We start from the raw sequence: 55684 nt of genomic DNA on the forward strand, positions 1-55684 counted from the left end.
GGGTCTGGGGATCGAGGACAGCGCTGCCGCGCCTGCGGTCGACGGGGGGGTGCTCGAACTCGGCGCTCGCGCGCGGTTTCGCCACCCGCTGGCCCGTTCGGCGGCGTACCATTCCGCGCCCCAGCAGCGACGACAGCAGGCCCACCGAGCCCTGGCTGAGGTCACCGATCCGCTGTTGGATCCCGACCGGCGCGCCTGGCACCTCGCGCAGGCCACGGCCAAGCCGGACGACGACGTCGCCGCCGAGTTGATGCGGTCTGCCGACCGCGCGCGGGCGCGTGGTGGCGTTGCCGCCGCGGCGGCGTTTCTCGAACGCGCCGCGGATCTAACCGTCGACCCCAGTCAGCGAGCTCAGCGGGCGCTCGACGCTGCAGCGGGCAAGGTCGAAGCCGGTGCGTTCGACGTCGCACTCGACCTGATAACGCGAGCCCAGGCCTGCCCCTTAAGCGCCCCGCAGCGCGCGCGGATTGACCTTTTGCGTGCCCAGTTGGCGTTCGTCACCAGCCGCGGCAGCGAGGCGCCGCCGCTGCTGCTCAAGGCCGCCGAGCTGCTGGGTTCGATCGACGTAACACGTTCTCGCACAACTTATCTGGAAGCAATGTCGGCGGCGATGTTCGCCGCTCGACTGGCGGGACGTTGGGGAGTCGTGGAGGTGGCACGCGCCGCACGGGATTCACGGCGGCCGCCTTGCCCAAGCCTGTCTGATCTTCTCCTCGACGGGTTTGTCGCCCGGTTCACCGACGGATACCGAGCGGGCGTACCGATCTTGCGTCGCGCGGTCGACGTCGCCGTGACGTCGCCCGATGAACAGTTGCCTTGCCTATGGCTGGCGAGCATCGCTGCTTTGGACCTGTGGGATGACAACGGGTGGGACCTAGTCTCGGCGAGGCACATCGAGGCGGCCCGCGCCACTGGCGCTCTGACGGAATTGCCCCTGGCCCTGAGCACGCGCGCGGTGATGCTTCAATTCGCCGGCAAGCTCACCGAATCCGAAGCGCTCGTTCACGAAGTGCAGGCGGTGACGGAGGCGACCGGCGCCGGCCTCGCGCCCTACGGCGCGCTGCTCCTCGCCGCGTATCGCGGTGACCAAGCGAAGGTATCGGCGTTGATAGACGCGACCACGAAAGACATCACGCGGCGGGGCGAAGGAGTCGGGCTGACAGTCGCCGAGCGGGCGAGTGCGCTGCTCAACAATGGAATTGGCGACTACAAAGCGGCGATGGCGGCAGCCCGAAGCGCCGCCGAGCACCCGACCGACTTGGGCGCGACGCCGTTCGCTTGGGTCGAGCTCGTCGAGGCTGCGGTGCGTTGCGGCAAAACCGACTTGGCCGCTGACTCGCTCGATTGGCTTAGTGAAATGACCCGCGTCAGCGGGACCGATTGGGCGCTGGGTGTCGAAGCGCGTTCGCGGGCGCTCCTCAACGACGGATCCGAGGCCGAGCGGCTGTACCGCGAAGCAATCGAGCAATTGAGCCGTACTCGCATGCGGTCCGAACTCGCCCGTGGTCATCTGCTGTACGGCGAGTGGCTGCGCCGCGAGCGCCGGCGTACGGACGCGCGGGCCCAGCTGCGTCACGCGCACGACATGTTCGACGCGATGGGAATGGACGCATTCGCCGAGCGCGCCGCGCGTGAGCTTCGGGCGACCGGCGAGACCGCGCGCAAGCGCAACGTCGAAGTGAGCGGCGAGCAGCTGACGGCGCAGGAGACTCAGATCGCGCGGCTGGCCCGCGACGGACTGTCGAATCCGGAGATAGGCGCGCGATTGTTCATCAGCGCGCGAACAGTCCAATATCACCTGCGAAAGGTGTTCACCAAGCTGGATATCACGTCGCGCAGTCAGCTCGATCGTGTCCTTTGACTGGCCACCGGCGGATGCGACCACCGTCTCATCCACCGCAAGCTTGCATCATGGGTCAGGACGTCATCGTGGTCACCGGTGCATCGAGCGGGTTTGGTCGGCTCAGCGCCGAAGCATTGGCGCTCGCCGGACACACCGTTTACGCGTCGATCCGTGACACCACGGCGCGTAACGCAGCCCGGGTTGAGGCGGAAGAATACTTCGCCAAGGACAATGGCGTTGAGTTGCGGACTGTGGAAATGGATGTGCAGTCGCAGTCCTCGGTCGACAGTGCGATCGACAAGATTTTCAACGCCAACGGCCGCATCGACGTGGTGGTGCACAACGCAGGCCATATGGCTTTCGGTCCGGCCGAGGCGTTCACCCCACATCAGTTGGCCGAGCTGTATGACGTGAATGTGGTTGGCACTCAGCGGGTCAACCGGGCGGTGCTGCCGCACATGCGGCGACTGCACCGAGGCCTTCTGGTGTGGGTGTCTAGCAGCAGTTGCGCCGGGGGCACGCCACCTTATTTGGCACCGTACTTCGCGGCCAAGGCCGCGATGGATGCGCTGGCGGTAGCCTATGCCCGCGAGCTGACCCGTTGGGGCATTGAGACTTCCATCATCGTTCCGGGCGCGTTCACCACCGGCACCGTCCACTTCGCGAGGGCCGGTTCACCTGCTGACCGGACGGTGGTCGACGAGTATGAGAAAGGACCTTATGCGGGTCTTGGGGTCCGGGTTCGGGAGGCTTTCGAAGCCATTGTGCCTCCGGGCGCCGACGCCTCCGTGGTGGCCGAGGCGGTCGTCGAGGTCGTCGAAACCCCGTTCGGGCGGCGCCCGTTTCGCGTTCATATCGACCCGGCGCAAGACGGCGCCGATGTCGGCTTCGCGGTGCTCGACCGGCTCAGGGCCGAGATGCTGCATCGCGTCGGGTTGTCCGATCTGTTGACACCGGCCGGGTCGGCCTACGACGGGCACAGCCGAACTGGTCGACGACCCACTTTCGTTGGTGGATCGTGAATTACCGGCGCGCGGTGGCGGTCGGCAGTGTCAGGACGCCATGCGGTGCATGTCCGACTGGATGAGTTTGGCGACGCGGTCCAGCGGCCGCTTGAATGATTCGAGGTCTTTTCGGGTGGGGTGCGCAAAAGCGATGATCCCGGGTTCGCCCGAGGGAAGCGCGAACGGTGTGGCGATGCACGAGCACTCCGGGTGTACCGCGCCGTATTCGGATGCCATGGACCCGCGATAAAGCGCTTGAGAGGCGGCGGATTCCGGGCTCTCGGCCCCCAGGGACTGCTGCGAGGGGCTCAATACACCGATAAAGCCCGACCCGTACGCGTGGCACATAGCTCTCAATCGGTTCCCCGATGCGTCGTAAAGGAATACTGACGCCTTGGTGGCCAGCGACATGGATCGCACCCGGGGCTGGGCCACGCGGGCCAGATCGCCACGCCGACGGTCCAATTCACGCAGGCCGGCGGCGAAGGTCCACCTTCCGCGCTCGCGCCGCACGATGTTTTCTTGTGCGAGCTGCTCAAGAAGCCTGTGCACCGTCGTTTTGGGGATACCCGTCTCCGAGGCGAGTCGGGTGACCCCGACCGGGTGCTGTTGAATCCGGCCGAGCGCCCGGAGTAGCGCGAAGGCGCTGTGCAGCGCACTCGTCGGCGGAGATTCCTGTTCGGCCGATCCGGCCAATTCGGCGGCCGACAACTCATCAAAACTCTCTGAGCCCACCAGGCGATGATAGCTATTCCGCGATTCGAACGCGGGCCCGATAGACGACCCCCTCAATAAACCGCCGCCGAAACCCGTGCCTGATCTTCCAGCGAAGCTGTCTTACAGCGGTGCTGCCGCAAAATAGCCGCGCTGCCCTGGGGTGTTCCGGTCATCGGAACAGAAATTCGGTCATTTCGGCAGGGACGGCCAGGGTCATCTTGAAACGCGACAGCAGCATCGCAAGACGGGACTGCACGAGCCAGTCTCTCGGGATTGCTCTGGACCGCACAACTATTCATCAACCAGGAGTGTGAACATGGGCACTTGGGTTATCACCGCCTTTCCCCGCCCGCACAACGTTGAGCGGGTAGCAACACTGGTCGAGTGCGCTGTCGCCGGCATAACGGTCACGTTCAGGTTTCCGCACCGCCGGACGCCGGTGGCGATGATTCGTTTCCTAGCAGAAACCAGTCGTCAACTTCCGGTTGCGAGGAGACCGCACAAGCATGGCCGCGCCTGAATTCCGGGGCAACGCGGTCGTTCTCGGCGGAGGCATCAGTGGACTCTTGGCCGCCCGGGTCCTCGCTGACTTCTTCGGCAGTGTGACCGTGGTCGATCGTGATGTGCTACCGGACGGGCCAACGATCCGCCGTGGGGTGCCGCAAGGCGGGCTACCCCACGTCCCGCTCGCGCGCGGGACGCAGATCATGGACGAACTGTTCCCAGGCCTTCTCGACCAGTTGGTCGCCGGCGGTGCTCGGGTGTGGAACGACGGTGACCTGTCGCGGTTCTGGATGTGCTACGGCGGACATCATCTGCTTCGGTCCGGCAAGATCCCGAACCCCAAGTCGTTGGTGACCTACTACGTGAATCGACCCTTTCTCGAGTGGAATCTGCGGCGCAGAGTTAGCGCCATTCCCCATGTGCAGATCCGAGGCGGTCACGATGTCGTCCGATTGACGTCGACCCGGGAGCGCCACCGCGTGACCGGTGTCGTGCTCGCGCGGCGCCATTCCCGGGCGAAGGCGACCCTATGTGCCGACCTGGTGGTCGACGCCACCGGACGCGGGTCGCGGACACCGCTGTTTCTCGACGACCTCGGCTACCGTCGTCCGCGCGAAGACGAGCTGCGGGTGCGACTCGGCTATTCCGGTTTCCCGGTGTATGTGCCGCGAGGCACCTTGCACGAGAATCTGGTCGTAGCCGGCCCGCAACCCAGCCGCCCCGTGGGATGCGGAATGCTCGCCGGCGAGAACAATACCTACACCATCGGTGTATCGACGGTGGCAGGACAAAGCCCTCCCACCGATCGCGCAGGGTGCTCTCGTGTCTGGCCGGGATAGCACCTCCGCACGTCGTGGAGGCCGCCGTTCGCGCCGAACCACTTGCGGAGGTCGTCAAGTACCGTTTCCCGTCCAATCGCTGGCGCCGCTATGACCGCCTGACACACATGCCCGACGGGCTGATCGTGGTGGGCGACGCGATGTGTAGCTTCAATCCGACTTACGGGCAGGGCATGTCGGTTGCGGCAACCGAGGCGGTCGTCTTACGTCAGTGCCTGCAGCGCGGGGACCATTATCTGCCGCAACGGTTTTTCCGCGCCGCCGCAAAAGCAATTCGCGTGGCATGGCAAACCGCGGTGAGTTGGGATCTGACCCTGCCTCAAATCGAGGGGCACCGACCGCTGCCGATGCAGATCACCAACGCTTACCTGGACCGGGTCCTGGCCGCTGCCGAAACCGACCCCGCCGTGATGCAGCGATTCCTGCGGCTAATCAGCATGGTTGACCCACCGTCGCGGCTGGTCAGCCTGCCGATGTTGCTGCGCCTCGCCAGGGGCGACAAAAAGCGAAGGGGGAGGCACGCCTAAGTGGACCGCATTGTCGGCGCAGAAGTCCCGAATCCACTGTGGCCCATGCGCGATGGGAAGCCCGGACGTTTTCGTATTTCGCGGCAACCGAACTGAGGAGATTGCATGAGTATTTCTGAGGCGCCGTCCTTTGACGAACCTACGTCTTCCGCGGCACAAGCGGTGCAGGAGTTACTGCTCTCGGCGTGGGTATCGCAGACCATTACCGCAGTGGCCGACCTGGGAGTGGCGGATGCGCTCGCCGATGGACCATTGGAACTCGAGGAACTCGCCAGCAAAGTGGGAGCGCATCCGGACGCCTTGCGCAGAGCCCTGCGGGCACTGATCGGCAAGCGGATATTCGCTCAACGCGACGACGGTCGCTATGAGCTGACTCCACGAGCAGACGTCCTGCGGTCGGATTCCCCGGTATCTGTGGCGGCCATGGCCCGATTCGTGGGCGCACCGCAGCACCGTGAACTCTGGAGCCTGCTGACCCGGGCGATCAGGACCGGGACTTCGCCGGTTCCCGCGCTGCGCGGTAAAGGCTTTTTCGACTATCTGCGCGACGAGCCCGAATTCAGCGCGATTTTCAACGACGCGATGACGGGATTGTCGGCATTTTTAGACGGACCGCTGGTCGAGGCGTACGACTTCACGCGATACCGCACGATCGTCGACATCGGGGGCGGCCATGGCCGCCTGCTCGCTGCCATCCTGAAGTCGGCGCCGCATGCCCAGGGCATCCTGTTCGACCTCCCCGACGTGGTTGTGGAAGCGCCATCGCTATTGGGGAAGTTTGATGTGGCGCATCGGGTTCGGCTGGTCGAAGGCTCGTTCTTCGAGGAGGTACCCGCCGGGGGCGATGTGTACGTGCTCAAGCACATAATCCACGACTGGCCCGACGAGGCCGCGTTACGCATCTTGCAGAACGTGAGAAGGGCGGCGGCCAGCGGGGCCTCATTGCTGCTCGTCGAGGGTGTAATCCCGGAACACCACGGTGACGTCATCGGCAAGGTAATTGATATCGAGATGTTGCTGGTCAATGACGGGCGCGGAAGAACAGCGCGCGAATACCGCCGCCTGCTTGACCGAGCCGGATTCGAAATGACTCAGGTGATCGACACCGGAACGGACTTCGGCATCGTCGAGGCGCGCGCAATCTAGGCGGGAAGCCGGGGAGCCAGAAACTAACCGCGATGGCTAGCCACCGGCGGATGCGACGGTGGCTCGGTGCGCCCGAAACTTTGATGATCGCGGCCGTGGGCCATGCGACTCGCCGAAGGAGGAAGACGATGCGCTTAGTGGTAGCGATGACCGGAGCGACCGGAGCCGCTCTGGGCATCCGTCTGCTGGAAGCACTTGGACAGCTGGGGGTCGAGACGCACCTGATCCTCAGCGACTGGGCGCGGGCGACGATCAAGATGGAGACCGACACCCCCGTCGAGGAGGTCCGGGCACTGGCCACCCATACCTACAGCGCCCGCGATCTTGCCGCAGGCATCTCGAGTGGCTCTTTCCGCACAGATGGCATGGTTGTCTGCCCGTGCAGCATGAAGACGTTAGCCGCCATCCGGATCGGCTTCAGCGACAACCTGATCACCCGCGCCGCCGACGTCACGCTGAAGGAACGCCGCAAGCTCGTCCTGGTCGCGCGGGAGGCACCGTTGAGCGAGATCCACCTGGAAAACATGCACTACCTCGCGCGCGCCGGCGCCGTGATCTTCCCGCCGATGGTGGCCTACTACGCGCGGCCCACTTCGGTCGATGAAGTGACGAATTATGTGGTCGGGCGCGTCATCGATCAACTCGGGATCGAACACAACCTGATCAACCGGTGGAAGGAGGATCAGGCTCCGGTCCGCGTGAACGGTCACCGGCACCTCGCCGAAGCCGACGACTGGTTGGTCAACAACCACCGTTAGAAGAAGCCCCGATCGCGTGAGGAGAACGAAATGACCATGGGGACAAGTCTTCCCACCAGCCTGGCTCAGGCCACGAACGGGGAAGCAGGACCCGATCAGCGCAGCTGGTTGGCCACCCTCGAAGCCGCCGGCCAGTTGCGCCGCATCACGGCCCCCGTCGACTGGGACGAAGAGATCGGTGCGATCACCCGCGCCAACCTTTGTCTCGGCGGCCCGGCGCTGCTGTTCGAGAACATCGTCGGCCACGAGAACACCCGGTGCACAAAGCTTTTGACGTCGGCGCTCGGCAGCCGGCGCCAGGTCCAGCTGATGCTGGGGCTGCCCGAAGACACCAGCGACTCGGCCATCGTGCGTCACCTCCGGGAGGCGTTCAAGAAACCGATACCGCCGCGCGTGGTCGATGCCGGCCCGGTCAAGGAGAACATCCTCGAGGGCGACGACATCAATTTATGGGAGTTACCCGTCCCAAAGTGGCACGGCGAGGACGGTGGTCGCTACGTCGACACGTTCTGCGGGGTGGTCACCGAGGACAAGGTGACGGGACGCGACAACATCGGTTGCTACCGGGGCCAGATCGTCGACCGCGACAAGATCGCCAAGCTTCTGGTGCCCAGTCAGGGCTGGGGCGGCCATATGGAGGAGTACAAGCCGGAGCCGATGCCGGTCGCCGTCGTCTACGGGTGGCACGACGTGCTGGGGTTCTGCGCCGGGAGCCCGTTCCCGAAGAACATCTGCGAATGGGACATGATGGGGGCCCTTCTCGGGCGCCCGGTCGACCTGGTCGCCTGTGAAACGGTGCCGTTGCACGTTCCGGCGACCGCGGAAATCGTCGTCGAAGGCTTCATCGATCCCGACCCCTCGACCTTCGTTGTCGAGGGGCCCTTTGCCGAGTACCCGGGCTTCATCGGGGGCGCGGCACCGGCGCCGGTCCTGAGGGTCACCCGGATCACCCACCGCAACGATCCGGTGCTGCGCGGCACCCTCGAAGGGATCCGGCCGGGATGCTTCAACGAAGACAGCATCGTCAACTTCGCGCGGTCGGCGATCACGTGGAACGTGCTCGACGACCTCGGGATCGGTGGCGTCACCGACCTGTGGATGACGGAGGTGACAAACGGCCAAAACACTCTGGTGCAGATCCAGAAGCGGTACCGGGGCCACGCGCAGCAGATCGCGTCGGCGCTGTGGGGGACGGGCGGATCGGTGTGGTTTCACAAGAACGTCATGGTCGTCGAGGAGGACATCGACCTGCACGACCCGGTCGCGCTGGACTGGGCCATGTCCTACCGGGTCAATGCCGGCCTCGGCGATATCGCGTTCTTCGGCCCGGGTCTCGGCTCGTCGCTCGATCCGTCGACACCGCCGGCTTTGAATGACACCAACAAATACGGCGCCGGTCAATGGACGCGGGTGCTCATCGATGCCACGCGAAGCTGGGAAGTCGACCCGCGCCCGGAGTGGGGTGGGCGTCGCTTCCCGCCGACCGACAGACTCACGCCCGAGCTGGAGTCCAAAATCGCACGCCGCTGGGAGGAATACGGGATCGGCATCCCGTACCTCGACGACCGCGGCCGCGAAATGCTGACCCTGCAGCAACTGAGCAAACGGATGCCGGAAGTGTGATATCAGATTCCGTCCTCGAGCCGGCCGCGGCCGAATTCGCTGCCGCCGCGGCCCATTCGCCACCGGTCTATGAACTGACGCCAACCGAGGCGCGCAACGGCCTGCAGGATATCCAGTCGTCTCCGGCCGCCAAACCGTTGGTGGACGACGCGTGGATGGTTGTCGATGCCGACGGTATCGGCGTCCGCGTTCGCGTCGTCAAACCCGTTGGTGCAACCGGGTTATTGCCGGTGGTGCTGTACCTACATGGCGGCGGTTGGGTGCTCGGCAGCGCCGCGACGCACGACCGCCTGGTGCGTGAGCTTTGTGTCGGCGTGCACGCCGCCGTCGTGTTCGTCGAATACGACCGCGCACCGGAGGCCCGCCATCCCGTCGCGCTCGAGCAGGCCTACGCGGCCGCACGCTGGATCCAACGAAACGGCTCGAGCGCCGGTCTCGACGGCACCCGCCTGGCGGTCGCCGGTGACTCCGCCGGCGGCAACCTCGCCGCCGCGCTGGCCTTGTTGTCTCGGCGGCGCGGCGATGTCACCTTCGTTCACCAGTCGCTGTACTACCCGGTGACCGACGCTTCGCAAAACACCTCGAGCTACCGCGAATTCGCCGACGGCCCGCACCTGACCGCCAAGGCAATGGCCTGGTTCTGGGACGCGTACCTGCCGGATCGGGCCCGGCGCAACGACGTCCTCGCCTCACCGCTGAGGGCTGACTTCGGCGAACTCGCCGGACTGCCCGAGGCGTTCGTCGTCGTTGACGACTGCGACGTCCTGCGCGACGAAGGCGAGGCCTACGCCCGCAAGCTCACCGCCGCCGGAGTGCGTTGCACCAGCGTGCGCTACAACGCCACGATCCACGACTTCATGATGCTGAACGCCCTGCGCGAAACCGCCGCGGCGAAAGCGGCGATCACCCAAGCGATCCACGTGCTGCGAGAGTCATTGAAATCGTTTCCGCCGGTGAGGAACTGATGAGCGGCGCGCCGAAACCGGTACTGCACTGGTACGACTTTATATGCCCGTTCTGCTACATCGGGCAGTCGCGGTCAGCCCTCCTGGTGGAGGCCGGCCTTGAGGTCATCTCACTGCCATTCCAGGCGCATCCCGACATCCCGGCCGGCGGTCTTGTTATCGGTCCCCGTCAGGGGCCGAGGTCCGAGATGCTCGAACGGGAGGCGGCAGCGGAGGGGCTGCTGCTGAACTGGCCGGAGCGTATCCCGAACAGCAGGAGGGCTTTAGCCGCCGCAGAATGGGTTCGCCGCAATCGGCCGACTGCCTTCGACGCACTCCAGCGCGGGTTGTACGAGGCGCACTTCGCTCTGGGTGAAGACATCGGCGATCAGGCGGTCATCGATCGGCACGCGGTGAAGGCCGGCGTGGACCCGGATCCACTGCACACCGCGCTCGCCGACGGCACCGCCTACGCCGCGGTCGATTTGTTGGAAAGGGCCGGACAGCAGTGCGGCGTCTCCGGCACACCCGCGTGGCTGCTCGGCGGCCGGTTGGTGACCGGGCTGCAGCCCGTGTCGGAGTTTGAGCGCATTGCCCAAGATGCTTTGGGTCGGCGAGCACGATCAGAGAGGACCAGCACATGACCGCAATCGACGTAAGTGTGGCGCTACCACCGTCATTCGAGTCTGCTCAGCACATTGTCGCCGCGGAGAAACTGGGCTATCGCCGGGCCTATCTCTACGACACTCCGTTCGGAGGCGATGACGTCTGGCTGGGCTTGCACCGCGCGGCCGAGCGGACCACGACGATTGAGCTGGGTCCCGCGGTACTGATCCCGACCCAGCGCCACCCGTTGGTCAACGCCGCCGAGACCTTCTCTCTGCACCGGCGGGCGCCGGGGCGCGTCGTGACCTCGTTCGGCACCGGGTTCTCCAGCCGCGCGGCCATCGGCCAGCCGCCAATCCGATGGTCCTACATGGAGGGCTACATCCGTGCCTACCAGGCGCTACTCGCAGGCGAGGTGGTCGACTGGGAGGGCGCGGCCATCAAGTTGATGCTGCGCTCTGCACAAGCCACCGCGCTCCCACTGCGAATCCCGTTGCTGGTGGCGGCAACCGGACCCAAGGGTGCCGGCGTTGCCAAGCGGCTCGGCGCCGATGGGGTGATCTCCATGTTCGACGTCGTGCCCGGACAACGCGACTTCGCGCGCGCAGTGGTCGCCACCATGGGCACCATCCTGAACGAAGGGGAGGACCTGGCCGGCGAACGGGTCCGCTCGGCCGTCGGCGCCTCGTGGGCCGCGGCATATCACTTCGTCTACACCACCAAGGGCGCCGAGGCGCTGCGCGAGATGCCCGGCGGCGCCGCGTGGCTGGATGTGATCGAGAAGGTACCCCAACGCCTGCGCCACTTACACATTCATCAGGGCACCATGGTCGAGATGAACGACGCCGACCTGGCCGCTTGGCGTGCCGGAGGCTACGCCTCGGTCCCGTCGGTCACCCTGACCGGGACGGCCGACACCGTCGGGAAGGCCGTGGCCGCGATGGCCGAAGCCGGCGCCACCGAAGTCATCATCGAGCCCTCGGGTCCCGACATTCCGCGCGAACTCGACAGATTCATGGCGGCCACCCGCGGTTGACCCGGTTCTACCCGGCGGCCTCCCTGTCGAACTCCGAGGCGATGTCGCGGGCGACGCGCTTCAGCAGGGGAGTGATCTCCGTGGCGGATTTCAGCGTGACCCGGGCGGCGGGGCCCGAGATCGAGATCGCGGTCAACGACGGCGCGTCGGGCACCGGCACGGCGAAGCACCGCACGCCGACTTCCTGCTCGCCCTCGTCGACGGCGTAGCCGCGCGAACGGCACAGCTCGATGTCCCGCAGCAGCTCCTTCGGGGTCGTGTGGGAGTTCTCGGTCGAGGCGGGCATCCCGGTTCGCGCCACCAGGGCGCGCACCGCATCGTTGGGCAGCTGCATCAGCAGCGCCTTGCCGACGCCGGTGCAGTGCGGGTAGACGCGCCGGCCCACCTCGGTGAACATCCGCATCGAGTGCGGTGAGGGCACCTGAGCGACGTAGACGGCCATGTCGTTGTCCATCAGCGCCATGTTCGCCGTCTCACCGGTGCGCTCCACCAACTCCAGCAGATGCGGCCGCGACCACGTGCCGACGAGCTGTGCCGCGCTCTCGCCAAGCCGGATCAGCTTGGGCCCCAACGAATAGTGCCGGTTCGGTAGCTGCCGCAGGTAACCCATGCCCACCAGGGTGCGCGCGAGCCGGTGGATCGTCGGCGCCGGCAGGTCCGAACGCGCCGCGAGGTCGCCGAGCGCGGCCGACCCACCCATGGTCGCCAGGATCTCGAGCAGCTCGAACGCCCGCTCCACCGACTGAACGCCGCCCGTACGTGCAGCTTCGCGAGCCATCACCGCTTCCGATCCAGCCCCGAGGGCCCGTCATCCCGCCTGCGCTTTTTCGTATCACGGAATTGACGTCCACAGCAAGCAGCGCGTCGGTCAGTCGGAGGGCAACGCCGCGAGCTCGTTGTATTCGGTGATGTTGTCGATCTCGGTGCCCATCGCGATGTTGGTGACCCGTTCCAGGAAGACCTCGACGACGACGGGGACCTTGTGTTCGCGCGCGAGCTGTTGCGCCCGGGCCAGCGCCGGGCCGATGCCGGACGGCTCGGTGACCTGAATCGCCTTGCAGCCCAGCCCTTCCACAACGCTGCGATGGTCGACGCCGTATCCCTTGGGCAGGTCGGTGTCGCCGTCTTCCTGGGCGTTGATGTTGTCGAAGGCCAGCGAGACGCAGTAGTCCATGTCGAAGTTCAGCTGGGCCTGGCGGATGAGCCCGAGGTAGGAGTTGTTCACCACCACATGGACATACGGCAGGTTGAATTGCGCGCCGACGGCGAGTTCTTCGATCAAAAATTGGAAGTCGTAGTCGCCCGACAGGCCGACCACCGTGGCGGTCGGGTCGGCGGTGACCACCCCCAGGGCGGCGGGGACGGTCCAGCCGAGCGGTCCGGCCTGTCCGCAGTTGATCCAGTGCCGAGGCTTGAACACGTTGAGGAATTGGCCGCCGGCGATCTGTGAGAGCCCGATCGCCGTGACGTACCGGACGTCGCGGCCGAAGGCGCGGTTCATCTCCTCGTACACGCGCTGCGGCTTGATCGGGACATCGTCGAAGTGGGTCTTGCGGTGCAGGGTCTTCTTGCGGCGTTGGCAGTCACCGACCCAACCGCTCCAGTCCGGCATCGTGCCCGCGGCGGCCCGCGCCGTCGCGAGCGCAACCAGCAGTTCGAGCGCCGCCTTGGCGTCGGAGACGATGCCGAGGTCGGGCGGAAACACCCGCCCGATCTGGGTGGGCTCGATGTCGATGTGTACGAAGCGGCGGCCGCGCCGGTAGGTGTCGAGCCCGCCGGTGTGGCGGTTGGCCCAGCGGTTTCCGATCCCGAGCACGAAATCGGACTCGAGCATGCTGGCGTTTCCGTAGCGATGCGCGGTCTGCAACCCGACCATGCCCGCGGCCAGCGGATGGTCGTCGGGGATCGCGCCCCAGCCCATCAGCGTGGGCACCACGGGGACATTGAGCACCTCGGCCAGCTCGACGAGCAGTTCGCAAGCGTCGGCGTTGATGATGCCCCCGCCCGCGACGATGAGCGGGCGTCGCGCCGTCTGCAGCATGTCGAGCGCCTTGTTGATCTGCGCGGGGCCGGCGCAGGGTTTGTAGACGGGCAGCGGCGCGTAAGTCGTTGGGTCGAAGTCGATCTCGGCGAGCTGCACGTCGATGGGCAAGTCGATCAGCACCGGCCCGGGCCGGCCCGACCGCATCAGGTGAAACGCCTGGGCGAACGCGCCGGGCACCTGACCGGGCTCCAGGACCGTCATGGCCATCTTGGTCACCGGTGCCGCGATCGCCGCGATGTCGACGGCCTGGAAGTCCTCCTTGTGCAGCTTGTTCACCGGCGCCTGCCCGGTGATCGCCAGGATCGGGATCGAATCCGCGCTGGCCGAATACAACCCGGTGATCATGTCGGTTCCCGCCGGGCCGGAGGTGCCGACGCAGACGCCGATGTTGCCGGGCGCGGCGCGGGTGTACCCCTCGGCCATGTGGCTGGCGGCCTCGACGTGCCGGGCCAGCACGTGCCTGATCCCGCCGTGGGCGCGCATCGCCGAATAGAACGGGTTGATCGCCGCGCCGGGCAGGCCGAACGCCTGTGTGGCGCCCTCGATCTCGAGAATCCTGACGGCCGCGTCGACCGTGCGCATCCGGGTCATCGGGCTAGCTTTCCCCGCGGCCTGACAACCGCTCGACGCCCAGCAGCAGGCCCGAGTGATCGAGGCCGCCGTCGCCGTTGGCGAGCGCGGACGCCATTAGCTGCGCGACGACCGCCCCCAGTGGGATGACGACGTCGGCCTCGCGGGCCGCGCTGGTCACGATGCCCATGTCCTTGTGGTGCAGCTCGATCCGAAAGCCCGGATCGAAGTTTCGGGCCAGCATCTTCGCGGCCTTCTGGTCCAGCACCGCCGAGCCGGCCAGCCCGCCGCCCAGCACCTTGACCGCCGCGTCGAGGTCCACCCCGTAGGCCCGCAGAAACGTGATCGCCTCGGCGAGCAGTTCGATGTTTCCCGCGACGATCAGTTGATTGGCGGCCTTGACGGTCTGGCCCGCCCCGTTGGGGCCCACGTGGACGATCGTCTTGCCGACGACTTCCAGGATCGGCTTGGCGTCGGCAAAGTCGCGATCGGTGGCCCCGACCATGATCGACAGCGACGCGTTCTTGGCGCCGGCCTCACCGCCGGATACCGGGGCGTCGATCATGCGCAGGCCCCGCCGCCTCGCCTCCTCGGCCAGCTCCCTGCTGACGTCGGGGCGGATCGAGGAAAAGTCGATCACCAGGGTTTCGGGCTGAGCGTGCGCGAAAACGCCGCCCTCCGAGGACAACACGTCTTGCACGTCGGGGGAGTCGGGGACCATGACGGCCACCACGTCGGCGTCTTTGACCGCCTCGCCGATCGACTCCGCCGCGGCCCCGCCGGCTTCCACCAGCGCGCCGGTGCGCCCCGGCGAACGGTTATAGCCGATGACCGTGTGGCCGGCCCGGGCCAGGTGGCATGCCATCGGGCTGCCCATGATGCCCAACCCGATGAAAGCGATGGTGCTCATTGGTTCCTCGTTCCCGCTTGTGCCGCAAGGGATTCGATGTTGAGGCAGCCGCGGCCCCGTTCGGCCGTCGGCAGCCAGTCGAAGGTGTCGGGCCGACTGGGCTTGTATTCCAGGCCGATATACCCGTCATACCCGCGATCGAGCAGTATTCCGACGTATTTGTCGAGCGCGATCTCGCCGGTCCCCGGTTCGCCGCGACCGGGCGCGTCCGCGATCTGGACGTGGCCGACCCGGTCGGCGTGCGCATGCAGCGCGGCGGCCAGATCGTCGCCGTTGACGTAGAGGTGGTAGAGATCGGCGAGCACGCGCAGGTTTTCGTACCCCGACCGGCTCCGCACGCGCTCAACGACCCGGACCGCGTCCGCCAGGGTCTTGAGGGGGTAGCGGGGCGCGCCGCTGACCGGCTCGATCAGCACCGTCGCGCCGATGCGTTGGGCGGCCTGAGCGGCGTACGCGAGATTCTCGGCCGCGATGTCGTCTTGGACCGCCGCCGAAAAGCCCTCGACGCGGTTTCCGTACAGCGCGTTGAAGGCTCGCGTGCCCAGCTTCTTCGCGATGTCGACGGCGACGTCCACGCTGTCCCGGAACGCGGTCACCGACGCCGGGTTGGAGAGGATGCCCCGGTCGCCGGCGGGCATGTCACCGGCCGCGAAGTTCAGCCCGCTCAGCTGAACCCCGGCCTCGCGGATGGCGCGGACGAACGGTTCGACGTCGCCGTCCGGCGGTGCTGCCTCGGCGAACGGCCACCAGAATTCCACCGCATCGAAGCCCGCCCGCCGGGCGGCCTCCGGCCGCTTGAGCAGGGGCAGATCGGTGAACAGGATCGAACAGTTCACCGTGTAGGTCGCTGGCGACACGGCAATTCCCTCCGATAGTGGTTCCACAATACGAAATAAATAAGTCGGAGAACGGAATCAGTGAAGGCCTCCCGCCCGCTGGTTGTCAACCGCCGTGGAGCCGTTTTCTGCGTGACGGCCGGTCAGCCGCGGTGCAGTTGGAGGCAGGACTTACTGACAACCGGGGTTTCCTTTGACAGTCAAACGTGAGCCATGCCACGGTGGCATTCACGAAATAACAATTCCGACATACGAAATGGAACGCGCCAATGACGGCACTGGACGAACGCGGCGGCGACCTGCTCACCAGCATCCCGAGCGTGGCTGTGCTCACCGACCCGGACGTGATCGAGAGCTATCGACAGGACCGGGCCAAAGATCCCGACGCCGGGCACCCGTTGGCGGTGGTGCGGGCCAAGAGCACCGAGGACGTTGTTGCGGTGATGCGCTGGGCCACCGCGGCCGGCGTTCCGGTGGTGCCGCGCGGCGCCGGTTCCGGGTTGTCGGGCGGCGCCACCGCGCTTGACGGCGGCATCGTGCTGACCACCGAGCTGATGCGCTCCATCGACGTCGACCCGGTGACGCGCACCGCGGTGGTGCAGCCGGGTCTCACCAACGCCGAGGTCAAACGGGCGGTCGCGGAGCACGGGTTGTGGTATCCGCCGGACCCGTCGTCCTTCGAATTCTGTTCCATCGGCGGCAACGCCGCGACCAACGCGGGCGGCCTGTGCTGCGTGAAGTACGGCGTCACAACCGATTACATTCTCGGGCTCGAAGTGGTCCTCGCCGACGGGACGGTGGTCCGACTCGGCGGACCGCGCCTCAAAGACTCGGCCGGCCTGTCGTTGACCAAGCTGTTCGTGGGAAGCGAGGGCACGCTCGGCGTCATCACCGAGCTGACCCTGCGACTGCTGCCACCTCAGCCGCCGGCCAGCACCGTGGTGGCCTCTTTCTCGTCGGTACGCGACGCCACGGAGGCGGTCTGCAACATCACCCGCGTCATGCGGCCCGCGATGCTCGAGTTCATGGACCACACCACGATCGCCGCGGTCGAAAGCCATTTCAGGATGGGCCTGGATCTCGACGCCCGCGCGATGCTCATCGCCCAGTCCGACTCACCCGGCGACCGCGAGAACGAAATATCCTTTATCGCAGAGGTTTTCGCACAGGCTGATGCGACGGACGTGTTCGCCACGGACAACCCGCAAGAGGGCGAGGCGTTCACCGCGGCGCGGCGGTTCGCCATCCCGGCCGTCGAGCGCCTCGGCGACCTGCTGCTCGAGGACGTCGGCGTGCCACTGCCGGCGCTACCCGCGCTGGTCGAAGGCATCGCGGCCATCGCCACGGAGCGAGACATCGTCTGCGCGGTCATCGCGCACGCCGGCGACGGCAACACCCACCCGCTGATCGTGCACGACGCGAGCGATCCCGACCAGTCGCGGCGCGCGCACCTCGCGTTCGGCGAAATCATGCACCTCGCACTCGAACTCGGGGGCACCATCACCGGCGAGCACGGGGTGGGGCGGCTCAAGAAGGCCTGGCTGCCGGATCAAGTGGGCCCCGACGTGATGGAACTGACCCGCCGCATCAAGCGGGCGCTCGATCCGCAGAACATCCTCAACCCCGGGGCGGTGCTGTAGATGTTTCAGCCCGACTACACCCCCGTCGCGCATTCCCTCGGCTGGAGCGCCGCCGTCGCCGCGCTGCCGTTGGTCATCATGTTCGTCCTCCTCGGCGGCCTTCGGGTGCGCGCGCCCATCGCCGCGGCCGTCGGCGTCGGCACCGCGGCCCTGATCGCGTGGGGCGTGTATCACATGCCCGTCGCGCAGGTCGCCGACTCGGCCATGCTCGGGTTCGCCTACGGCATGTTCCCCATTATGTGGTTGGTGCTCAACGCGATCTGGATCTACAACCTGACCGTCCAGACCGGCCATCGCGACGTGCTGTGCAGGTCCATGGCGTCGATCTCCCCGGACCACCGGATCCAGGCCGTCATCGTCGCGTTCTGCTTCGGCGCGCTGATCGAGGGCTTGGCCGGCTTCGGCACCCCGGTCGCGATCACCTCGCTGATGCTGGTCGCGCTGCGCTTCTCGCCGCTGAAGGCCGCCTCGGTGGCGCTGGTGGCCAACACCGCGCCGGTGGCGTTCGCCTCCTTGGGAATTCCGATCGTCGCGCTGTCGGGGGTCACCGGTCTGCCGCTGGACACGCTCGGCGCCATGGTCGGTCGGCAAACGCCGATCCTGGCCTGCATCGTGCCGTTCATCCTGATCTTCATGGTCGACGGTCGCAACGGCCTCAAACATGCGTGGCCGGCGGCCGCGGTGGGCGGCGGCGTCTACGCGATCGTCCAATTCCTTTGCTCCAACTTCTTTTCCGTGGAGCTCACCGACATCGCCGGATCGATTATCAGCGCAGGCTCCATCGTGTTGTTGCTCCGGGTGTGGCGTCCGAAGGCGCCACTGACCGGCGCGCCGGAAGAGGTCGCGGTGACACACGAAACGGAAAGCGCCACAGCGGTATTGGGCCGCTTGGACGGCGCGGTGCTGACCGCGCCCGCAGCCAGCGGGGTGCGTGACGAGGTGATCGACTCCCGCAGGGACGTCCTGCTGGCGTATGCACCGTACGTGATGGTCACCGCGATCTTCTCGCTGTCGATGTGGAAGCCGTTCACCGCCCTGCTCAAGCACGGCGGCACCAGCATCGCCTGGCCCGGCCTGCACGTCGCCAACGCCGCGCACAAGGCCTCCCCGCTGACCACCTACAAGCTCGACTTCCTGTCCGCCGCAGGCACATTGCTTTTCGTCAGCGGACTGCTCACCATGCTCGTGCTGCGGACTTCGGTGGGCCAGGCGGTGCGGGCGTACGCGCAGGCGGCGATCCAATTGCGCAGCGCCGCAATCACCGTCGGGTTGGTGCTGGCGCTGGCGTACCTGTTGAACCTGTCCGGCGAGACCACCACGCTGGGTCTGTGGATCGCCGGCGCCGGCGGCCTGCTCGGGATCGTCGCCCCGATTATCGGTTGGCTCGGGGTCACCGTCACCGGTTCGGACACCTCATCCAACTCGCTCTTCGGGGTGCTGCAGGTCAGTGCCGCGCACGCGGCCGGGCTGAGCCCGACCCTGCTGGCGGCGGCCAACTCGTCGGGCGGCGTGATCGGGAAGATGCTCTCGCCGCAGAGCCTGGTCATCGCGACCGCCGCGGTGCAGATGAAGGGCAAAGAGGGGGACCTGTTCCGCAAGGTGTTCAAGTGGAGCCTGCTGTTGCTGGCCCTGATGTGCGTGCTGGTGTACCTGCAAAGCACCCCGTGGCTCGGCTGGATGGTCGTTTGATGGGCGGCCACATCGTCCTGGCGCCCGACAAATTCAAGGGATCGTTGCGCGCGGAGGAAGCCGCGCGGGCGATGGCGCAGGGCGTGTGGCGAGCCGACCCGGAGGCGATCACCATCACCTGCCCGGTCGCCGACGGCGGCGAGGGCACCCTCGATGCCGTGCTGGCCGCCGGATACCAGCGCATGCACGCCTACGTCACGGGGCCAACCGGCGCCGGGGTGCACACCGCCTACGCCCGGACCGGCACGCGCGCGGTCATCGAGATGGCCGACGTCTGCGGCCTGCAGCGGCTCCCGTCGAGATCGCCCGCGCCGATGACGGCCACCACCTACGGGTTGGGCAGCGTGATCGCCCTCGCGCTGGACGAGGGCTGCCGCGACATCGTCATCACCGTCGGGGGCAGCGCGAGCACCGACGGCGGCGCCGGCATGCTGGTCGGGTTGGGCGCGAAAATCCTTGACCACCAAGGTAATCCGATCCCTCCCGGGGGCCGCGGCCTGGCGCAGGCCGATCGGCTCGACCTGAGCGGGTTGCATCCGGCTATCGGCGAGAGCGCCTTCACGCTGGCTGCCGATGTGGACAGCCCGCTGTGCGGACCGCACGGCGCGGCGATCGTCTACGGACCCCAGAAGGGCGCCCACGGCGATCAGATCGCAGCGCTCGAGCGCGGTCTTTCCCGCTGGGCCGACCTCGTCGACCGCGCGACCGGCACCGACTGCCGGAATCGGCCCGGGGCCGGCGCGGCGGGCGGCGTCGGGTTCGCGGCGCTGTCGGTGCTGGGCGCGCGCATGCGGCCCGGCATCGACATGATCCTCGAGCTCATCGAGCTGGACCGAAACCTGTTGGGCGCCAAAGTGGTAGTGACGGGTGAGGGGTCCCTGGACGTCCAGTCGCTGCGCGGCAAGGCGCCCGTCGGGGTGTCCCGATGCGCTCACCGGCACGGCGTGCCGACGTTCGCCGTCGCCGGGGTGTCGACCCTGACCAGTGCCCAAGCCCGCGCGGCCGGCTTCGCCGCCGTCCGCACCCTCAACGAATTCGAGCCGGATCTGCGGCGCTGCGCCACGCACGCCGCCAGCCTGCTCAGCCGGGCCACCGAAGCGCTTATCCGGGAATGCACGCCGCGCCAGGGAGGAAACCATGACTGAGTCCTACTACGACGAACGCACGGTGTTGCACTGGTACGACTTCGCGTGCCCCTTCTCCTACATCGGGCAGCACCGGACCGCGATCCTCGCCGAGGCGGGATTCGACGTCGTCCTGCTGCCATTCCAGGCGCACCCCGGCATGCCGCCTGGCGGCCTGCCGATGCGGCACGGCCACGGGCCGAGGTACGCGGCCATCGAGCGCCAGGCCCGGGCGGTGCAGATGCCGTTGCGCTGGCCCGCGCGGATCCCGCACAGCCGCAGGGCTTTGGCGGCCGCCGAGTGGGCGCGGCTCAACCAGCCCGACGCCTTCGCCGAACTGCACCGCCTGCTCTTCGACGCGCACTTCGTTTTCGGGGAGGACATCGACGACCAGGCGGTCATCGATCGGCACGCCTTGGCGGCGGGCGTCGACCTCGGCCGCCTGCGCGCCGCGCTGGCCGACGGAAGCGCGGTGGCCGCCGTCGGGCAGGCCGAGTGGGTCGCGCGGCACCGCGGCGTCGACGGCACACCGGCCTGGCTGGTGGACGGGCGTTTGATGATCGGCCTGCAGCCGGTGCGCGACTTCGTGCACTGCCGCAATCTGCCCGTCCGCGTGCACCGCTGAGAATGTCCTGGTCAGCCCGCGATTTGGCCGCCGCGACGCACGTTCGGTAACCTGTCATTTACCGACGCGGGGTGGAGCAGCTCGGTAGCTCGCTGGGCTCATAACCCAGAGGTCGCAGGTTCGAATCCTGTCCCCGCTACCATGTCATGTCTCGGGACATCGTTGACAGGTGTCCCGAGACATGGTTTATCCCCCTGGCCGGTTTTCGGGGCTGCGTCCGCCTTCAGCTGAAGGAGAGCCGATGACGACTGCCTTAGAGCTAACAAGCGGTGGAGCAGCAGATTTCGACGAGGGGGACGTCTATTTCATCGGCAACGCCACCACGCTGATCCGTTTCGGCGGACTGACGATTCTGACGGATCCCGCCTTCCTTCACAAAGGCGAGCACGTGAACCTCGGACATGGCATCTGGGCTCGGCGCGAGGTCGAGCCTGCTTGCCAGATCGCTGATCTGCCACCGATCGATCTGGTCATCTTGTCGCACTATCACGGCGATCATTTCGATGACGTCGCCGCCCAAGAGCTCGACAAGAAACTGCCTATCGTCTCAACGGCTGACGCGGTGGACAAGCTCAGCGCCCTCGGTTTCGAGCAGGGCTATCCCCTCGACACCTGGGAGTCCCTCTTGGTGAAGAAAGGGACGCGACGCTGAATATCACCGCCATGCCGGGCAAGCATGCCACCGACGAAGCGGTAAACGCGCTGTTGATGCCGGTTAACGGGCACTTGCTCGACTTCGGCCGCAAGTCCGATCACCTGTACCGGCTCTACATAACCGGGGACACGATGCTATTCGACAGCCTCGAGGAGATCCCGCGTCGTTACCCCGGCATAGACCTCGGTCTCATTCACACGGGTGGCACCACCTTCCTCGTCACGGTTGTCACGATGACCGGCGAGCAAGGAGTGAAGGCTGTCGAGATCACCAAACCTCGCACAGCCATCCCCATCCACTACAATGACTTCTCGGTATTCCTGTCCGGACTCGATGACTTCAAGAAGGCCGCGCAGACTTCGACCGCGAGGACGGAGTTCGTCTACCTCGCTCATGGCGAGACCTACAGGTTCAAGCCCGGTTTATGAAAGTCCTTCGCGTTCATGGCCAACGGCTTGGCGATGCGACGCGTGTGGCGCGATTCGCCTAGGGGCAGGCCTGCCGAATGAGGGCTGCCGTTTGGGCCGGCTGCGACATGTAGACGGCGTGGCTGGCGGGCACCTCGATGGTCGTGGCACCGGCCCGTTGCGCCATTGCGCGCTGGGCTGACGCTGGAATCATGCGGTCTTCGGTTGCGACCAGATACCAGCTGGGCCTGGTGCGCCAGGCGGTTTCGGTGACCGGCTCAGCCATGGCTTCCAAGGCAAACGGGACCTGCGCGCTGGCCATGAACGCGGCATCTTCGGCCGACAGGTCGGCGCCGAATGACTCATGGAACCCCTGCCGGTCCTGGAACAGGAACCCGCCGGGCGCCGATACGAGTGGTGACCCCGCCGCGTTCGGGTCGCCGTAGAACGTTCTCACCGACTCGCCCTTATCCGGCGCGAAAGCCGCGATGTAGACCAGGGCTATGACCTTGTCGTGGGTGCCCGCCTGGGTGATGACCGCGCCGCCGTAGGAGTGCCCCACCAGCACGACCGGCCCGTTTTGTTCGTCCACGATCAGCCGCGTTGCGGCAGCGTCGCCCTGCAGTGACAGGGTCGGATTCTGCACCACGGCAACGTGATAACCGTCCTGTGTGAGTAGATCATGAACTGCCCGCCAGCTAGATCCGTCCACGAAAGCGCCATGCACCAGAACGACATTCGTGGGTGCCGAGCCACCACCCTTGACCATTCCCTACGGCACAATCCCCGCGACGCGACATTGGGCCTGAACCGCTTCAGCGTGGGCGTCATGTTGCGCGTAGACGGCGCGACACCAGTCACGAGCGGCATCACCACATGCGTGCTGGAGTGCGCCACCCATCGAACTCGCGAATGTGACATTCACACAGCCATCACCCGATCGGTCGTAGGGGTCCGACGAGTGGTCGGTCAAAACCCATGCTGTCGAGCCGGCGGCAATAGCCCCGACGAAAACGCCGACCGCTATCCGCATCGCACGGCGTTCGCCAGGTGTGAGCGGGTCGGTCGGCGGGGTCTTGCCTCTGTTGACCGTCGGCGGCTCCTTCGCGCGGTGAACACGACCGTTCCACAATAATCGGATTCCCGGGCTCGCCGTAGGTTTCCGTCTGCTCGTCATGACGTGGGGACCGACGGTTGGCCTAGCGCGTGGTTTCTCGTCTGCCGGTGAACTCGTCGACGAGCAGCTGCAGACGCTCCGCCTCGTACTCGGGGCGCAGCCGTCCGGTCCGGCCGAGGGTGACCAGCCCGTGCAGCGCGGCCCAGAACACCTCGGTGAGCGTGTCGGCGTCCTGGTCGCCGGCGACCATGCCGACCGCCTCGCGCAACGCTTCGAAGGCCGCGATCAGCTGGGGCGGTGTGTCCTGGGCGGCGAAGCGCATGGTGGTCGCGCGGGTGAACATCGCGTCGTACACCGCCCGGTTGTCGCGCGCGAAATCCAGGTAGGCGCGGGCGACCCGGGCCAGAGTGTCGCTGGCCGCATCGGCGTCGGCATGGGCGGCCCGGACCGCCTCGGCGAGTTCGGCGAACCCGTCGACGGCGACGGCGTCGGCGATCTGTTCCATGCCGGCGAAGTGCTTGTACAACACCGGCTGGCTGTACTCGATCTCGGTGGACAGCCGCCGGGTGGTGACGGCATCCCAGCCCTCGGCCTCGGCCAGCCTGCGCGCGGTTCCGACGATCAGCCGGCGTCGGGCGGCGCGATCGCGCTCACGACGATCCTCGATGGGCATGGGCTCAAAGATATCACAGCTAGGAAAACTAGCAATGCTATTGACGCGAGGTCGAAGAGGGGTTAGCGTTGCTAACACCAACCAGTGAGGGAGCTACGAAATGAACCTGCACGACATCACCCGGGCCGCCGCGCTGATCGCGGTGCTGGGCACCGCGGTGGTCTACGGCACCGACGTGTTCTGCGCGATGGTGATGCGACCGGCCTTGGCGTCGGTCGACGACGCGGCCCTGGTCGCGGTCATGGGGCGCGTGCACCGATACGGCGACGGGCGCATGCCGCTGCCCGGAGTGCTCGGGATCGTGACCGCCGCGGCGAGCGCGGTCCTGGCCGCGATCGGCGCGCAGTGGCCGCAGGCGATCGCGGCGGGCGCCGCGCTGGTCCTGCTGTTGATCTGGCTCACGCTGTACACCCGGGTGAGCGCACCCATAAACCGGCAGATGACGGCGGCCGCCGACGCGGGTCGCGCGCTGCCGAACGGGCGTGCGCTGCAAGCGAAGTGGGACTCGATCATCAACGCCCGGGCGTCGCTGCAGGGCCTGGCCGTGGCCGCCCTGTGCGCGGTGATGATGATCTAGCAGCCGAATCCCACTGCGAGGAGCAAGATTTCGATGTTTCAGCTCAGGATCTACACCCTGCGATCGCCCGAAGCCTTACGACAGTACGCGACGGTTCATTGGGCGCGTCACCTCCCCACCTTCGAGGCCTTCGGTGTCACCACCCACGGGGTCTGGACGGAACAAGGTGCCAACCGGCTCGTCGCGCTGATCGGATACTTACCGGACGCCGATCCCGACGACCTCACGCGGCGCATCATGGCCAGCCCGGAATTCGCCGCCGACATGGCCGGCTTCGACGTCGAGAACATCATCGACGTTCAGACGACATTGCTTGACCCGACCTCGTTTTCACCAATTCACTGACGAACAGGAGTGCGCGACATGACCATCACCACCACCATCGGCTACGTCCTCGCCGGGCTGCTCGCCGCCGGCATCATCTTCATAGGCGCGCGTTTCCTCGTCGCGCCGCGCGTCGCCGCCGCCGGCTACGGCGTGTTGCCCGACCTGGACCAACCGGGCGTCGGCGCCTACCTGAGCGTCAAGGGCGTGCGCGACATCGCCTCGGGCCTCGTCGTCATCGTCCTGATGATTGCCGGCGTGACCCACCTGGTCGGCTGGGCGATTTTGGCCGCCACCACCATTCCGCTCGCCGATGCGGCGATCGTGCTGCGCAACGGCGGCTCCAGGTCGATCGCGTGGGGAGTCCACGGCGTCACCGCGGTCGTCATGCTCGTCACCACCGCGCTGTTGCTCGTCTCCTAAGCATGACGACGATCACATAGCCCCGGGGGAATTGCTTCGACATCGAAGCGAGTTGTAGGCACCGCAACTGCTTCGAACTCGAAGCAACTGACCGAGGAGGGACATCATGAAGGCAGTGCGGTACCACGAATACGGCGGCAGTGACGTTCTGCGAGTCGAGGAGGCCCCGCGCCCCGTGCCGGGCCCGCGGCAGGTGCTGGTGAAGGTCGCCGCCACCTCGTTCAATCCGGTGGATGCCGGCATCCGCGGCGGCTACCTGGCCGAGGTGTACAAGATCGACTTCCCGCACATTCCCGGCGTCGACGTGGCGGGGACCATCGCCGAGATCGGCGAGGGCGTGACGGGCTGGGACGTCGGCGACGCCGTGGTGGCCTTCCTGCCGCTGGACGCCGACGGTGCCGCCGCCGAATTCGCCGTCGTGCCGGCCGAATCGCTGGCCGCCGCCCCGACGTCGGTGCCCCTGGCCGACGCTGCGGCGCTGCCGGAACCCGCGCTGACGGCCTGGCAGGCGCTGTTCGACATCGCCGGGCTGGCCGCTGGTCAGTCGGTTCTGATCAACGGCGCCTCCGGTGCGGTCGGCGGCTACGCCGTCCAGCTCGCCAAGCAGGCCGGAGCCGTCGTCACCGCGACCGCCAAGGCGCGCGACGCCGATCGGCTGCGCGGCCTGGGTGCGGACCGCATCGTCGACTACGTCGACTACGCCCGCTCGCCGATCGACATCGAGGGCGCACCGTTCGACGTGGTGCTCAACCTGGTCAGCACCACCGACGAGCAGACCGAAGCCCTGATCGGCGTGGTCGCCGACGGCGGATTCCACGTCGGCACAATGGTTTTCGGGCCGCAGAACCCGGGCCGCGGGGTGCGCACACAGCGGGTCTTCATCCGCAGTGACGCCGCCCAGCTCGCCGGGCTGGTCCGCCGCGTCGACGACGGGCAACTGCGCATCGAGGTCGCCGATCGCCGCCCGCTCGAGCAGGCCGCGGCGGTGCACGAGGACTCCGACTCGGGCCGCCTGCACGGCAAGACCATCCTGATTCCCACTGAGTAGTCCGAGGCGCCGAGGCCACGCCTCGAGCCCGTGGAACTTCGATGTCGAAGCATTACGCTCGAGGTGTGGTCAAGGCCCTCACCCCGGTCCAGCTGCAGACCTACTTCGCGCTGATGGAGGCGGCCAGCCTGCTGCAGTACGCGGTGCGGGAGCAGTTACTGGCCGACGGGGGCCTCAGTTACGTGCAGTTCGAGATCCTGGCCAAACTTGCCGACGCCGAACGCCCTCTCACCATGACCGACCTGGCCGACGGGGTGGTGTACAGCCGCTCCGGCCTGACTCATCAGGCCGGACTGCTGGAAAAGGAAGGCCTGATCACCCGGGCCAGTTCGCCCGACGACCAGCGCGCCACCGTCGTCAGCATCACCGAGGCGGGCCGTGCCCGGGTCGCCACCGTCTTGCCCGGCCACATCGAGGTGGTGCGCGAGCTGCTGTTCGACTCGCTGTCCGATCGCGACGTGCGCACCCTGGGTGACGTGATGAGCCGCGCCCGCGATCACATGCGTGCTCGGCCGCCGCGCTCCGCCGCCCCGCGCCGTCGCCGCACCGGCGGGAGTGGTGGGGGGCCCGTCCGAGGTCGAGCCGTTCGGCTCTAGGCACTCAAGCAGAGGAAGGCTGAGCTATGGGTGGGCCATCGAGACTGGGAGACGTGCGCTGAAGCTCAAACAACTCATCGCCGGGACGGTCGTTTCCTGCGGGCTAAGTTGGAGCGCCGTGGGACTCGGTGGAGGCGTGGCACTTTCAGAGCCGACGTCTCCTTCCCCGGCGCCGACGCGCCCGACACAGGCCTCGAAGCCGCCCGGGCCCGACCTCCCGCCAGGGATCGTTGACGCCCCCTCGATCCCACTGGGTCCGCTGATCCCGGACTCATAATCTATTGATCGCCCGTAACGACAGGAGGCCGCGACCGGTATGAATGTCGGTTCCGCGAAGTGGTGGATAGTCGGCGCGATGCTGCTGTCCGCCAGCGCGCTGACGCCGGCAGCACTAGCGTCGGCGGACCCAAGCGATGATGCGTTCGTCGCGGCGCTGGAGAACTACGGGATCGACACCGACGGCCGTGACGCCGTGATCGCGCATGGGCATGCGGTGTGCGCCGCCCTTGATAAGGGCCAAGACTCGAGCGTCTTGGCGCTCAAGGTGATGAACGACCCCGATCTGAACATCTCCTCGCGGCGGGATGCCGGCTTCTTCGTCGGCGCTTCGGTGGCGGCCTACTGTCCGCAATACCGGGGTTCCGTCGATCCGTCGGTAATCTGGCTGCTGCCGTTTGCCCCGATGATGTGAGGGGAAGGTCGGTCCCCGCCACCAGCGAAAACGGTCTCACAGGAGCCTCTGGAGGCCATTTTCCTGCCCGACGGCAGCGCCTCTGGGACCATAGGCCGGTGACCACGCGCCAGGCCGACACCGTTCGCCCCGTCGAACGGGTGCAGGCTCAGCGGCCGGCAGAGACCGGATTCCGCGACGATATCGAGGGCTTGCGCGGCTTCACGCTGTTGGCCATCCTCGGCTTTCACATCTCGATGCCCGGTGTCAGCGGCGGCTTCGTCGGCCCCGACATCTTCTTCGAAATCTCGGGCTTCGTCATCACCGGGCAGCTGTGGCGCCAGGTGAGCACCACCGGCACCATCGGACTGCGCAAGTTCTATGGGGCCCGGGCCCGGCGACTGCTGCCGGTATCGGCCACGGTGGGCGTCATCACCGCGATCGCCGCGGCCCTCTTGCTGCCCGTCGTGCAGGCCCAGGGCGCCCTGAAGGACGCCATCGCCTGCGCGTTGTACGTCCCGAACTTCTGGTTCATCGTCCAGCAGGTCGACTATTTCGCCGGCGGCACGCCCTCGCCGTTCCAGCACTACTGGACGTTGGGCGTGGAGGAACAGTTCTACCTGTTGTGGCCGCCGTTGATCGTCGGCACGGCGTGGCTGATCCGGCGCCTGCGCCGGCGCGACAAGACCGACGCGCCCGTGTCGAAGAAGCCGTACCTGGCGCTCGTGACGGTGATCGCGACCGTGTCTTTCGCGCTGTCGCTGCTGATCACCTACGTGATGCCGCTCGCGGCATATTTTTCGCTCTTCACCAGGGCCTGGCAATTGGCCGTCGGCGCTTTGGTGGCCCTGACGGCCGAGTACTGGAGCCGGCTTCCGGCGCGAGCCGCAGTGATCACGGGATGGGTCGGAACGGCCATGGTCCTGTGGGCCTGCGTCGTTTTCACCCCGGACATTCCCTATCCCGGCAGCGCCGCGCTGTTGCCCGTCCTGGGCACCGCGCTGGTGCTCGGCGCCGGCTGTTCGACGCCGAACCGGGGCGCGGGGCGGGTCCTGGCCTGGTCGCCGATGCGGGCGATCGGGCGGCTGTCCTACTCGTGGTACCTGTGGCACTGGCCGGTGCTGGTGTTCGCCCCGATCATCGTGGGCCATCCGCTGGGCCTGGCCGGCAGGTTCGTGGCGGCGGTCGTCGTCTCCGGCGGGCTGGGCTGGCTCACCCTGCGTTTCATCGAGAACCCGTTGCGATACGCCGCTGTCCTGCGCAAGTCGCCGGCGAAAAGCCTGGCGGTCGGCGGGTTCGCCACGTCGGCGGCGGCCTGCGTGGGCGTGGCGTTGCTGATGTGGGTGTCTTCGCTGCCGATGCCGGTCGCGGTCGCGCGCGGCGCGCAGGCCACGCCGCTGAGCATCACTGCCGGGCCCGTCCCGACGGGGACCAACATCGAGGCCTACGACGCGGCGGTGCAGAACGTGTTCTCGCAGGTACAGGCCGCGGTCGCGGCATCGGCCGATGTGCAGGCCGTGCCGTCGAACCTGAAGCCGTCGATCGGCGATGCGGCGGGCGAAATCGGGGCCATGTTGTTCAACGGCTGTCTGCGCGCCCCCCTGCAGGCCGGGCAGCCCGAGTGCGCGATGGGCGACACCGCCTCCAAGACGACGGTGGCCATGGTCGGCGATTCGCATTCGTCGATGTGGATTCCGGCGTTCCAGCAGATCGGCACGCAGCGCCCCTGGCGACTCGAAGCGATGGCCAAGGCGGCCTGCCCGATGATGGACCTACCGATCGCCAACCCGCTGGTCAGTCCGCTGGTCGAATACATCCAGCGCTGCGGGCAGTGGCGCGGTCAGATCATGGACCGGCTCCGCGCCGAGCACCCCGCGCTCGTCATGGTGAGCGTGTTCCGCGGGTACACCGCCACCCACAGCAACGGATTCCGCTCGGGCTTCACCTCGTACGACCCGGCCTGGAACGACGGCCTTACCCGCCTGGTGAGTCAACTGCGCGAGACCGGCGCCAAGGTGCTCGTGCTCGGGCCGCTTCCGCACCTGACCACCTCGGTGCCGGGCTGCCTGTCCGAGCACCTCGAGGACGCGACGGAATGCTCGCCGCCCATGTCATACGCGTTCGACCGACCCGGCATGGCCGCCGAGGCCGCCGCCGTCAAAGCCGGCGGCGGGCAGTACGCGGACCTCTCCGAACTGTTCTGCACCGCGAAGCGCTGCCCGGTCGTCGTCGGCAACACGCTGGTCTACGTCGACGCGGGGCACCTGACGCTCGAATACTCCCGGCTGTTGGCGCCGGCGATCGCGGCGCTAGCCGACCGCGCGCTCGCCGGGGGCTGACGCCCACACCGCTTCTAGGTGCAGCCGCTCACGTGGATTCGCCGGCCGACACCGGCGCACACGCTCACGTTCGGTGGCGGAAAGTCTTGCGGCAGAGGGGCATAGTCGCCCGGCGGCGGGGCGTAGGTGTTGACCGTGTCGGCGACGTTGGTGCACCCGCTCACCGAAACGCGCCGACCGACGCTCGCGCAGACGTCGGCGTTGGCCACGCCGGGGGGCTGCACGACGGCATAGATTTCCGGGATCGCCGTGAGGGCCAACACCGTGACCCCCGCGGCCGTCCACGACCGCGCCCACAGGTTCATCGCGATCTCCTTCGCTAGGGGGTGGCGCTGCTGTCGCCCAGCAGCGGCGTCCACTGGCAGCGCTGCCTGGCGTCGGCCAGCGGCTGACGGATGTTCTCCAGGTCCGCCTGCTCTTGCGGGTTGGCGTTGAAGTAGTTCTGCACGTTGTCGCGGATCTGGTCCTTGGGCTGGTCCTGAAGTCCGGTGTAGAACCCGTTGACGTCCGGGTGCGTGTACAGGTAGGTCGACAGCGAGGCGGCGACACCCGCTGCGACACCGGCGATGTCGGCGGCCGTGCAGTTGGCCGGCCGGGGTGGCGGATCGGCCGCGGCGGTCCCCGCGGTGGCCAATAGCGTGCCGGCGACCGCACCGGCGCCGATCGCACCGACGATTAGCCGGCCCCGAATGGAGGTCGGGAGAAACATAGCGGGCTCCTTCCTGCGCATAGATCATCTTCTGCCAACCTCGTCGGTTCCGGAAGGGTCGCGACCTGGCTCGGTTCCGTTAGTGTCCTAAGGCGCCGACAGGGAGGAACGCAGTGAACCGTTTGTATGCGCGGCCGGCCGGATTGATGTCCGCGGCGTTGGCGACGGCCATCGCGATGCCCGCGACGGCACACGCGACGCCGCCGATCGCGGTCAGCGCGGTGACCCTGTCGAAGCAGACCGTCGACGGCAAGGACTACATCGTCAGCGAGATCACGGTCGCACCAAACGGAAGCACCGGCTGGCACACACACCAGGGCGAGATTTACGGCGTCATCAAGTCCGGCGTGTTGACCCACTACGGCTCGGACTGTCAGCAAGACGGCGTCTACGGCCCCGGGGCTGCCATCACCGACCCCACGGGCCCAGAGCACGTTCACCTCGCCCGCAACCTGGGGACGACGCCACTGGTCCTCGACGTGACCTACATCGATCCGGCCGGCGCGCCCACCTCCGACAGCGCACCCAACCCCGGCTGCGACTTCGAATGAGCACGTTCGGCGCGTCCCGACCGCGGTCGGAGTTTGGCAACGAGTGCTGTCAGGAGCCAAAGTCGTTGTCGCGTAGCAACAGCCGCCTTAGTGTGAGCGCACATGCGCACCGCATTCCATCGGCAATTGGAGGCTCTGACAGCCTCCGTCGCCGACATGTGCGCGCGGGCCGCTGGTGCGATGCAGCGCGCCACGCACGCGGTGCTGCACGCCGATGTGTCGCTTGCCGAATGTGTCCATAGCGACCACCACAAGATCGTACGGCACGGCAGCTCCGCCCAACGAAAGGCTTTGGCGCTGTTGGCGCTTCAAGCCCCGGTGGCAGGCGATCTTCGAATGGTCATCGGCGACCTCAAGAACATCGCCGATGCCGAGCGCATGGGTGCTTTGGCGTCGCACGTGGCAGAAATCGCACGCCGTCGTTACCCCGCCTGCGCGTTGCCCGACGAGGTGATCGGTCACTTCGCCGAAATGGGTCGCATCGCCACCGATCTCAGCAACGTCGCCGGACACGTCGTGCGATCCCGAGACCCGGTCGCCGCTGCGCGAATGCGGCACGACGACGACGCAATGGACGAGCTGCACAGCCAGCTGTTCACCCTGATGATTGACAGGCCGTGGAACCATGACGTGTCCGCCACCGTCGACGTCACCCTGCTCGGCCGATACTACGAACGCTTCGCCGATCACGCCGTCGAGATCGGGCGCCGAGTCAGCTTCCAGGCCCGAGGAGAGCCGATGTCTGTTTCCGGTGCCATCGCACGGATTCTGGGGTTCCTGCGCGCCGGCTACCCCGCGGGGATTCCGGCCACTGACACCTTCCCGTTGCTGGCGGTCCTGCGTCGGCGTTTGTCCGAGCGGGAGGTCATGCAGATCGCGGCTGAGCTCGTCGCGCACGGCGACCTGCCGGTGGACGCTACGACTATCCGGGTCATGATCAGCAAAATCACGGATCAGATGCCCGCACCCGAGGAGGTCGAACGCGTCAAGCGACATCTCGAGATGTATGGATGGCCGGTCAGCGACGAGTTTCCGGCATAGGGCAGGAAAAGGCCGTCGCGGGACTCTCCGGGCGCCCTTGCCTGCCGGCGGCGAACCGGGATGCAGAATGACTTGGTGCTGACCGCGCGGAAGGGCCCCTGACGTGCATGCGTTCGGCTTCCACACCCTGGCACTGCTGACCGCGATCGGTTTCGCCGGTCCGCTGCTGGCGTCGGTTCCGCACCTGCGCATTCCGGTGGTCATCGGCGAGCTCGCCGCCGGGCTCATCGTCGGCAAGACCGGCTTCGGCATCATCGACGACACCAGCCCGACCCTGCAATTGCTCGCCAACATCGGCTTTGCGCTGGTGATGTTCGTGGTGGGCACCCACGTCCCGATCCGCGATCCCCAGCTGCGTTCGGCGGCGCCGCGGGCGCTGCTGCGTGCGGTCGCGGTGGGCGCCGCCGCGGCGGTCCTCGGCGTCGCGCTCGGGGAGGCGTTCGACACCGGGCACGCCGCGCTCTACGCGGTGCTGATGGCGTCCTCGTCGGCGGCGCTGGCGCTGCCGGTGATCGATGCGCTGCGGCTGCAGGGGCCCGACGTGCTGTCGGTGACCGTACAGGTCGCCATCGCCGACGCCGCGAGTATCGTGTTGCTGCCGTTGGTGATTGACCTGCGCCGAGCGCCGGTCGCGGCGCTCGGCGCGCTCGCCATCGCGGCCTGCGCGGTGGTGGTATTCATCGTCCTGCGAGCGGCCGACCGCAAGGGCTGGCGCCAGCGCCTGCACAAGTACTCCGAAAAGCGGCGGTTCGCACTGGAATTGCGCACCAACCTGGTCGTCCTGTTCGCTCTGGCGGCGCTGGCAACCAGCACCCACGTATCGATCATGCTGGCGGGCTTCGCGTTGGGTCTGGTGATCGCGATGGTCGGCGAACCGCGACGGCTGGCGCGCCAGCTGTTCGGTATCACCGAGGGGTTTTTCAGCCCGCTGTTCTTCGTCTGGCTGGGCGCCTCGCTACAGGTGCGCGAGTTGGGCGCGCACCCGAAGCTCATCCTGCTGGGGCTCGGCCTGGGTCTGGGTGCCGTGCTGGCGCATTGCGTGGGAAGGCTGCTCGGCCAGCCGCTGACGCTGGCGGTGCTGTCCGCCGCGCAGCTCGGCGTGCCGGTGGCCGCCGCCACCATAGGCACCGAGGAACACCTTCTCGTCCCGGGCGAAGCCTCGGCGCTGATGTTCGGCGCCTTGCTGACGGTCGCCGGCACATCGCTCGCCGGCGCGCTGGCGGCGCGCGGCCGGCCGGCCACCCAACACCCCGGGTGACGAAGGACCGAAGCACTCCCAGCCGGGTCCATTTGGCCCTACGGGCCCGCGCAGCGCAGTGGTCGGATGGAGTCTTAAGCCGATCTAGGGGGCTGCCATGAGGGATCGTTTGTATCGGGTCTCCGATCGTCTGCACGAGGGTCGCACCGTCGCGGTGCGCGGTAACGAGATCGCACACGTCGTGTCGGCGTGGCTCGCCGAGCTGGGCGCGGACAGCCCGCTGGCGGACGACCTCGAACGGGCGGTCCGCGTCGGCGATTGGGCGGCGGCGCGCACGGTCGGCGACCAACTGTCCGTCTACGTCGCCGTCATCGCGGCCTAGGACTTGTCATGTCGAGCTCCGCAATTGGCCCAAAGTCCTTTTGCCAGGTGCCGTCGTGCTCTCGCACGTCACGTTCTGCCTACGCGATCGTTGACGTGACGAAGCTTTACCGAAGGGAACCACAGCGATGAACGCGCGCTTTCCGGATGCTGGCACAGTCCGGACTGTCCTGACCCTGGCGGGCCGCGCCCCCTCGGTGCACAACACGCAACCGTGGCGGTGGCGGGTCGACGACACCAGCCTGCACCTGTACGCGGACGCCGAACGCCAGCTGCCCAACACCGACCCGGACGGCCGGGATCTGATCTTGAGCTGCGGCACCGCGCTGCATCACTGCGTCGTCGCCTTCGCCGCCGTCGGTTGGCTGTCCAAGGTGACCCGGCTACCGAACCCGGACGACCCCAATCACCTTGCCGCGATCGAGTTGTCGCCCTACCCGGCCGACGCCGTCGACATTGCGCTCGCCGCCGCGATACCGCGGCGCCGCACCGACCGTCGCCACTACAGCTCCTGGCCGGTGCCCATCGGGGACATCGCGCTGATGGCCGCCCGGGCCGCCCGAAACGGCGTGACGCTGTGCCAGGTCGAGGACCTCGACAAGCTGAACAAGATCGTCGCCGAATCTGTTGCGGAGCACTTCAATCGCGACTACCTCGCCGAGCTGACGGCGTGGAGCGGGCGCTACGCGTCGGTGGCGGGCGTTCCCGCGCACAGCACGCCGGCCTCGGACCCGGCGGCGAAGATACCCGGGCGGTTTTTCGCCGGCCCCACGCTGCCGCAGGCGCCCGAATCGTCCTCCGAGGAGGACAACGCCGTGGTGCTCGCGCTGGGGACGCGGGCCGACGACCGGCTGGCGCGGCTGCGGGCCGGCGAGGCCACCAGCGTCGTGCTCCTGACCGCGACGTCGATGGGACTGGCCAGTTGCCCGGTCACCGAACCACTCGAGATCGCCGACACCCGCGAACTGGTTCGCTCCGACATCTTCGGCGGCGGCAACTACCCGCAGATGCTGCTCCGGGTGGGCTGGGCGCCCATCAACGCCGACCCGCTGCCCGCGACGCCGCGGCGCGAGTTGACCGATTTCGTCGAGTGGGTGAACGAGTAAGTGTGCCCGTGAGCGGAGACGGCGAACGCCATCGGGTCGCGTCGTTCGACGCGGCCGGGCTGCACCGGCTGGTCGAGGTGCTGATCGAGCGGGGCTACCGGGTAGTCGGTCCGACGTTGCGGGACAACGCGATCGTGCTGGCGGAGCTGCAATCCGCGGACGAGCTGCCGCGCGGCTGGGGTGTCGACGTCTCTCCGGGGCATTATCGGGTGCGCCGCCGCGACGACGACGCCGCCTTCGGGCACTCGGCCGGGCCGCAGTCGTTCAAACAATTCCTGCATCCGCCGCGGCAGCGACTGTGGGCCGGCACCCGGGACGGGACGAGCGAGGCCGAACCAGATGGGCCAGCGCCGCGCTACGCGTTCCTCGGCGTGCGCGGGTGCGACCTGGCGGCGATCTCGACCCTCGACGGGGTGCTAGGCCGCTCCGAGTATCCGGACAGCTCTTTCGTCGGCCGGCGGCGACGGGCCTTCATCGTCGCGGTGAACTGCACGGAGCCGGGCGGGCTGTGCTTCTGCGCATCGATGGGCACCGGCCCCGCGGCCGGGCCGGGCTACGACTTGGCCCTGACGGAGCGCCTCGACGGGGACGCGCCGTCATACCTCGTCGACGTCGGCAGCGACGAAGGCGGCGACGTCCTCGCGGCGGTGGCGCACCGGGACGCGAGCGATGACGAAATCGCTTCTGCGCGTGCCGATGTCGAGGACGCGGCCCAGCACATGGGCCGCCGGATGCCGGACACGGACCTGCGGGAGCTGCTGATCGCCTCGCGGGAATCGCCGCAGTGGGACGAGGTGGCCAGCCGCTGCCTGACGTGTGGCAACTGCACGATGGTGTGCCCGACCTGCTTTTGCACCACCACCGAGGACGTAAGCGACCTCACCGGCGAGCACGCCGAGCGTTGGCGGCACTGGGCGTCGTGCTTCGAGTTCGACTTCACCTACGTCCACGGCGGCGGCAGCGTGCGCCAGTCCGGGGCGTCGCGCTACCGGCATTGGCTGACCCACAAGCTGAGCACCTGGCACGACCAGTTCGGCACGTCGGGCTGCGTTGGCTGCGGTCGGTGCATCGCCTGGTGCCCCACCGGCATCGACATCACCGCGGAGATGAACAAGATGGCCGGCAATGACTGAGCGGGGTGAGCCCGCATCGGCGATGGCGCCGGTGCCGTACCGGGTGCGCAGCCGCATCGTGGAGAGCCCCGATTCGGCGACGCTGTGCCTCGAGCCCGTCGGCGAGTCGCTGCGGACCCCGCTGCCGGGGGAGTTCATGATGCTCTACGCGTTCGGCGTGGGCGAGGCCGCGATCTCGATCAGCGGCGACCCCACCGTGACCGACGGTTCGATCACCCACACCATCCGCGCGGTGGGGGCGGTGAGCCGGGCCCTGCACAACGCCGAACCCGGCAGCGTCATCGGCGTCCGCGGTCCCTTCGGCACCACCTGGGGGCTACAGGAAGCCGTCGGGCGCGACCTGGTCCTGGTCGCCGGCGGCGTGGGCCTGTGCCCGCTGCGTCCGGCGGTGCTGGGCGCGCTGGCCGGACGATCGAGCTACGGCAAGGTGACGCTCATCGTCGGCGCGCGCTCGCGGGCGGATTTCGTGTTCGCCGAACAACTCGAAAAGTGGGCCGACGACCCGCAGATCGAACTGCACGTCACGGTCGACGTCCCGGTCCAGGGCTGGCGGGGCGAGGTCGGCCTGGTCACCGAGCCGCTGCACCGGCTCACGCTCGACCCCGATAACACCACCGCATTCCTGTGCGGGCCGGAGCCCATGCTGCGATTCGGCGCCGAGGCGCTGCTGGCGAAAGGCGTGGCCGCCCAGGACATTCGGGTGTCGCTGGAACGCAACATGCAATGCGGGATCGGGTGGTGCGGTCACTGCCAGCTGGGTCCGCTGCTGCTGTGCCGCGACGGCCCGGTCGTCGGCTACGACGTCGCCGGCCCGCTGCTTTCCGTGAAGGAGCTTTAGATGAGCCCGACCACACTGGCCGTGTGGAAGTTCGCGTCCTGCGACGGTTGTCAGCTCACCCTGCTGGACTGCGAGGACGAGCTGCTCACCCTGGCCGACCAGGTGCAGATCGCCACGTTCGCCGAGGCGTCCAGCGCGATGGTCGGCGGACCGTACGACGTGTCGCTGGTGGAAGGCTCGGTCACCACCCACCACGACGAGCAGCGCATCCGTGAGATCCGCGAGCAGTCAAAGGTTCTCGTCACCATCGGTGCGTGCGCGACGGCCGGGGGAGTGCAGGCGCTGCGCAACTTCGCCGACGTCGCCGAGTTCGCCTCCGTCGTCTACGCCAAACCGGAGTACGTCGACACGCTGGCGACCTCCACGCCGGCGTCGGCGCACGTCAAGGTCGACTACCAGCTGCCCGGCTGCCCGATCGACCGCGGCCAGCTGCTCGACACCCTTGCGGCCCTGCTGATCGGGCGCAAGCCCCAGATCCCGGCCAAGACGGTGTGCACCGAGTGCAAGCTCCGCGGCGTCACGTGTGTCGTTGTCTCGGAAGGGATTCCGTGCCTCGGCCCGGTCACCCACGCCGGCTGTGGGGCGCTGTGTCCCCGGCACCATCGCGGCTGCTTCGGCTGTTTCGGGCCCTCGGCGGCGCCGCGGACCGCGACGCTGATCCCGCTGCTGCGCCGTGATGGGATGTCCGACGGCGCCGTCGACCGGGTGTTCTCGACGTTCAACGTCACCGCCTTCGCGGCCGAACGGGACAAGCGGTGAACCCGTCGACCCGCACGCTGAGCGTGGGCACGCTGACGCGCGTCGAGGGCGAAGGCGCGCTGCGTGTCGCCCTGAAGGACGGACAACTGGAAAGCGTCGAGCTGAACATCTATGAGCCGCCCCGGTTTTTCGAGGCGTTCCTGCGCGGACGCGCCCACACCGAGCCACCCGACCTGACGGCGCGGGTGTGCGGCATCTGCCCGGTCGCCTATCAGGTCAGCGCGTGCAACGCGATCGAGGACGCCTGTGGTGTCGAGGTGGACCAGGAGCTCGTCGAGCTGCGCCGCCTGCTCTACTGCGGCGAGTGGATCCACAGCCACATCCTGCACATCTACCTGCTGCACGCGCCGGATTTCCTCGGCTACCCCGACATCATCGGCATGGCGCGCGACCACGCGCGCGACGTCGAGCGCGGGCTGTCGCTGAAGAAGGCGGGCAACCAGCTGATGGAGTTCGTCGGGGGTCGCGCGATCCACCCGGTCAACGTGCGGCTGGGCGGATTCTATTCGGTGCCAACGCGATCGGACTTCGCGCCGCTCGAGGAGCAGTTGCGCCGGGCGCTGGACGACGCGCTCGCGACGGTCGAATGGGTGTCGCGCTTCGAGTTCCCCGACCTCGAGCTGGACCACGAGTTCCTGGCGCTCACGGCGCCCGGCCGATACCCGATCGAGAACGGCGCCATCGCGCGAAGCGTCGGCCCGCCGTTTCCCGTGGCCGAGTTCACCGACCACGTCGTCGAGTCCCAGGTGCCCCACTCCACCGCCCTGCACGCGACGCTCGACGGCGGCCGCCACCTGACCGGGCCCCTGGCCCGGTACTCGCTGAATTCCGCGGCGCTCTCAACCGTGGCGGCGCAGGCCGCCGCGCAGGCCGGCCTGTCGACCGAATGCCGAAACCCGTTCCGCAGCATCATCGTCCGCGCCGTCGAGGTGGTCTACGCGATCGAAGAGGCCCTGCGGATCATCGACGAATACGAGCGTCCGGCGCGCCCGTTCGTCGACGTCCCGGCGCGCGCCGGAGTCGGCCACGGGGTCAGCGAGGCCCCCCGCGGCCTGCTCTACCACGGCTACCGCATCGGCGAGGACGGGCTGATTTCGGCGGCGACCATTGTCCCGCCGACCTCGCAGAACCAGGCGGCCATCGAAGCCGACCTGGCCAACCTGGTCTCCGGGAACCTCGCCCTCGACGATGCCACGCTGACCTCGCTGTGCGAGCAGCTGATTCGCAGCTACGACCCGTGCATCTCGTGTTCCGCGCACTTCCTGACGCTGACGGTGCAACGGGGATGACGGCCGCGCCGGGCGGGACCGTGGTGATCGGCCTGGGCAACCGCTACCGCGGCGACGACGGCGTCGGCGTCGCCGTGGCCGCCGAGCTGGACCGGTTGGCGCTGCCCGCGGTTCGCGTGGTGACCGACATCGCCGAACCGACGAGCCTGCTCGAGGCGTGGTCGGGCGCCGCGCTCGCCGTGGTGATCGACGCCGCGGTCGGGACGCCGCCGGCACCGGGCCGCGTCCGGCGCTGCGGCCTGAGCGACGTGGCGGCCAGTGACGGATTGAGTTCGCACAGCATCGATATCGTTCGCACGCACGCGTTGGGCGAGGTGCTCGGGCGAGTGCCCGACGAGCTGGTGCTGCTGACGGTGGAAGTCGCCGACACCGGTCACGGGACCGGTTTGAGCCCCCGGGTCGCGCGCGCGGTGCCGGAAGTCGTCGGCATGGCGGTGGCCGAGCTCACCTGTCGCGCGGCCAACCAATAGGTGGGTTTCATTTGTGATAGCGCCGGTGCTATCGCAAATGGAAATCGCTCAAGGGACTTAGGGCCACAGCCCCGGGACGAACGGCTCTCGCGGGTGTGCGGGCGCGCTGGTTAGCGTCGAAATGGTCGAGAGCGAGATTGACTTGTGTCCGAGCAGCCGTTGATCGCCGGCGCCGTCGAGCAGCGGGGCCGCGAACGGGTGCTGCTCAGAGCCGACGTCGCGGCGGCCCGCCTCGGCAGCGTGGCAATTCTGCTGTGCGCCGTGGGTTGGCTGGCGGCGCTGGAGGTGCGCGGACATCTCGGCTTCGAGCGGGTCACCCCCGGGCGGTTCGGGTGGTCGGTGGCGTTGCTCGCCGCGGCGGCCTTCATCGCGCGCGGCATTTTCCTTGGCCGGCCGGTCACCGCCGGGCACGCGCTGGTCGCCGCCGCCGCGCTGGGCGCTGGAGTGTTTGCCCACTTCCTCTCGTACGCCGTGCTCGGGAACTTCCTCATCGCCGGCAGTGGGCTCGCCCTCGTCCTGGGGACGACGGCCAAACCGCAACCGGAGCTGCTGGACCAGGTGTGGCCGCTCGTCGACGCCACTCGCGAGGATCCGTTGTCGCCCTTCGCCATGCACTCGTCCAAGAGCTATTACTTCAACGCGGACCGGTCCGCGGCGATCGCTTACCGCACCCGGCTCGGGTTCGCCGTCGTCAGCGGCGACCCGATCGGCGACGCCACCCAATTCGAGGCGTTAATAACGGATTTCGTCCGGATGTGCCGAAGCCGCGGTTGGCAGATCATCGTGCTGGCCGCCGGCGAGCGGCACATCAGCCTGTGGCGCAACGACGTCGTCGGCCAGCAGATGATCACGGTGCCGATCGGCCGCGACGTCGTCGTCGACGTCCCGCGCTTCACGTTGGCGGGGCGCCGTTTTCGCAACCTGCGCCAGGCGGTGCAGCGGACCCGCAACAGCGGGGTCACCACGCAGATCGTCGACGAGCAAGGGCTCGACCAAGCGCTCTTCGCCGAGCTGACCGAGGTGCTGTATGCCGCGCACCGCGCAGCGCGGACCGAACGCGGCTTCTGCATGAACCTGGACGGGGCCCTGCAGGGCCGCTATCCCGGCATCAAGCTGGCCATCGCGCGCGACCGGTCCGGGCGGGTGGTGGCGTTTCACCGCTACACCACGGCCGACGCGGGACTCGAGGTCAGCCTCGACGCACCGTTCCGCCGCCCCGACGCCCCGAACGGTGTCGACGAGCGCCTCAGCGTGGACATGATCGGCGAAGCGAAACTCAGTGGAGCGCTCCGGCTTTCGCTGGCGTTCGCCGCTTTCCCGGAGATCTTCGACGCCGAGAACCCGACGCCGCTGCAACGGGCCGCGTATCGGTTGATCCACCTGCTCGACCCGTTGATCCGGCTGGAGTCCCTGTACCGCTACCTCAACAAGTTCCATTGCGTGGCCGAGCGACGGTACGTGGTCCTGTGCGCCCACCACATCCCGGCTGCGCTGCTGGTGTTGCTGTCGCTCGAGTTCCTGCCGCGCCCACGCCGCAAGCGACTGGTGAGATGACTCAGGCGCGGTCGCGGCTGCCCAGCAGCGGCGGTCCGAACCGGAACCGGCGGCCGGTGACCATGTCCGCAAGCACCCGCACGTAGTGCGTCTTCTCGGAGGACAGCCACGGCAGCAGTTGCGCGCGTTCGGCTTCCTGGATCTGCTCGTCGGTGCGCAGCGAGCGGGCCCTGCCCTTGACGATCACGCTCCAGCCCTCCGCCACGTTGTGCTCGTCGACCTCGAACAGCACGCGGTTGTTGATCGCGGTGCTGACCAGCTTGGTGCCCTCCGCCGTGCGAAACAGGATCGACTTGTGCTGAACCACGAAGTTGACCGGGAAGATCTCGGGCACGCCGTCGACGCTGGTGACCAGTCGTCCCAGGGCCACGCCGGACATCAGCGCCCAGCATTCGTGCTCCGGCAGGATCGTCACGCCGTCATCGGTTATGGACATCAGCCACCCTTCTTCGATAGGTCAAAGTCATTCAACCGCTTGGCCGTTCGGGCAAGCGTAGCTAGCAAATCCGCAGCACTTCCTCCGGCGCACGCCTGGGGGTCGGCGCGGGTGCCGCTTCCATCGGCGGCGCGATGCCGGCGCGGATCAGCACCTGCGGTTGGCCGTCGTGTTCCAGCAGGCCGCGCACGACGTCGCGGCTTTCGTCCAGCTCGATCAGATGGGTGAGCGTGCACGTCGCCAGGAAAGCCATCGTGCATTCCAGCAGCACGTTCGACAACACTTCGCCGCACCGCAGCACGTCCGCCCTGGTGTCTTCGGGGGTGGACAACACCAAGATCTTCGACCAGTCCACCGCGACCTCGGGACGGCGATCCTGTTCCGTCCGGGCCGGGAATTCCCGTGCCACGTCCACGCGGCCAATTTCCTTGCCGGACAACAGCGCACCCGGCGGCACACCCTCGTTCATCGCGAAAGGCGATGTCCACCATTCGAGTTCGGCGTGATACGACGCGTCGTCGCGGCGCAGCGCCTCGGTGAGCTGTGACGCCTTGACCAGCTCGGGGCGCTGGTCGTCGCGGAGCACGTCGAGTGCCACCAGGCTCTCGTCGAAAGTGCTGCGCAGCACGGGCTCGAAGAGGTCCCAGTAGGTGGGCTGTCCCATCGGGAGCCGGTCGGTTCGGCGGTGCAGGATCGCGTTGGCGCGGTCGCGCTGCGCGCTCGTAACGTACTCGACGGGGTGGAATTCGACGGTCGCCAAATGGTCTGGGTCGTTCGGATTGGGAAACCGTTCGACCTCCGAGCCCCATCCGGATGCGAGCATGGCGACCCGAAGGTGATCGAGCGCGGCGCCGCAGCTGAGGATTGCCTCCCGGCCGGAACGGTCCGTGCCCGGCACCGTTCGGTCGCGGTCGACGAACAGCCGCAGAGCCCCGTCTTCGGCGACCCACCGCCACGGCTGGCTGTTGTGCACCGACGGAGCCCGGCACGCGAGCTGCACCGCTTGTCGGAGGGTCTGCGTGTCCACCGTCGTTTTCATGGCCGTCAATTCCTTGCCGAGGTTTGGCTTCACCATCGACGGTAGGCCCGAACCCGGCCGGCGGCCAGGGTCGTTGTACCCGGTCGCCGGGGCCGATCAGGTGCCGAAAGGCCTACGCAGAAGAGTTCTTTTCGACGTAGCCCACCACGTCGGCCAGCGTTCGAAGCGACCCGTAGTCCGATTCGGGGATGTCGACATGCAGCCGCCGGTGAATGCCGCGAAGGAAGCTGAGCCAGTCCATCGAATCGAGGTCGACCTGGTCGCGCAGCAGCGCGTCGTCGCTGATGTCGTCCGGCTCGACCTCCGGGGCGATGTTTGTCAGCACGGAAAGGACCGCCGCCCGGGTGTCTTCGTTCGTTGTCGTCATGGCACTCACTTCCCTCACTTTTCGAGGAGGTCGGGCTGCTGGAGCAGCTCGTTGATCGCGCTGAGGAACAACGCACCCCGGTGGCCATCACTCGCGCGATGGTCGGCGGCGAGCGTCGCTTGCACGGTGCTCATCACCCGGATTCCGCCGTCGATGACGCAGACCCGCTGGGCCGGCTGGCCGAAGCCGACGATCGCCACCTGCGGTGGGTAGATGACGCCGAAGACCGTGTCGACGCCCTTGTCGCCGAGGTTGGTGACGGTGATCGTCGGGTCGGACATTTCCGAGCTTCGCAAAGAGAAGGAGCGCGCCCGCGCGACGAGATCGGTGAGGTCGTCCATCAATTCGTCGAGCTTCTTTTCTGGAACGTCATGGATGGCCGGCGCGACGAGACCGCCGCCGCGCAGCGAGATCCCGACGCCGACATGGACCCCGTTCGCGGGCTCGAACCCGTCGTCGCGCCAAAATCCGTTGAACTCGCCGAATCGCTGCGCGGCAAGGCCGACGGCCTTGAGCAGCAGAACGGCCGGCAGCACCCGCTCGTCGATGGACCGTTGCGCGTTTCGGGTGGTCAGCCAGGTCAGCGACTTCTCCAGCACGATCTCGTCGGCAAGATAGTAGTGCGGGATCTCGTGCTTCGACCGGCTCATCGCAGCGGCGATCGACGTGCGCATCGCGGCCGCGCGGTCGGCCGCGACGTTCTTGCTCGGTGCCTTGTCTTTGGGTTCTTTCGCTTTCTGGGCGGCGGCGTGCCGGATGTGGGCGGCGGCGTGCTCGACGTCGCTGATGATGACGGCGCCCTGCGGGCCGGTGCCGCTCAGCGCGTCGATGTCGACGTGCAGGCTCATCGCGAGGCGGCGAGCCGCCGGCGACACCCACCGACGGTGCTGCGGGGCGCCGGCGGGACTGACCCCGACGGGCGCCTTGGCGCGTTCCGCCGGCGGCTTCTCATCGCGGGCTGCGGACCGCTGCTTGGCGGCGGGCCGGGCCCGCTTTTCCGCCCGCTCGCCCGGGGCCAGCAGCGTCGCCAAAGTGGTTCCCACTTGGACCGTTTCGCCGACCGGGACGAGCAGTTCGCCGACGGTGCCCTCCTGCCAGCATTCGATTTCCACGGCGGCCTTGGTGGTTTCGACGACCGCCACGATCTGGCCGCGCGTCACCTTGTCCCCGGGCTTGACCAGCCACTCGTTGAGTGTGCCCTCGTCCATGTCGGCGCCCAGGGCGGGCATCTTGAACTCGATCATTGCGGCGGCTCACCGAACAGGCCCTGGACGGCGGCGACGATCTGCGCGGTTTGCGGCAGAGCCGCCTGCTCCAGGTGCTTCGCGTACGGCATCGGGACCTCGGCGCTGCAAACCCGGGCGATGGGGGCGTCGAGATCGTAGAACGCGCCCTCCACCACCCGCGCGGTGATCTCGGCGGCCAGACTGCCGCTGCGCCAGGCCTCGTCGATGACGACCAGCCGGTGCGTCTTGCGCACCGATTCCAATACGGTGTCCTCGTCAAGTGGCCGCAACACCCGCAGATCGATTACCTCGCAATCGATTCCGGTCAGCGACAATTCGTTTGCGGCGTCGAGCGCCTTCCACAGCGAGCCGCCGTAGGCCACCACGGTGACATCGTTGCCGGCGCGGCGAACGGCCGCTCCGGAAATGTCGGTGGGGCCGAGGGTTTCGATGTCCGACGAGGTGTTGTAGAGCTGGACGTGTTCGAAAATCACCACCGGGTCGGGGTCGGCCAGCGCCGGGCCCAGCATACCGTAGGCGTCCTCGACGGTGGCCGGGGCCAGCACCTTGATGCCGGGGATGTGGGCGTACCAGGGCTCCAGGCTGTGCGAATGCTGCGCCGCCAGCTGGCGTCCGGCCCCCGTGGCCATGCGCACGACGATCGGGACCGAGAACTGCCCGCCCGACATGTGGCGAAGGGCCGCAGCGGTATTGACGATCTGATCGAGTGCCAACAGGCTGAAGTTCACCGTCATGACTTCGACGATGGGGCGTAATCCGTTGAGGGCGGCCCCGATTCCGATCCCGACGAAGCCCAGCTCCGACAGCGGCGTGTCGCGCACCCGCTCGGGTCCGAATTCGTCCAGCAGGCCCTTGGACGCCGCGTAGGTTCCGCCGTAGCGGCCGACATCCTCACCCATCAGCACCACGCGCGGGTCGTCGTGCAGGGCGTCGCGAATCGCGTCGTGAACCGCGGCCCGGTAGGTCGTCTTGGTGGTTTTCATCGTGCCTCCTCCGGAGTCGGGGTGAGCACGTCGCGTTCGAGATCCGCCACGTCCTCCCACGTGCCCGCCTCGGCGAAGGCGACCGCGGCCTCGATCTCGGCGACGGCCGAATCCTCGATCTCCCGAACGTCTTCGGCGGACAGCGTGCCGTCGTCCAGGCACCTGTGGGTGAACGACCGGATCGGGTCGCGGTCGCGCCATCGTGCCACCTCGCCCTTGTCGCGGTACAGCTCGGGGTCGAACATCGAATGCGCCCGGAATCGATAAGTGCGGAACTCGATGAAGAACGGTCCGCCGGTGTCGCGGACATGATCGACGCCCTGCTGCGCGGCGACGTGGCAGGCCTCGACATCCATCCCGTCGACGGCCATGGTCGGCACGCGGTACGACGCCGCCTTGACGGTGAGGTCGGTCTGCGACTGTGCCCGCTCCAACGCGGTGCCCATCGCGTAAAGGTTGTTCTCGCAACAGAACAACACCGGCAGGTGCCACAGCGCCGCCATGTTCAACGACTCGTGAAACGCGCCCTCGGCCACCGCGCCGTCACCGAAGTAGCAGGCCGTCACCCGCTTCTGCTGCAGCATGGAGTCGGCCAGCGCGATGCCCACCGCCAGCGGCAGGCCGCCGGCGACGATCGCGTTGCCGCCGTAAAACCGCTTCGACGCGTCGAACAGGTGCATCGACCCGCCCCGGCCGCGGGAGCAGCCCTCCTGCTTGCCGAACATCTCGGCCATGATCGAGGTCATCGGGATGCCGCGCAGCAGCGCGTGCGCGTGCTCGCGGTACGTCGCGACCACCGCGTCGTCGTCGGCCAGCGCGCGCAGGGACCCGGCGGCGACGGCCTCCTCGCCGACGTAGAGATGCAGGAACCCGCGAATCTTGGCCGCGCTGTAGAGTTCCGCGCACTTCTCCTCCATGCGGCGCACGCGAACCATGTCCGACAACAGTTCATGGGCCAACTTTGTGTCTGTCACGACGGCACCCCCTCGGCGTGGCGGTCCGGTTGTCTCTCGATGGTTGAGGTGTCGCCCTCGGGCAGCCCGAGTTCGCGGGCCTTCAGCAGCCGGCGCATGATCTTGCCGCTGCTGGTGTGCGGCAACGAGTCGACGAACTCGAGCTCCTTGGGCGCCACGGTGGCGCCCAGCCGCTTGCGCGCGTGGCCGATCAATTCCCGGCGCAGGTCTTCGTCGCCCACCACGCCGTTCTTCAGCGTGACAAAGGCTTTCACCATTTCGCCGACGGTCGGGTCGGGTATGCCGATGACGGCCGCCTCGGCAACCGCCGGGTGATCGGTGAGCGCGCTTTCGACCTCGAACGGGCCGATCAGGTGCCCCGCGGACTTGATCACGTCGTCCTTGCGCCCGACGAACCAGAAGTAGCCGTCGGCGTCCTTCTTCGCGAGATCCCCACTCAGGTAGAGCCCATCGGCGAAGGCGTTGCGGTAGCGCTCCTCGGCACCCAGGTAGCCGCGGAACATCGAGGGCCAGCCCGGCTTGAGCGCGAGCTCACCCTCGACATCGGGCTCGTCGACCACGGTGGTCGTGCCGTCGTCGTTGTGGCGCACGATGAATGCGTCCACGCCGGGCAGCGGCCGGCCCATGGATCCCGGCTTGATGTCGAACGCCGGCGTGTTCGCGATCATGATGCCGCCCGTCTCGGTCTGCCACCAGTTGTCGTGAATCGGCAAGCCCAGCACCCGCTTTCCCCACCACACGGCCTCGGGGTTGAGCGGTTCGCCCACGCTGGCGATGAACCGCAGGCGCGGAAAGCGGTATTGCGCGGGCAGTTCCGGGCCCGCCTTGATCAGCATCCGGATCGCGGTCGGTGCCGTGTACCACACCGACACGCCCTGGTCCTGCAGGATCTGATACCACCGCTGGGCGTCGAACTCGGCCTCGTCGACGATCGAGGTGACCCCGTGCAGCAGCGGGCTGATGATGCCGTAGGAGGTTCCCGTCACCCAGCCGGGATCCGCGGTGCACCAATAGGTGTCGTCGGGATGCAGGTCCAGCGCGTACAGGCCGGTGAGATAGTGCATCGCCACCGCGCCGTGCACGTGGATGGCGCCCTTCGGGGTGCCGGTGGTGCCGCTGGTGAAGTGCAGCAGCGAGGGGTCGTCGGCGGTGGTCGGCTCGATCGGCGCGTCCTCGTCGGCCGCGTCCACCCACTGCCAGAAGTTGAGCGTTCCGGGTAGGGGATCGGCGGTGCCGACTTGGTCGACGACGAAGACATACCGCACCGACGGCAGCCGGTCATGGATCTTGGCGACCTTGCGGCGGTAGAGCGCCTCGGTGGTGACCAGGACGTCGGCCTGCCCGATGTTCACCCGGGTCGCGATGGGCTCGGGCCCGAAAGCGGAGAACAGCGGCGAAACGACGCTGCCGTTGCGAAGCGCACCCAGCATCGCGATGTAGAGCTCGGGCGAGCGGTTCATCATCGTGAACACGCGGTCGCCCTTGCTGATGCCGAGCGAACGCAGGACACTGGTGAATCGTCTGGTGAACCGGCCGAGGTCCGCGTAGCTGAGGTCTCGGGTGGTGATCGCGCCGTCCCAGCCCCCGTCGAGGATGAATCGCAACGCGGTGCGGGTCGCGGTCGGGCCCTCCGCATGCCGGTCAACGGCGGCGTAGGCGATGTTGCAGCCGCCGGGTCCCATGCCCTCGCACAACGCCGGTACGTCGGACCAGTGAAACTGCGCGCGCGCTTGTTGGTAATCGGTGAGGTTGGGGCGGACGACGCAGTCGTCAGGGGTCTTGTGGATGACGTCCATGGGGGGTCCTAGCGGTGTGGCCGGCTCTGTCGCCTGGGCATGTTCATCGTTTGCCCGGCTCGCAATGCCGCAATAGAGACGAAAGTCATCAATGGACCGGCGTCGCCCACCCGGGGACCAAGGACCCTGGCGGCGGAACGCGCGCATGCCCGAGGGTCGGGATGGGACAGGAAGTGAGCGTGCGCAATGACCCAGACGACGGTGGATACCGGCGTGATCACCAGCGCGGTGGAGTTGGCGTGCCGCGCACCGTCGCTGCACAACATTCAGCCCTGGCGCTGGGTGGTGCACAAGGCGAGCGTCGACCTGTTCATCGACCCGCACCGGACAGTTACGGCGACCGACAGGTCGGGTCGCGAGGCGATCATGAGCTGCGGCGCCGCGCTGGATCATTTTCGGGTCGCGCTGGCCGCCGCCGGCTGGGACACCAACGTCGATCAGTTCCCCAACCCGAACAATCTCGACCACCTCGCCGCGGCCGACTTCGCCTCTCTCGACTATGTGACGCAGGCCAGGCGGGATCGCGCCGACGCGATACCGCGTCGCCGGACCAACCGGCTGCCGTTTCGCGCGCCGAGGCACTGGCCGTCGTTCGAAGCCGTATTGCGCAGCTCGTTCGACGACGAGCTGGTGACCCTCGACGTCCTGAGCGACGATGCGCGGCCGCGGTTGGCCGAGGCGTCCCGGCTCACCGATGAGTTACGTCGCTACGACGATTCTTATCAGCACGAATTGCTTTGGTGGACATCGCCGTTGCGGGAGGCGGAAGGGATCCCCGAAGGTGCGCTGGCCTCGGAGTCGGACGCCCGACGGGTCGACGTCAACCGCCGGTTCCCCATCGACCCGTCCGACGAGCGGAGCTCCGCGGGCACCTACGACGAGGCGAAAATCCTCGTGCTGTCCACACCCGGGGACGCGCGGGTCGATGCGCTCAACTGCGGCGAGGCGCTTTCGGCGATCCTGCTGGAGTGCACGATGGCCGGCCTGGCCACCTGCCCGGTAACGCACCTCACGGAGCTGCAATCGAGTCGCGACGTCATTTCGGATCTGACGATGCGGCCCGCCGCGGTTCCCCAAGTTTTGGTCCGCGTCGGCATCGAACCCGAGGGGGAGTTGACCCCCGAGCCGACGCCGCGGCGGCCCTTGGGCGACGTGTTGGAGATCCGGCGATGAAGGCCAAGGTGGGGGACTGGCTGGTGATCAAGGGCGGCACCATCGGACGCCGGGACGTGCGCGGGTTGATCACCGAGGTGCGGTCGGCGGAAGGCGAGCCGCCATACCAAGTTCGGTGGCTCGACACCGACGAACGGGCGACGGTGTTCCCGGGCCCCGACGCGATCGTCGTCACGGCGGCCGAGCAGCGAGCCGCCGACAAGCGGGCGCGGTCGCGGTTCGCCGCGATGCAGGCGGCCATCGCGGGTCAGGCGCGCACGGCGGGCAACAGGAATTGAAATGTCCTCTCTGCCAAGCGGTCCACCGCTGCTGACCGACGGTGACGTCGACACGCTCGCGTGGCAGTTCCTGCGGTCGCCGTACGCGGACGACACCTATGCGGATTGGCCGCTGGACCGACGGCTCGACGGCTTCCTTCGCCGCGAGGGGTTGGACCGTCTCGTCGAGGATGGCGACACATACGACCTCATCCTCGATCGGGTGATGGCCTACATCGCCGCTCGGGCCCGGCTTTCCGGCTGACGAGGGCTGAGCCGACGAACGGCCCGCCACAGCGGGACTTCCGTCCCTACCGCGGTTCGCGGCCGACTGGTCGGATGGACTCGTCACTGCCACAAATGTCGAGTTCTAGGAGACAGCATGAGCACCCTCTCTGTTCGGCGTCAGCCGAGGTCGCTCTTCCCTGAGTTCTCTGAGCTGTTCGCCGGCTTCCCCCCGTTGGCCGGACTGCGCCCCGTCTACGAAGGCCGCGTGATGCGGCTGGAAGACGAGATGAAGGACGGCCGCTACGTGGTGCGCGCCGAGATGCCCGGTGTCGATCCCGCCAAGGACGTCGAGATCACCGTGCGCGACGGACAGCTGACCATCAAGGCTGAGCGCAGCGAGAAGAAGGATTTCGACGGGCGCTCGGAATTCTCCTACGGCTCTTTCACCCGCACCGTTTCGCTGCCGGCCGGCGCCGACGAGGACAGCATCGAGGCCACCTATGACAAGGGCATCCTGACTGTCACCGTGGGCATGTCGGAGCCCAAGCCGGCCGAGCGGCGCGTCCAGGTGCGATCCGCCGACTGACGACATGACCAGAGCAGCCGATGCCACCCGGCACGCGCCGCGGCGCGTGTTCCGCGACCGCGGCGAGGCCGGCCGGGTGCTGGCAAGCCTCCTCGGCGCTTATCGCGACCGGCGGAACGTCATCGTCCTGGGCCTGGCCAGAGGCGGCATCCCAGTCGCGTGGGAGGTGGCGGCCGCGCTGCACGCGCCGCTGGACGCCTTCATCGTGCGCAAACTCGGCGCCCCCGGCCACGAAGAGTTTGCGGTCGGGGCGCTGGCGAGCGGGGGCCGCGTCGTGGTCAACGACGATGTCGTGCGGGGACTGCGACTGACCTCGCAGGAACTGCGCGCCGTCGCCGAGCGCGAAGGCCGGGAGCTCGTCCGGCGCGAGGCGGCCTACCGCGACGGTCGCCCACCCCTCGACGTCACCGGCAAGACGGTCATCCTTGTCGACGACGGTTTGGCCACCGGCGCAAGCATGTTCGCGGCCGTGCAGGCGCTGCGCGAAGCCGAGCCCGCGGTCATCGTGGTCGCCGTGCCGGCGGCCCCGGAATCCACCTGCCGGGAACTCGCCGGCCAGGTGGACGACGTCGTCTGCGCGTCGATGCCCACCCCGTTTCATGCGGTGGGGGAGTCGTTCTGGGATTTCCGCCAGGTCACCGATGAAGAGGTCTGCCGGCTGCTCGCTACCCCGACCACCGAGGCGCCGACGAACACATCTCCGGCGCGGACGCCGGCCGAGGTCATCGGCAGTGTGGCCATCGATGCGCCGCAGGGCATCCCGTCGAGCGAAACGCTGGAGGAGCTGGTCGGCGACGCGCGGATCGTGCTGATCGGTGAGAGTTCGCACGGGACCCATGAGTTCTACGAGGCTCGGGCGGTAATCACGAAGTGGCTGATCGAGGAGAAGGGTTTCTGCGCCGTCGCCGCGGAGGCGGACTGGCCCGACGCGTACCGGGTCAATCGCTATGTGCGTGGTCTGGGCGACGACGACAGCGCGGACGATGCGCTGAGCGGATTCGAGCGCTTCCCCGCCTGGATGTGGCGCAACACGGTCGTGCGTGACTTCGTCGACTGGTTGCGCGCCTACAACAAACTCCACGAGTCGAATGGTCGGCGGCAGGCCGGCTTCTACGGCCTGGACCTCTACAGCCTGCACCGGTCGATGCACGAGGTGATCACCTACCTCGACAAGATCGACCCCAGGGCGGCGGCGCGGGCGCGGGAGCGTTACGCCTGCTTCGACCACGCCGCGGCCGACGACGGTCAGGCGTATGGCTTCGCGGCGGCGTACGGCGCGGGCCCGTCGTGCGAAAACCAAGCGGTCGAGCAATTGGTGGAGATCCAGCGCAACGCGCTCGCCTACGCGCGCAGGGACGGGCTGCTGGCCGAGGACGAGCTGTTCTATGCCCAGCAGAACGCGCAAACCGTGCGCAACGCGGAGGTGTACTACCGCGCGATGTTCAGCGGGCGCGTCAGCTCGTGGAACCTGCGTGACAGGCACATGGCTCAGACCCTCGAGGCGTTGCTGAATCATCTGGATCGCCACCAGGATGCGCCGCCGGCCCGAATCGTGGTGTGGGCGCACAACTCTCACGTCGGGGACGCGCGGGCAACCGAGGTGTGGGCCGACGGGCAACTCACGCTTGGTCAGCTCGCCCGTCAGCGCTACGGCAACCAGGCGCGTCTCATCGGATTCAGCACCTACGCCGGCACCGTGACCGCGGCCAGCGAGTGGGGCGGCGTGGCCGAACGAAAGGCGGTGCGCCCGGCGCTCAACGGCAGCATCGAGGAACTGCTGCACGAGACAGGCAGGGGCGCCTTCTTGGTGTCGGCGGCCATCAGCCCCGCGGCCGCGGACCCGCTCAGCACGGTCCGCTTGGGACGTGCCGTCGGCGTGATTTACCGGCCCGAGACGGAACGGCAAAGCCATTACTTTCACGTGCGCCCGGCCGACCAATTCGACGCGATGATTCACATCGACCAGACCCGGGCGCTCGAACCCCTTGAGGTGACGAGCCTCTGGATCGCCGGCGAAACGCCGGAAACCTACCCGTCCGGCCTGTAGCCGACGACAGCGAGCGGAGTCAACGACCATGCAGACGCCGGCGCGGCCGCCTGGGAGCCGACCCCAAATCGTCACGCTGACCATGAACCCGGCGCTGGACATCACGACGAGCGTCGACGTCGTGCGCCCGACGGACAAATTGCGCTGCGCCGAAACCCGTTACGACCCCGGCGGTGGCGGCATCAACGTCGCGCACATCGCGCACGAGCTCGGCGGGTCGGTGCTGGCGGTCTTTCCCGCCGGCGGGACGACCGGTGGCCTGATCGCGCGGCTGCTCGCCGACGAGGGCGTGCCGTTTTGGCAAGTCCCGATCGGCGCCGCCACGCGCGAGAGCTTCACCGTCAACGAGAACAGCAGCGGCCGCCAGTACCGCTTCGTTTTGCCGGGGCCGCAACTGACGCTGCGCGAACAGGCGCACTGCCTCGAACAGCTGCGGATGGCGGCGAAGTCGGCCGAATTCGTGGTGGCGAGCGGCAGCTTGCCGCCGGGCGTGACCACCGACTTCTATCAGCGGGTCGCCGACATGTGCGGCCACGTCGGGGCCCGTCTGATCCTGGACACCTCCGGCGGCGGCCTGCGGCACGTCTCCTCGGGTGTGTTCCTCCTCAAGGCGAGCGTGCGGGAGCTGCGGGAATGCGTCGGCCGTTCCCTGGAAACCGAGGCCGAACAGCTCGCGGCCGCACACGAACTCGTCGACAGTGGTCGCGCGGAAACGGTGCTGGTGTCCCTGGGGTCAAAGGGCGCGCTGCTCGCGACGGCCCATGCCAGCCAGCGTTTTTCGGCGATTCCGATGCCCGGCGGGAGCGGCGTTGGGGCCGGCGATGCGATGGTCGCGGCCATCACGGTCGGGCTCTCTCGCGGCTGGCCGCTGGTCAAGGCCGTTCGGCTGGGCATCGCGGCGGGCGCGGCGATGCTGATGACGCCCGGCACCGCCGCCTGCCTGCGCGCGGACGTCGAGAAGCTGTTCGCCCAATCGGCAGAACCCTGCGACCTTGCAAATGACGAACGGCTACCCAGATAAGGCCTAACGACCCCTCTGCAACGAGCGGCGCGGCAATAGCCTGAAATTTGAAGAGTCAGGAGCCGACATGAACCAGCTGGACGCCAAGTCGGTGGTCGTGGGCGTCAACGGCTCGCAAGCCGCGGTTAACGCCGCCAAGTGGACGGTCGATGAGGCGCTGAGCCGGCAGCTGCCGATGCGCCTCGTCTACGTCATCCCTCGCCGGGACACGGGGTCGGAGCCGCTCTCCGAGTGGGAGCTGGAGCGCGCCGAGATGGCGCTGTCCCGGGCGGAGTGCGCGGTACAACAGGCGAAAAAGCCGGTCGAGGTCGAAACGGCAATCCTCTCAGGCGATCCCGGCAAAGTGTTGGTCGACGAATCGCGCGACGCGGCACTCGTTTGCGTCGGCACGTCCAGGCGCGGGTGGGCATCCGACGGCCTGCTGGGGCCGACCGCCACCACGCTGGTCGCCGAGGCGCAATGCCCGGTCGCGATCATCCGCACCAATCCCGACGGCTCGCCGACCGAGCTGGGCGTCATCGCCGTCGTGCTCAACGACGAGCCGGACAACGACGAAGTCGTGCACCAGGCCATGGAGCAGGGGCGGCGCCGCCACGCGACCGTCCGACAGATCGATCGCCGTCTGAACAGCTGGGTTAGGCGGTATCCGGACGTGCACGTACAGACGGTCGCCGCGGGCACCGGCGCGACCGGTGAAAGGCAGGGCGGCGCCGTCGGATTGGCTCCCCAATTGGCTGTCGTCGGCAGCGCCGACGCCCTCGAGATCGCCGGGCTGTCCACGCCGAACTGCCACCCGATCGTGGGCTATCCCGACTGTTCCGTCCTCGTGGTCCGCCACTAGAGGACAGTCCGTGAACGAATTGGCTAGGCCGCAGTCGATCGTGGTCGGCATCGACGGCTCGAAGGCGGCGATCCGGGCGGCGCTCTGGGCACTCGATGAGGCGGTGAGCCGCGACGCCCCCCTGCGGCTCGTGTGCGCGACCGAACAGGACGACGCTGACCCAACCGATCGGGCCGCCGGACAGGCGGCAATTCGCCAGGCGGTCAAGGCAATTGAGGCCGCGGCCAAGCCGGTGAAGATCGAAACCGAGGTGGTCCACGGCCCGGCGATCGGCTGCTTGATCAGCGCATCGGCGGCGGCGGGCATGGTGTGCGTCGGCGCGGTCGGATTGCGTCACTTCCGGCCGGGCCGGGTGGGTTCCACCGCCGCGGCCTTGGCGATGTCGGCGCGCTGCCCGGTCGGCATCATCCGCGCCCGAGACGACCACCCGCACCGCCCCGACGGGATCGTCGTCGAACTGGACGGGTCGCCCGACAACGGGGTCTTGCTGGGCGCCGCCGCGGCGGAGGCCCGGCTGCGCAATGCCGCCATCCGAGCGATCATCTGCCGCCGGACCGCGCCGGACGACAAGGGGCCGGACGACCGAGACGGCGATCGCCGGGCACTCGCCGACCTGGATCGCCGGCTGGCCCGCTGGACGCGGCAGTATCCGGATCTGCGGGTGGAGTCGGTGGCCGTGCACGGCGGCCTGCTTGAGTATTTGGCCTACAACCGCGGCTCGGTAGGCCTGGTGATCGCCGGCGCCCGCGACCGCCGGCAGCTGAGGGAACTCGTCGGACCGGCCGGCAGCGCGGTGCTGCAGGACGCCGATTGTTCGCTGTTGGTCGTCAATCAGCAGCACTTATGACGCGGGCGATAATGAAAACATGCGATATTGAGAGTCGGTCGCGTAAGAAAGGGCTCTTGATGGTCAAGGTTTTCCTCGTCGATGACCATGAGGTCGTGCGGCGCGGTCTTGCCGATTTGCTCGCGTCGGACCCCGAACTGGAAATCGTCGGCGAAGCCGGTTCCGTGTCGGAGGCAAAGGCGCGCATACCGGCCTTGCGGCCCGACGTCGCGGTCCTTGACGTGCGCCTTCCCGACGGCAACGGAATCGAACTGTGCCGCGACTTGGTCTCCGACCACCCAGACCTGCGGTGCCTGATGTTGACGTCATTCACTTCCGACGAGGCGATGCTGGAGGCGATCCTGGCCGGCGCCAGCGGCTACGTCGTCAAGGACATCAAAGGCATGGAGCTGGCCCACGCGATCAAAGAGGTCGGCGCCGGCAAATCCCTCCTGGACAACCGCGCCGCCGCCGCGCTGATGGCGAAGCTTCGCGGCACGACCGAACGCGAAGACCCGCTCTCCGGGCTGACCGAGCAGGAGCGAACGCTGCTCGGGCTGCTCAGCGAAGGTCTGACCAACCGGCAGATCGCCGCCCGGATGTTTCTTGCCGAAAAGACGGTGAAGAACTACGTTTCCCGTTTGCTGGCCAAATTGGGCATGGAGCGCCGGACGCAGGCTGCCGTGTTCGCCTCCAAGCTGGATCAACGGTCCGGTCGGCCTCCAGCCGCATCGCCCGACTAGTCGGCAGCGGATAACGGACTAATCGACGCAGTCCGGGTAGCGAAAGCCGGTCTTTTGGGAAAACGGGCGGTTGGCGCCGCCCGGCGAGGTTGGGCGCCGGACTAAATGGGATTAAGCTTTTCGAAGCATCTCGCGTTGCCGTTTTCGTAGTTATACGTTTCGCGAACGCAAGCTGCACATAGCTGACGCGTCGTGGAGGTATCGGTTCGGGTGACCGACGGCGACCAGGATAGTTCTGCCTTTGCTGGCTTGGGCCAACGTGGGCTGGTCAGCAGAA

General features: G+C 67.7%; 60 protein-coding genes, 1 tRNA gene and 1 pseudogene (1 of these 62 cut by a window edge). 46 read left to right on the forward strand and 16 right to left on the reverse strand.

Annotated features, from left to right (window positions below; all coding sequences use genetic code 11):
- Positions 1 to 1861, forward strand: a 1861-nt coding sequence (locus A5712_RS00005) for a helix-turn-helix transcriptional regulator (RefSeq protein WP_068099914.1), incomplete at its 5' end; no start/stop codon positions are given.
- A gap of 50 nt (positions 1862 to 1911) precedes the next feature.
- Complete coding sequence (locus A5712_RS00010; RefSeq protein ID WP_082973180.1) at positions 1912 to 2865, forward strand: SDR family NAD(P)-dependent oxidoreductase; 954 nt, start codon at positions 1912 to 1914, stop codon at positions 2863 to 2865.
- 30 nt (positions 2866 to 2895) lie between these two features.
- Here the strand turns inward: A5712_RS00010 and A5712_RS00015 are convergent, their stop codons facing one another.
- A complete protein-coding gene (locus A5712_RS00015) occupies positions 2896 to 3582 on the reverse strand; it encodes a helix-turn-helix domain-containing protein (RefSeq protein WP_068099915.1) in 687 nt (228 codons plus the stop codon).
- Positions 3583 to 4130: 548 nt separating this feature from the next.
- Here A5712_RS00015 and A5712_RS31570 point away from each other — a divergent pair.
- The 8 genes from A5712_RS31570 to A5712_RS00050 all read left to right on the forward strand — a co-directional run bounded on the left by A5712_RS31570 (position 4131) and on the right by A5712_RS00050 (position 11547).
- Positions 4131 to 4907 carry an NAD(P)/FAD-dependent oxidoreductase gene (locus A5712_RS31570; RefSeq protein ID WP_231981882.1) on the forward strand — a complete coding sequence of 259 codons (777 nt, stop codon included), beginning with the start codon at positions 4131 to 4133 and terminating at the stop codon, positions 4905 to 4907.
- 14 nt (positions 4908 to 4921) lie between these two features.
- Entirely contained in the window at positions 4922 to 5434 is a 513-nt protein-coding gene (locus tag A5712_RS31575; protein ID WP_231981884.1) for a hypothetical protein, read from the forward strand.
- A 105-nt stretch (positions 5435 to 5539) separates the two neighbouring features.
- On the forward strand, positions 5540 to 6580 hold the full coding sequence (locus A5712_RS00025; RefSeq protein ID WP_082973181.1) for a methyltransferase: 1041 nt from the start codon (positions 5540 to 5542) through the stop codon (positions 6578 to 6580).
- 128 nt (positions 6581 to 6708) lie between these two features.
- Entirely contained in the window at positions 6709 to 7338 is a 630-nt protein-coding gene (locus A5712_RS00030) for a UbiX family flavin prenyltransferase (protein ID WP_068099920.1), read from the forward strand.
- A gap of 30 nt (positions 7339 to 7368) precedes the next feature.
- A complete protein-coding gene (locus A5712_RS00035) occupies positions 7369 to 8961 on the forward strand; it encodes a UbiD family decarboxylase (RefSeq protein ID WP_068099922.1) in 1593 nt (530 codons plus the stop codon).
- Complete coding sequence (locus A5712_RS00040; protein ID WP_369830335.1) at positions 8958 to 9926, forward strand: alpha/beta hydrolase; 969 nt, start codon at positions 8958 to 8960, stop codon at positions 9924 to 9926. The genes A5712_RS00035 and A5712_RS00040 overlap by 4 nt, the downstream gene beginning before the upstream one ends.
- Entirely contained in the window at positions 9926 to 10549 is a 624-nt protein-coding gene (locus tag A5712_RS00045) for a DsbA family protein (protein ID WP_068099924.1), read from the forward strand. Before A5712_RS00040 ends, A5712_RS00045 begins: the two co-directional genes overlap by 1 nt.
- Positions 10546 to 11547 carry an LLM class flavin-dependent oxidoreductase gene (locus A5712_RS00050; protein WP_068099927.1) on the forward strand — a complete coding sequence of 334 codons (1002 nt, stop codon included), beginning with the start codon at positions 10546 to 10548 and terminating at the stop codon, positions 11545 to 11547. The genes A5712_RS00045 and A5712_RS00050 overlap by 4 nt, the downstream gene beginning before the upstream one ends.
- A gap of 7 nt (positions 11548 to 11554) precedes the next feature.
- Here A5712_RS00050 and A5712_RS00055 read toward each other — a convergent pair whose 3' ends face one another.
- The 4 genes from A5712_RS00055 to A5712_RS00070 all read right to left on the reverse strand — a co-directional run bounded on the left by A5712_RS00055 (position 11555) and on the right by A5712_RS00070 (position 15928).
- Positions 11555 to 12325 (reverse strand): IclR family transcriptional regulator, encoded by a 771-nt coding sequence (locus tag A5712_RS00055; protein ID WP_068099929.1) that lies wholly within the window; start codon positions 12323 to 12325, stop codon positions 11555 to 11557.
- Between the two features lie 90 nt (positions 12326 to 12415).
- On the reverse strand, positions 12416 to 14182 hold the full coding sequence (gcl, locus tag A5712_RS00060; protein WP_068099931.1) for a glyoxylate carboligase: 1767 nt from the start codon (positions 14180 to 14182) through the stop codon (positions 12416 to 12418).
- Positions 14183 to 14186: 4 nt separating this feature from the next.
- The gene (locus A5712_RS00065) at positions 14187 to 15071 is read right to left on the reverse strand and encodes a 2-hydroxy-3-oxopropionate reductase (protein ID WP_068099932.1); all 885 of its coding nucleotides are present in this window, start codon (positions 15069 to 15071) and stop codon (positions 14187 to 14189) included.
- Positions 15068 to 15928 (reverse strand): hydroxypyruvate isomerase family protein, encoded by an 861-nt coding sequence (locus A5712_RS00070; RefSeq protein WP_068099933.1) that lies wholly within the window; start codon positions 15926 to 15928, stop codon positions 15068 to 15070. Before A5712_RS00070 ends, A5712_RS00065 begins: the two co-directional genes overlap by 4 nt.
- 248 nt (positions 15929 to 16176) lie before the next feature.
- Between A5712_RS00070 and A5712_RS00075 the strand changes: the two genes are divergently transcribed.
- The 7 genes from A5712_RS00075 (at position 16177) to A5712_RS32290 (ending at position 22068) form a co-directional block, all read left to right on the forward strand.
- Positions 16177 to 17547: an FAD-binding oxidoreductase gene (locus tag A5712_RS00075; RefSeq protein WP_068099935.1), complete on the forward strand. Its 1371-nt coding sequence runs from the start codon at positions 16177 to 16179 to the stop codon at positions 17545 to 17547.
- A complete protein-coding gene (locus tag A5712_RS00080) occupies positions 17548 to 19236 on the forward strand; it encodes an L-lactate permease (protein WP_068099937.1) in 1689 nt (562 codons plus the stop codon).
- Positions 19236 to 20381: a glycerate kinase gene (locus A5712_RS00085; RefSeq protein WP_068099939.1), complete on the forward strand. Its 1146-nt coding sequence runs from the start codon at positions 19236 to 19238 to the stop codon at positions 20379 to 20381. The genes A5712_RS00080 and A5712_RS00085 overlap by 1 nt, the downstream gene beginning before the upstream one ends.
- Positions 20374 to 20985 (forward strand): DsbA family protein, encoded by a 612-nt coding sequence (locus tag A5712_RS00090; RefSeq protein ID WP_068099942.1) that lies wholly within the window; start codon positions 20374 to 20376, stop codon positions 20983 to 20985. Before A5712_RS00085 ends, A5712_RS00090 begins: the two co-directional genes overlap by 8 nt.
- A gap of 65 nt (positions 20986 to 21050) precedes the next feature.
- A tRNA-Met gene (locus tag A5712_RS00095) sits at positions 21051 to 21127 on the forward strand.
- 99 nt (positions 21128 to 21226) lie between these two features.
- On the forward strand, positions 21227 to 21637 hold the full coding sequence (locus A5712_RS32285; protein WP_255404386.1) for an MBL fold metallo-hydrolase: 411 nt from the start codon (positions 21227 to 21229) through the stop codon (positions 21635 to 21637).
- Between the two features lie 11 nt (positions 21638 to 21648).
- Entirely contained in the window at positions 21649 to 22068 is a 420-nt protein-coding gene (locus A5712_RS32290; RefSeq protein WP_255404387.1) for an MBL fold metallo-hydrolase, read from the forward strand.
- A gap of 58 nt (positions 22069 to 22126) precedes the next feature.
- Here A5712_RS32290 and A5712_RS00105 read toward each other — a convergent pair whose 3' ends face one another.
- Positions 22127 to 22816, reverse strand: coding sequence for an alpha/beta fold hydrolase (locus A5712_RS00105; RefSeq protein WP_068099949.1), 690 nt, complete (start codon positions 22814 to 22816; stop codon positions 22127 to 22129).
- A 430-nt stretch (positions 22817 to 23246) separates the two neighbouring features.
- Entirely contained in the window at positions 23247 to 23837 is a 591-nt protein-coding gene (locus A5712_RS00110) for a TetR/AcrR family transcriptional regulator (RefSeq protein WP_068099951.1), read from the reverse strand.
- A 100-nt stretch (positions 23838 to 23937) separates the two neighbouring features.
- On the opposite strand from A5712_RS00110, the gene A5712_RS00115 reads away from it, so the two are divergent.
- The 7 genes from A5712_RS00115 (at position 23938) to A5712_RS00145 (ending at position 29814) form a co-directional block, all read left to right on the forward strand.
- A complete protein-coding gene (locus A5712_RS00115) occupies positions 23938 to 24414 on the forward strand; it encodes a DUF1772 domain-containing protein (protein ID WP_068099953.1) in 477 nt (158 codons plus the stop codon).
- A 33-nt stretch (positions 24415 to 24447) separates the two neighbouring features.
- The gene (locus A5712_RS00120; RefSeq protein WP_068099955.1) at positions 24448 to 24759 is read left to right on the forward strand and encodes an NIPSNAP family protein; all 312 of its coding nucleotides are present in this window, start codon (positions 24448 to 24450) and stop codon (positions 24757 to 24759) included.
- Between the two features lie 18 nt (positions 24760 to 24777).
- Entirely contained in the window at positions 24778 to 25161 is a 384-nt protein-coding gene (locus A5712_RS00125; RefSeq protein ID WP_068100020.1) for a DUF4267 domain-containing protein, read from the forward strand.
- 106 nt (positions 25162 to 25267) lie between these two features.
- Positions 25268 to 26209, forward strand: a complete 942-nt coding sequence (locus A5712_RS00130; RefSeq protein ID WP_068099957.1) for an NADP-dependent oxidoreductase — start codon at positions 25268 to 25270, stop codon at positions 26207 to 26209.
- Between the two features lie 113 nt (positions 26210 to 26322).
- Positions 26323 to 26805: a MarR family winged helix-turn-helix transcriptional regulator gene (locus A5712_RS00135; protein WP_369830336.1), complete on the forward strand. Its 483-nt coding sequence runs from the start codon at positions 26323 to 26325 to the stop codon at positions 26803 to 26805.
- Positions 26806 to 27160: 355 nt separating this feature from the next.
- Complete coding sequence (locus tag A5712_RS00140; RefSeq protein WP_082973189.1) at positions 27161 to 27496, forward strand: DUF732 domain-containing protein; 336 nt, start codon at positions 27161 to 27163, stop codon at positions 27494 to 27496.
- Between the two features lie 98 nt (positions 27497 to 27594).
- Positions 27595 to 29814, forward strand: a complete 2220-nt coding sequence (locus tag A5712_RS00145; protein ID WP_068099963.1) for an acyltransferase family protein — start codon at positions 27595 to 27597, stop codon at positions 29812 to 29814.
- Between the two features lie 14 nt (positions 29815 to 29828).
- Here A5712_RS00145 and A5712_RS00150 read toward each other — a convergent pair whose 3' ends face one another.
- Both A5712_RS00150 and A5712_RS00155 read right to left on the reverse strand, forming a co-directional pair.
- Complete coding sequence (locus tag A5712_RS00150) at positions 29829 to 30119, reverse strand: hypothetical protein (RefSeq protein ID WP_156766328.1); 291 nt, start codon at positions 30117 to 30119, stop codon at positions 29829 to 29831.
- Between the two features lie 14 nt (positions 30120 to 30133).
- On the reverse strand, positions 30134 to 30523 hold the full coding sequence (locus tag A5712_RS00155; RefSeq protein WP_068099965.1) for a heme-binding protein: 390 nt from the start codon (positions 30521 to 30523) through the stop codon (positions 30134 to 30136).
- Between the two features lie 113 nt (positions 30524 to 30636).
- Here A5712_RS00155 and A5712_RS00160 point away from each other — a divergent pair, with 113 nt between their 5' ends.
- The 12 genes and pseudogenes from A5712_RS00160 to A5712_RS00210 all read left to right on the forward strand — a co-directional run bounded on the left by A5712_RS00160 (position 30637) and on the right by A5712_RS00210 (position 40843).
- Entirely contained in the window at positions 30637 to 31074 is a 438-nt protein-coding gene (locus tag A5712_RS00160) for a cupin domain-containing protein (RefSeq protein WP_231981886.1), read from the forward strand.
- 102 nt (positions 31075 to 31176) lie between these two features.
- Positions 31177 to 31806: pseudogene (phoU, locus tag A5712_RS00165) on the forward strand (phosphate signaling complex protein PhoU); the annotation flags it as partial.
- A gap of 6 nt (positions 31807 to 31812) precedes the next feature.
- Positions 31813 to 32115, forward strand: coding sequence for a DUF3349 domain-containing protein (locus A5712_RS31580; RefSeq protein WP_231981890.1), 303 nt, complete (start codon positions 31813 to 31815; stop codon positions 32113 to 32115).
- Positions 32116 to 32218: 103 nt separating this feature from the next.
- A complete protein-coding gene (locus A5712_RS00170; RefSeq protein ID WP_068099969.1) occupies positions 32219 to 33373 on the forward strand; it encodes a cation:proton antiporter in 1155 nt (384 codons plus the stop codon).
- Between the two features lie 97 nt (positions 33374 to 33470).
- Positions 33471 to 33695 (forward strand): hypothetical protein, encoded by a 225-nt coding sequence (locus A5712_RS00175; protein ID WP_068099971.1) that lies wholly within the window; start codon positions 33471 to 33473, stop codon positions 33693 to 33695.
- A 127-nt stretch (positions 33696 to 33822) separates the two neighbouring features.
- Positions 33823 to 34800, forward strand: coding sequence for an NAD(P)H nitroreductase (locus A5712_RS00180; RefSeq protein ID WP_068099973.1), 978 nt, complete (start codon positions 33823 to 33825; stop codon positions 34798 to 34800).
- An 8-nt stretch (positions 34801 to 34808) separates the two neighbouring features.
- Positions 34809 to 35933 (forward strand): 4Fe-4S dicluster domain-containing protein, encoded by a 1125-nt coding sequence (locus A5712_RS00185; RefSeq protein WP_231981888.1) that lies wholly within the window; start codon positions 34809 to 34811, stop codon positions 35931 to 35933.
- Between the two features lie 22 nt (positions 35934 to 35955).
- Positions 35956 to 36771 carry an FAD/NAD(P)-binding protein gene (locus A5712_RS00190; protein WP_156766330.1) on the forward strand — a complete coding sequence of 272 codons (816 nt, stop codon included), beginning with the start codon at positions 35956 to 35958 and terminating at the stop codon, positions 36769 to 36771.
- Complete coding sequence (locus A5712_RS00195) at positions 36772 to 37530, forward strand: oxidoreductase (protein WP_068099976.1); 759 nt, start codon at positions 36772 to 36774, stop codon at positions 37528 to 37530.
- On the forward strand, positions 37527 to 38819 hold the full coding sequence (locus A5712_RS00200) for a Ni/Fe hydrogenase subunit alpha (protein ID WP_068099978.1): 1293 nt from the start codon (positions 37527 to 37529) through the stop codon (positions 38817 to 38819). The genes A5712_RS00195 and A5712_RS00200 overlap by 4 nt, the downstream gene beginning before the upstream one ends.
- Entirely contained in the window at positions 38816 to 39289 is a 474-nt protein-coding gene (locus A5712_RS00205; RefSeq protein ID WP_068099980.1) for a hydrogenase maturation protease, read from the forward strand. The genes A5712_RS00200 and A5712_RS00205 overlap by 4 nt, the downstream gene beginning before the upstream one ends.
- Before the next feature lie 144 nt (positions 39290 to 39433).
- Positions 39434 to 40843 carry a bifunctional lysylphosphatidylglycerol flippase/synthetase MprF gene (locus tag A5712_RS00210; protein WP_068099982.1) on the forward strand — a complete coding sequence of 470 codons (1410 nt, stop codon included), beginning with the start codon at positions 39434 to 39436 and terminating at the stop codon, positions 40841 to 40843.
- 1 nt (position 40844) lies between these two features.
- Here A5712_RS00210 and A5712_RS00215 read toward each other — a convergent pair whose 3' ends face one another.
- The 7 genes from A5712_RS00215 to acsA all read right to left on the reverse strand — a co-directional run bounded on the left by A5712_RS00215 (position 40845) and on the right by acsA (position 47685).
- Complete coding sequence (locus A5712_RS00215; protein ID WP_068099984.1) at positions 40845 to 41279, reverse strand: pyridoxamine 5'-phosphate oxidase family protein; 435 nt, start codon at positions 41277 to 41279, stop codon at positions 40845 to 40847.
- Between the two features lie 61 nt (positions 41280 to 41340).
- Entirely contained in the window at positions 41341 to 42318 is a 978-nt protein-coding gene (locus A5712_RS00220; protein ID WP_068100027.1) for an NAD(P)H nitroreductase, read from the reverse strand.
- A 112-nt stretch (positions 42319 to 42430) separates the two neighbouring features.
- The gene (locus tag A5712_RS00225) at positions 42431 to 42685 is read right to left on the reverse strand and encodes an acyl carrier protein (protein WP_068099986.1); all 255 of its coding nucleotides are present in this window, start codon (positions 42683 to 42685) and stop codon (positions 42431 to 42433) included.
- Between the two features lie 14 nt (positions 42686 to 42699).
- Positions 42700 to 43929 (reverse strand): dihydrolipoamide acetyltransferase family protein, encoded by a 1230-nt coding sequence (locus tag A5712_RS00230; protein WP_068099988.1) that lies wholly within the window; start codon positions 43927 to 43929, stop codon positions 42700 to 42702.
- Entirely contained in the window at positions 43926 to 44915 is a 990-nt protein-coding gene (locus A5712_RS00235) for an alpha-ketoacid dehydrogenase subunit beta (RefSeq protein ID WP_068099990.1), read from the reverse strand. Before A5712_RS00235 ends, A5712_RS00230 begins: the two co-directional genes overlap by 4 nt.
- Positions 44912 to 45889 carry a pyruvate dehydrogenase (acetyl-transferring) E1 component subunit alpha gene (pdhA, locus tag A5712_RS00240; protein WP_068099993.1) on the reverse strand — a complete coding sequence of 326 codons (978 nt, stop codon included), beginning with the start codon at positions 45887 to 45889 and terminating at the stop codon, positions 44912 to 44914. Before pdhA ends, A5712_RS00235 begins: the two co-directional genes overlap by 4 nt.
- Complete coding sequence (gene acsA / locus A5712_RS00245; RefSeq protein ID WP_068099996.1) at positions 45886 to 47685, reverse strand: acetate--CoA ligase; 1800 nt, start codon at positions 47683 to 47685, stop codon at positions 45886 to 45888. Before acsA ends, pdhA begins: the two co-directional genes overlap by 4 nt.
- Positions 47686 to 47871: 186 nt before the next feature.
- Between acsA and A5712_RS00250 the strand changes: the two genes are divergently transcribed.
- From A5712_RS00250 to A5712_RS00295, 10 genes are all read left to right on the forward strand, one after another.
- Entirely contained in the window at positions 47872 to 48858 is a 987-nt protein-coding gene (locus A5712_RS00250; RefSeq protein WP_068099998.1) for a nitroreductase family protein, read from the forward strand.
- The gene (locus A5712_RS00255; protein WP_068099999.1) at positions 48855 to 49136 is read left to right on the forward strand and encodes a DUF1918 domain-containing protein; all 282 of its coding nucleotides are present in this window, start codon (positions 48855 to 48857) and stop codon (positions 49134 to 49136) included. The genes A5712_RS00250 and A5712_RS00255 overlap by 4 nt, the downstream gene beginning before the upstream one ends.
- 1 nt (position 49137) lies before the next feature.
- Positions 49138 to 49380 carry a hypothetical protein gene (locus A5712_RS00260; protein ID WP_068100001.1) on the forward strand — a complete coding sequence of 81 codons (243 nt, stop codon included), beginning with the start codon at positions 49138 to 49140 and terminating at the stop codon, positions 49378 to 49380.
- Between the two features lie 117 nt (positions 49381 to 49497).
- The gene (locus A5712_RS00265) at positions 49498 to 49929 is read left to right on the forward strand and encodes an Hsp20/alpha crystallin family protein (protein WP_068100003.1); all 432 of its coding nucleotides are present in this window, start codon (positions 49498 to 49500) and stop codon (positions 49927 to 49929) included.
- Between the two features lie 4 nt (positions 49930 to 49933).
- Positions 49934 to 51976: an erythromycin esterase family protein gene (locus A5712_RS00270; RefSeq protein ID WP_082973184.1), complete on the forward strand. Its 2043-nt coding sequence runs from the start codon at positions 49934 to 49936 to the stop codon at positions 51974 to 51976.
- 28 nt (positions 51977 to 52004) lie between these two features.
- A complete protein-coding gene (locus A5712_RS00275) occupies positions 52005 to 52997 on the forward strand; it encodes a 1-phosphofructokinase family hexose kinase (RefSeq protein WP_068100004.1) in 993 nt (330 codons plus the stop codon).
- A gap of 67 nt (positions 52998 to 53064) precedes the next feature.
- Positions 53065 to 53838: a universal stress protein gene (locus A5712_RS00280; protein WP_068100006.1), complete on the forward strand. Its 774-nt coding sequence runs from the start codon at positions 53065 to 53067 to the stop codon at positions 53836 to 53838.
- A 10-nt stretch (positions 53839 to 53848) separates the two neighbouring features.
- Entirely contained in the window at positions 53849 to 54685 is an 837-nt protein-coding gene (locus A5712_RS00285; protein ID WP_068100008.1) for a universal stress protein, read from the forward strand.
- 59 nt (positions 54686 to 54744) lie between these two features.
- Positions 54745 to 55407 (forward strand): response regulator transcription factor, encoded by a 663-nt coding sequence (locus tag A5712_RS00290; protein ID WP_068100009.1) that lies wholly within the window; start codon positions 54745 to 54747, stop codon positions 55405 to 55407.
- A gap of 276 nt (positions 55408 to 55683) precedes the next feature.
- Position 55684: a 1-nt sliver of a GAF domain-containing protein gene (locus tag A5712_RS00295; protein WP_082973185.1), read on the forward strand. The gene runs 1652 nt beyond the window's last position; only 1 of the gene's 1653 nt is visible here; only part of the start codon is in view: it crosses the right edge, with 1 base visible at position 55684; the stop codon falls past the right edge of the window.

It is taken from the genome of Mycobacterium sp. E2327, assembly GCF_001672675.1.
Classification (GTDB): Bacteria; Actinomycetota; Actinomycetes; order Mycobacteriales; family Mycobacteriaceae; genus Mycobacterium.

Excerpts from the sequence above, each read along its gene's own strand:
- A5712_RS00010 (WP_082973180.1), top strand. The coding sequence starts at position 1,912 with ATGGGTCAGGACGTCATCGTGGTCACCGGTGCATCGAGCGGGTTTGGT.
- A5712_RS00025 (WP_082973181.1), top strand. The coding sequence starts at position 5,540 with ATGAGTATTTCTGAGGCGCCGTCCTTTGACGAACCTACGTCTTCCGCG.
- A5712_RS00030 (WP_068099920.1), top strand. The coding sequence starts at position 6,709 with ATGCGCTTAGTGGTAGCGATGACCGGAGCGACCGGAGCCGCTCTGGGC.
- A5712_RS00035 (WP_068099922.1), top strand. The coding sequence starts at position 7,369 with ATGACCATGGGGACAAGTCTTCCCACCAGCCTGGCTCAGGCCACGAAC.
- A5712_RS00045 (WP_068099924.1), top strand. The coding sequence starts at position 9,926 with ATGAGCGGCGCGCCGAAACCGGTACTGCACTGGTACGACTTTATATGC.
- A5712_RS00050 (WP_068099927.1), top strand. The coding sequence starts at position 10,546 with ATGACCGCAATCGACGTAAGTGTGGCGCTACCACCGTCATTCGAGTCT.
- A5712_RS00055 (WP_068099929.1), bottom strand. The coding sequence starts at position 12,325 with ATGGCTCGCGAAGCTGCACGTACGGGCGGCGTTCAGTCGGTGGAGCGG.
- gcl (WP_068099931.1), bottom strand. The coding sequence starts at position 14,182 with ATGACCCGGATGCGCACGGTCGACGCGGCCGTCAGGATTCTCGAGATC.
- A5712_RS00065 (WP_068099932.1), bottom strand. The coding sequence starts at position 15,071 with ATGAGCACCATCGCTTTCATCGGGTTGGGCATCATGGGCAGCCCGATG.
- A5712_RS00075 (WP_068099935.1), top strand. The coding sequence starts at position 16,177 with ATGACGGCACTGGACGAACGCGGCGGCGACCTGCTCACCAGCATCCCG.
- A5712_RS00080 (WP_068099937.1), top strand. The coding sequence starts at position 17,548 with ATGTTTCAGCCCGACTACACCCCCGTCGCGCATTCCCTCGGCTGGAGC.
- A5712_RS00085 (WP_068099939.1), top strand. The coding sequence starts at position 19,236 with ATGGGCGGCCACATCGTCCTGGCGCCCGACAAATTCAAGGGATCGTTG.
- A5712_RS00090 (WP_068099942.1), top strand. The coding sequence starts at position 20,374 with ATGACTGAGTCCTACTACGACGAACGCACGGTGTTGCACTGGTACGAC.
- A5712_RS32285 (WP_255404386.1), top strand. The coding sequence starts at position 21,227 with ATGACGACTGCCTTAGAGCTAACAAGCGGTGGAGCAGCAGATTTCGAC.
- A5712_RS32290 (WP_255404387.1), top strand. The coding sequence starts at position 21,649 with ATGCCGGGCAAGCATGCCACCGACGAAGCGGTAAACGCGCTGTTGATG.
- A5712_RS00105 (WP_068099949.1), bottom strand. The coding sequence starts at position 22,816 with ATGGTCAAGGGTGGTGGCTCGGCACCCACGAATGTCGTTCTGGTGCAT.
- A5712_RS00110 (WP_068099951.1), bottom strand. The coding sequence starts at position 23,837 with ATGCCCATCGAGGATCGTCGTGAGCGCGATCGCGCCGCCCGACGCCGG.
- A5712_RS00115 (WP_068099953.1), top strand. The coding sequence starts at position 23,938 with ATGAACCTGCACGACATCACCCGGGCCGCCGCGCTGATCGCGGTGCTG.
- A5712_RS00120 (WP_068099955.1), top strand. The coding sequence starts at position 24,448 with ATGTTTCAGCTCAGGATCTACACCCTGCGATCGCCCGAAGCCTTACGA.
- A5712_RS00125 (WP_068100020.1), top strand. The coding sequence starts at position 24,778 with ATGACCATCACCACCACCATCGGCTACGTCCTCGCCGGGCTGCTCGCC.
- A5712_RS00130 (WP_068099957.1), top strand. The coding sequence starts at position 25,268 with ATGAAGGCAGTGCGGTACCACGAATACGGCGGCAGTGACGTTCTGCGA.
- A5712_RS00135 (WP_369830336.1), top strand. The coding sequence starts at position 26,323 with ATGGAGGCGGCCAGCCTGCTGCAGTACGCGGTGCGGGAGCAGTTACTG.
- A5712_RS00140 (WP_082973189.1), top strand. The coding sequence starts at position 27,161 with ATGCTGCTGTCCGCCAGCGCGCTGACGCCGGCAGCACTAGCGTCGGCG.
- A5712_RS00150 (WP_156766328.1), bottom strand. The coding sequence starts at position 30,119 with ATGAACCTGTGGGCGCGGTCGTGGACGGCCGCGGGGGTCACGGTGTTG.
- A5712_RS00155 (WP_068099965.1), bottom strand. The coding sequence starts at position 30,523 with ATGTTTCTCCCGACCTCCATTCGGGGCCGGCTAATCGTCGGTGCGATC.
- A5712_RS31580 (WP_231981890.1), top strand. The coding sequence starts at position 31,813 with ATGTCTGTTTCCGGTGCCATCGCACGGATTCTGGGGTTCCTGCGCGCC.
- A5712_RS00175 (WP_068099971.1), top strand. The coding sequence starts at position 33,471 with ATGAGGGATCGTTTGTATCGGGTCTCCGATCGTCTGCACGAGGGTCGC.
- A5712_RS00180 (WP_068099973.1), top strand. The coding sequence starts at position 33,823 with ATGAACGCGCGCTTTCCGGATGCTGGCACAGTCCGGACTGTCCTGACC.
- A5712_RS00190 (WP_156766330.1), top strand. The coding sequence starts at position 35,956 with ATGGCGCCGGTGCCGTACCGGGTGCGCAGCCGCATCGTGGAGAGCCCC.
- A5712_RS00195 (WP_068099976.1), top strand. The coding sequence starts at position 36,772 with ATGAGCCCGACCACACTGGCCGTGTGGAAGTTCGCGTCCTGCGACGGT.
- A5712_RS00205 (WP_068099980.1), top strand. The coding sequence starts at position 38,816 with ATGACGGCCGCGCCGGGCGGGACCGTGGTGATCGGCCTGGGCAACCGC.
- A5712_RS00215 (WP_068099984.1), bottom strand. The coding sequence starts at position 41,279 with ATGTCCATAACCGATGACGGCGTGACGATCCTGCCGGAGCACGAATGC.
- A5712_RS00220 (WP_068100027.1), bottom strand. The coding sequence starts at position 42,318 with ATGAAAACGACGGTGGACACGCAGACCCTCCGACAAGCGGTGCAGCTC.
- A5712_RS00225 (WP_068099986.1), bottom strand. The coding sequence starts at position 42,685 with ATGACGACAACGAACGAAGACACCCGGGCGGCGGTCCTTTCCGTGCTG.
- A5712_RS00230 (WP_068099988.1), bottom strand. The coding sequence starts at position 43,929 with ATGATCGAGTTCAAGATGCCCGCCCTGGGCGCCGACATGGACGAGGGC.
- A5712_RS00235 (WP_068099990.1), bottom strand. The coding sequence starts at position 44,915 with ATGAAAACCACCAAGACGACCTACCGGGCCGCGGTTCACGACGCGATT.
- acsA (WP_068099996.1), bottom strand. The coding sequence starts at position 47,685 with ATGGACGTCATCCACAAGACCCCTGACGACTGCGTCGTCCGCCCCAAC.
- A5712_RS00250 (WP_068099998.1), top strand. The coding sequence starts at position 47,872 with ATGACCCAGACGACGGTGGATACCGGCGTGATCACCAGCGCGGTGGAG.
- A5712_RS00255 (WP_068099999.1), top strand. The coding sequence starts at position 48,855 with ATGAAGGCCAAGGTGGGGGACTGGCTGGTGATCAAGGGCGGCACCATC.
- A5712_RS00260 (WP_068100001.1), top strand. The coding sequence starts at position 49,138 with ATGTCCTCTCTGCCAAGCGGTCCACCGCTGCTGACCGACGGTGACGTC.
- A5712_RS00265 (WP_068100003.1), top strand. The coding sequence starts at position 49,498 with ATGAGCACCCTCTCTGTTCGGCGTCAGCCGAGGTCGCTCTTCCCTGAG.
- A5712_RS00270 (WP_082973184.1), top strand. The coding sequence starts at position 49,934 with ATGACCAGAGCAGCCGATGCCACCCGGCACGCGCCGCGGCGCGTGTTC.
- A5712_RS00275 (WP_068100004.1), top strand. The coding sequence starts at position 52,005 with ATGCAGACGCCGGCGCGGCCGCCTGGGAGCCGACCCCAAATCGTCACG.
- A5712_RS00280 (WP_068100006.1), top strand. The coding sequence starts at position 53,065 with ATGAACCAGCTGGACGCCAAGTCGGTGGTCGTGGGCGTCAACGGCTCG.
- A5712_RS00290 (WP_068100009.1), top strand. The coding sequence starts at position 54,745 with ATGGTCAAGGTTTTCCTCGTCGATGACCATGAGGTCGTGCGGCGCGGT.